This window comes from Parazoarcus sp. PS-13 R2A (genome assembly GCF_057621855.1).
This window is the reverse complement of the sequence record NZ_JBYEXN010000020.1, coordinates 57,672-99,382: the sequence shown is the minus strand read 5'-3', so window position 1 is coordinate 99,382 and position 41,711 is coordinate 57,672. Positions and strand designations below refer to the sequence as shown.

General features: G+C 64.9%; 40 protein-coding genes (1 of these 40 only partly in view). 23 read left to right on the top strand and 17 right to left on the bottom strand.

Features of this window, described 5'->3' with window-relative positions; translation table 11 throughout:
• On the bottom strand, positions 1 to 618 hold a 618-nt coding region (locus tag AC22G6_RS17185; RefSeq protein WP_487367789.1), incomplete at its 3' end, for a formyltetrahydrofolate deformylase.
• Between the two features lie 150 nt (positions 619 to 768).
• On the opposite strand from AC22G6_RS17185, the gene AC22G6_RS17180 reads away from it, so the two are divergent.
• A complete protein-coding gene (locus AC22G6_RS17180; RefSeq protein ID WP_108972248.1) occupies positions 769 to 1,362 on the top strand; it encodes a helix-turn-helix domain-containing protein in 594 nt (197 codons plus the stop codon).
• Between the two features lie 58 nt (positions 1,363 to 1,420).
• Here the strand turns inward: AC22G6_RS17180 and AC22G6_RS17175 are convergent, their stop codons facing one another.
• Positions 1,421 to 2,812, bottom strand: a complete 1,392-nt coding sequence (locus AC22G6_RS17175) for an ammonium transporter (RefSeq protein WP_487367788.1) — start codon at positions 2,810 to 2,812, stop codon at positions 1,421 to 1,423.
• Between the two features lie 10 nt (positions 2,813 to 2,822).
• Entirely contained in the window at positions 2,823 to 3,161 is a 339-nt protein-coding gene (locus tag AC22G6_RS17170; RefSeq protein WP_487367787.1) for a P-II family nitrogen regulator, read from the bottom strand.
• Between the two features lie 460 nt (positions 3,162 to 3,621).
• Here AC22G6_RS17170 and AC22G6_RS17165 point away from each other — a divergent pair, with 460 nt between their 5' ends.
• From AC22G6_RS17165 to AC22G6_RS17155, 3 genes are all read left to right on the top strand, one after another.
• Positions 3,622 to 4,593, top strand: coding sequence for a Bug family tripartite tricarboxylate transporter substrate binding protein (locus tag AC22G6_RS17165; protein WP_487367786.1), 972 nt, complete (start codon positions 3,622 to 3,624; stop codon positions 4,591 to 4,593).
• 98 nt (positions 4,594 to 4,691) lie between these two features.
• Positions 4,692 to 5,135 (top strand): tripartite tricarboxylate transporter TctB family protein, encoded by a 444-nt coding sequence (locus AC22G6_RS17160; protein ID WP_487367785.1) that lies wholly within the window; start codon positions 4,692 to 4,694, stop codon positions 5,133 to 5,135.
• 3 nt (positions 5,136 to 5,138) lie between these two features.
• Positions 5,139 to 6,647, top strand: a complete 1,509-nt coding sequence (locus AC22G6_RS17155; protein ID WP_487367784.1) for a tripartite tricarboxylate transporter permease — start codon at positions 5,139 to 5,141, stop codon at positions 6,645 to 6,647.
• A gap of 114 nt (positions 6,648 to 6,761) precedes the next feature.
• Here the strand turns inward: AC22G6_RS17155 and AC22G6_RS17150 are convergent, their stop codons facing one another.
• Together AC22G6_RS17150 and AC22G6_RS17145 are read right to left on the bottom strand one after the other, a co-directional pair.
• A complete protein-coding gene (locus AC22G6_RS17150; RefSeq protein ID WP_487367783.1) occupies positions 6,762 to 8,168 on the bottom strand; it encodes a sensor histidine kinase in 1,407 nt (468 codons plus the stop codon).
• Positions 8,169 to 8,174: 6 nt separating this feature from the next.
• Positions 8,175 to 8,852, bottom strand: coding sequence for a response regulator (locus AC22G6_RS17145; RefSeq protein ID WP_108950328.1), 678 nt, complete (start codon positions 8,850 to 8,852; stop codon positions 8,175 to 8,177).
• Positions 8,853 to 8,946: 94 nt separating this feature from the next.
• On the opposite strand from AC22G6_RS17145, the gene AC22G6_RS17140 reads away from it, so the two are divergent.
• Positions 8,947 to 10,038, top strand: a complete 1,092-nt coding sequence (locus tag AC22G6_RS17140) for an ABC transporter substrate-binding protein (protein ID WP_487367782.1) — start codon at positions 8,947 to 8,949, stop codon at positions 10,036 to 10,038.
• Between the two features lie 27 nt (positions 10,039 to 10,065).
• Positions 10,066 to 11,124, top strand: coding sequence for an AbrB family transcriptional regulator (locus AC22G6_RS17135; protein WP_487367781.1), 1,059 nt, complete (start codon positions 10,066 to 10,068; stop codon positions 11,122 to 11,124).
• A 42-nt stretch (positions 11,125 to 11,166) separates the two neighbouring features.
• On the opposite strand, the gene AC22G6_RS17130 is transcribed toward AC22G6_RS17135, so the two are convergent.
• Positions 11,167 to 11,589 (bottom strand): TerB family tellurite resistance protein, encoded by a 423-nt coding sequence (locus AC22G6_RS17130; protein WP_487367780.1) that lies wholly within the window; start codon positions 11,587 to 11,589, stop codon positions 11,167 to 11,169.
• A gap of 180 nt (positions 11,590 to 11,769) precedes the next feature.
• On the opposite strand from AC22G6_RS17130, the gene AC22G6_RS17125 reads away from it, so the two are divergent.
• Positions 11,770 to 12,663 (top strand): LysR family transcriptional regulator, encoded by an 894-nt coding sequence (locus AC22G6_RS17125; protein WP_487367779.1) that lies wholly within the window; start codon positions 11,770 to 11,772, stop codon positions 12,661 to 12,663.
• Between the two features lie 99 nt (positions 12,664 to 12,762).
• Here the strand turns inward: AC22G6_RS17125 and AC22G6_RS17120 are convergent, their stop codons facing one another.
• A complete protein-coding gene (locus tag AC22G6_RS17120) occupies positions 12,763 to 13,269 on the bottom strand; it encodes a cytochrome C (RefSeq protein ID WP_487367778.1) in 507 nt (168 codons plus the stop codon).
• Positions 13,270 to 13,464: 195 nt separating this feature from the next.
• Here AC22G6_RS17120 and AC22G6_RS17115 point away from each other — a divergent pair, with 195 nt between their 5' ends.
• Genes AC22G6_RS17115 through AC22G6_RS17085 form a run of 7 tightly spaced genes read left to right on the top strand, consistent with a single transcriptional unit; the run spans position 13,465 to position 19,181 of the window.
• Positions 13,465 to 14,541 carry a VanZ family protein gene (locus tag AC22G6_RS17115; RefSeq protein ID WP_487367777.1) on the top strand — a complete coding sequence of 359 codons (1,077 nt, stop codon included), beginning with the start codon at positions 13,465 to 13,467 and terminating at the stop codon, positions 14,539 to 14,541.
• Positions 14,542 to 14,564: 23 nt separating this feature from the next.
• The gene (locus tag AC22G6_RS17110; RefSeq protein ID WP_487367776.1) at positions 14,565 to 14,891 is read left to right on the top strand and encodes a (2Fe-2S) ferredoxin domain-containing protein; all 327 of its coding nucleotides are present in this window, start codon (positions 14,565 to 14,567) and stop codon (positions 14,889 to 14,891) included.
• Complete coding sequence (locus tag AC22G6_RS17105) at positions 14,888 to 15,556, top strand: alpha/beta hydrolase (protein ID WP_487367775.1); 669 nt, start codon at positions 14,888 to 14,890, stop codon at positions 15,554 to 15,556. Before AC22G6_RS17110 ends, AC22G6_RS17105 begins: the two co-directional genes overlap by 4 nt.
• Positions 15,557 to 15,570: 14 nt before the next feature.
• On the top strand, positions 15,571 to 16,182 hold the full coding sequence (locus tag AC22G6_RS17100; protein ID WP_487367774.1) for a glutathione S-transferase: 612 nt from the start codon (positions 15,571 to 15,573) through the stop codon (positions 16,180 to 16,182).
• On the top strand, positions 16,182 to 17,180 hold the full coding sequence (locus tag AC22G6_RS17095; RefSeq protein WP_487367773.1) for an ATP-binding cassette domain-containing protein: 999 nt from the start codon (positions 16,182 to 16,184) through the stop codon (positions 17,178 to 17,180). The genes AC22G6_RS17100 and AC22G6_RS17095 overlap by 1 nt, the downstream gene beginning before the upstream one ends.
• An 18-nt stretch (positions 17,181 to 17,198) precedes the next feature.
• Positions 17,199 to 18,341 carry a DUF1615 domain-containing protein gene (locus AC22G6_RS17090; protein WP_487367772.1) on the top strand — a complete coding sequence of 381 codons (1,143 nt, stop codon included), beginning with the start codon at positions 17,199 to 17,201 and terminating at the stop codon, positions 18,339 to 18,341.
• Positions 18,342 to 18,395: 54 nt separating this feature from the next.
• Positions 18,396 to 19,181, top strand: coding sequence for an ABC transporter permease (locus AC22G6_RS17085; protein WP_487367771.1), 786 nt, complete (start codon positions 18,396 to 18,398; stop codon positions 19,179 to 19,181).
• 12 nt (positions 19,182 to 19,193) lie between these two features.
• On the opposite strand, the gene AC22G6_RS17080 is transcribed toward AC22G6_RS17085, so the two are convergent.
• The 6 genes from AC22G6_RS17080 to AC22G6_RS17055 all read right to left on the bottom strand — a co-directional run bounded on the left by AC22G6_RS17080 (position 19,194) and on the right by AC22G6_RS17055 (position 26,082).
• Positions 19,194 to 20,474 (bottom strand): NAD(P)/FAD-dependent oxidoreductase, encoded by a 1,281-nt coding sequence (locus AC22G6_RS17080; protein ID WP_487367770.1) that lies wholly within the window; start codon positions 20,472 to 20,474, stop codon positions 19,194 to 19,196.
• Between the two features lie 402 nt (positions 20,475 to 20,876).
• Complete coding sequence (locus tag AC22G6_RS17075) at positions 20,877 to 21,215, bottom strand: TfoX/Sxy family protein (protein ID WP_487367769.1); 339 nt, start codon at positions 21,213 to 21,215, stop codon at positions 20,877 to 20,879.
• 104 nt (positions 21,216 to 21,319) lie between these two features.
• Positions 21,320 to 22,111, bottom strand: a complete 792-nt coding sequence (locus AC22G6_RS17070) for an enoyl-CoA hydratase-related protein (protein ID WP_487367768.1) — start codon at positions 22,109 to 22,111, stop codon at positions 21,320 to 21,322.
• A gap of 19 nt (positions 22,112 to 22,130) precedes the next feature.
• The gene (locus AC22G6_RS17065; RefSeq protein ID WP_487367767.1) at positions 22,131 to 24,305 is read right to left on the bottom strand and encodes an acetate--CoA ligase family protein; all 2,175 of its coding nucleotides are present in this window, start codon (positions 24,303 to 24,305) and stop codon (positions 22,131 to 22,133) included.
• Position 24,306: 1 nt separating this feature from the next.
• Entirely contained in the window at positions 24,307 to 25,089 is a 783-nt protein-coding gene (locus AC22G6_RS17060; RefSeq protein WP_487367766.1) for an enoyl-CoA hydratase/isomerase family protein, read from the bottom strand.
• Positions 25,090 to 25,149: 60 nt separating this feature from the next.
• Complete coding sequence (locus AC22G6_RS17055) at positions 25,150 to 26,082, bottom strand: MurR/RpiR family transcriptional regulator (RefSeq protein ID WP_487367765.1); 933 nt, start codon at positions 26,080 to 26,082, stop codon at positions 25,150 to 25,152.
• A gap of 491 nt (positions 26,083 to 26,573) precedes the next feature.
• Here AC22G6_RS17055 and AC22G6_RS17050 point away from each other — a divergent pair, with 491 nt between their 5' ends.
• Entirely contained in the window at positions 26,574 to 27,158 is a 585-nt protein-coding gene (locus tag AC22G6_RS17050; protein WP_487367764.1) for a CHRD domain-containing protein, read from the top strand.
• 72 nt (positions 27,159 to 27,230) lie between these two features.
• Here the strand turns inward: AC22G6_RS17050 and hppD are convergent, their stop codons facing one another.
• Positions 27,231 to 28,310 carry a 4-hydroxyphenylpyruvate dioxygenase gene (gene hppD / locus AC22G6_RS17045; RefSeq protein WP_108972214.1) on the bottom strand — a complete coding sequence of 360 codons (1,080 nt, stop codon included), beginning with the start codon at positions 28,308 to 28,310 and terminating at the stop codon, positions 27,231 to 27,233.
• A 407-nt stretch (positions 28,311 to 28,717) separates the two neighbouring features.
• Here hppD and AC22G6_RS17040 point away from each other — a divergent pair, with 407 nt between their 5' ends.
• Positions 28,718 to 29,425, top strand: coding sequence for an alanyl-tRNA editing protein (locus AC22G6_RS17040; RefSeq protein ID WP_487367763.1), 708 nt, complete (start codon positions 28,718 to 28,720; stop codon positions 29,423 to 29,425).
• A 21-nt stretch (positions 29,426 to 29,446) separates the two neighbouring features.
• On the opposite strand, the gene AC22G6_RS17035 is transcribed toward AC22G6_RS17040, so the two are convergent.
• Complete coding sequence (locus tag AC22G6_RS17035; RefSeq protein ID WP_487367762.1) at positions 29,447 to 31,036, bottom strand: bacteriohemerythrin; 1,590 nt, start codon at positions 31,034 to 31,036, stop codon at positions 29,447 to 29,449.
• Between the two features lie 219 nt (positions 31,037 to 31,255).
• On the opposite strand from AC22G6_RS17035, the gene AC22G6_RS17030 reads away from it, so the two are divergent.
• Genes AC22G6_RS17030 through AC22G6_RS17020 form a run of 3 tightly spaced genes read left to right on the top strand, consistent with a single transcriptional unit; the run spans position 31,256 to position 35,105 of the window.
• A complete protein-coding gene (locus AC22G6_RS17030; RefSeq protein ID WP_487367761.1) occupies positions 31,256 to 32,683 on the top strand; it encodes an AAA family ATPase in 1,428 nt (475 codons plus the stop codon).
• Complete coding sequence (locus AC22G6_RS17025) at positions 32,680 to 34,260, top strand: VWA domain-containing protein (RefSeq protein ID WP_487367760.1); 1,581 nt, start codon at positions 32,680 to 32,682, stop codon at positions 34,258 to 34,260. The genes AC22G6_RS17030 and AC22G6_RS17025 overlap by 4 nt, the downstream gene beginning before the upstream one ends.
• Entirely contained in the window at positions 34,257 to 35,105 is an 849-nt protein-coding gene (locus AC22G6_RS17020; protein ID WP_487367759.1) for a Rossmann-like domain-containing protein, read from the top strand. The genes AC22G6_RS17025 and AC22G6_RS17020 overlap by 4 nt, the downstream gene beginning before the upstream one ends.
• Here AC22G6_RS17020 and AC22G6_RS17015 read toward each other — a convergent pair.
• Positions 35,014 to 35,622 carry a virulence RhuM family protein gene (locus AC22G6_RS17015; protein ID WP_487367758.1) on the bottom strand — a complete coding sequence of 203 codons (609 nt, stop codon included), beginning with the start codon at positions 35,620 to 35,622 and terminating at the stop codon, positions 35,014 to 35,016. The genes AC22G6_RS17020 and AC22G6_RS17015 overlap by 92 nt on opposite strands.
• 299 nt (positions 35,623 to 35,921) lie before the next feature.
• On the opposite strand from AC22G6_RS17015, the gene AC22G6_RS17010 reads away from it, so the two are divergent.
• The 4 genes from AC22G6_RS17010 (at position 35,922) to AC22G6_RS16995 (ending at position 39,907) form a co-directional block, all read left to right on the top strand.
• On the top strand, positions 35,922 to 36,764 hold the full coding sequence (locus AC22G6_RS17010; protein ID WP_487367757.1) for an alpha/beta fold hydrolase: 843 nt from the start codon (positions 35,922 to 35,924) through the stop codon (positions 36,762 to 36,764).
• A 107-nt stretch (positions 36,765 to 36,871) separates the two neighbouring features.
• Positions 36,872 to 37,282 (top strand): group III truncated hemoglobin, encoded by a 411-nt coding sequence (locus tag AC22G6_RS17005; protein ID WP_108951484.1) that lies wholly within the window; start codon positions 36,872 to 36,874, stop codon positions 37,280 to 37,282.
• A 100-nt stretch (positions 37,283 to 37,382) separates the two neighbouring features.
• The gene (locus AC22G6_RS17000; RefSeq protein WP_487367756.1) at positions 37,383 to 39,479 is read left to right on the top strand and encodes an ATP-dependent helicase; all 2,097 of its coding nucleotides are present in this window, start codon (positions 37,383 to 37,385) and stop codon (positions 39,477 to 39,479) included.
• A 230-nt stretch (positions 39,480 to 39,709) separates the two neighbouring features.
• Positions 39,710 to 39,907, top strand: coding sequence for a hypothetical protein (locus tag AC22G6_RS16995; protein ID WP_108972204.1), 198 nt, complete (start codon positions 39,710 to 39,712; stop codon positions 39,905 to 39,907).
• Positions 39,908 to 39,954: 47 nt separating this feature from the next.
• On the opposite strand, the gene AC22G6_RS16990 is transcribed toward AC22G6_RS16995, so the two are convergent.
• Positions 39,955 to 41,711, bottom strand: the 3' portion of a protein-coding gene (locus tag AC22G6_RS16990; protein WP_487367755.1) for a diguanylate cyclase. Its footprint extends 34 nt past the window's final position; 1,757 of the gene's 1,791 nt are visible here — the last part of the coding sequence; the start codon falls outside the window, past its right edge; its stop codon occupies positions 39,955 to 39,957.

Here is a 41,711-nt window from a genome sequence, read left to right as displayed (position 1 = left end):
GGGCTTGGCGCCGACGAAGCTGGGCAGGAAGCTGTGGTGGATGTTGATGATCTGGCCCGGGTAGCGCTCGCACAGCCCCGGCGACAGGATCTGCATGTAGCGCGCCAGCACCATCACGTCGCCCCGCGCCTCGCGGTACAGGTCCTCGACCTTGGCATAGGCCTCGGCCTTGGTATCGGGCGTGACCGGCACGTGATGGAAGGGAATGCCGTGCCACTCCACCAGCCCGCGGAAGGTCTCGTGGTTGGAGATCACGCACGGGATCTCGATGTTCAGCTCATCGGCATGCCAGCGCGACAGCAGGTCGTACAGGCAGTGCTCCTGCTTGCTCACCATCACCACCACACGCTTCTTGCGCGCGCTGTCGCTGATCTTCCAGTCCATGCCGAATTCACGTGCGATCGGCGCGAACTTCTCGCGCAGCACATCGATGTCGAAAGGCAGCGAGTCGGCCAGGATCTCCTGGCGCATGAAGAAGCGCTTGCCATCCACGTCCGCGTGGTGGTTCGCCTCGGTAATCCAGCCCTGGTGGCCGGCGAGAAAGCTGCTGACAGCGGCGACGACCCCCACCCGATCCGGGCAGGAAAGCGACAAGGTGTAGCGACGCGGTGGTGACATGCAAGGCCTCTGAAGTTTCATGTGACGAACTAATGATTCACATTCTGCACAGCAGCATTTTCTAAGTCAACTTTATTTCTTTACAGGAAACCCGAGCTTCCGGACCTTATGCAATAATTCTGGAAACACCTGTTTTTCAAAGGAGAAAACATGTCCGAGTCGACCTCGACGGGGAGTCTCGAGCGCTATCTGGGCAACACGCTGCGCGAGATCCGGCTCAAGCACGGACTCACGATTGCCGACGTCGCCACGCTCGCCAACATCAGCCGCGGCATGCTGTCCAAGATCGAGAACGCCCAGACTGCGACCAGCCTGGAAACCCTGTCCCGCCTTGCGCAGGCGCTGGGTGTTTCACTCGCCACGCTGTTCAAGAGCTATGACGTTCCGTCCGGCAGCGCCCAGCTGGTGCCGAAGGGCGACGGCATGGAAGTGGTGCGGCGCGGCACGAAGCGCGGCCACACCTACCATTTGCTGTCTTACGGCCAGGGGCCGACAAAGACCTTCGAACCCTTCCTGATCACGATTGATCACGAATCCGAAACCTTTCCGATCTTCGAGCACCCCGGCACCGAGTTCATCTACATGCTCGAGGGCAGCATCGAATACCGTCATGGCCAGCACACCTATGTGCTCAACCCGGGCGACGCCCTCACCTTCGATGGCGAGGTTCCGCATGGGCCGGAAAAAATGATCCAGTGCCCGATCCGCTTTCTGAGCATCCTGATGTACCCGAACCCGGCCTGACCCTGAATGCCTGTGGCCTGCCGCCGATACCGGCGGCAGGCCACGAACACCCTTCCGATCAGGAGTGATAGGCGGTTTCGCCGTGCGAGCTGATGTCCAGGCCTTCGCGCTCTTCTTCTTCAGAGACACGCAGACCGATGGTCAGATCGACCAGCTTCAGGGCAATGAAGGACACCACGGCAGACCACACCACGGCTGTACCCACACCCCAGGCCTGGGCGATTACCTGCGACATCATGTCGTACTCGGCGACCGAGTCGGTGACGTAGTCCCACACCCCGGTACCGCCAAGCGAAGGCGCGGCAAACACGCCCGTCAGCAGCGCGCCGACGATGCCGCCAATGCCATGCACACCGAACACGTCGAGCGAGTCATCCACGCCGAGCGCACGCTTGAGGCCATTGACGCCCCAGTAGCAGATCACGCCGACCAGACCGCCCATGATCAGGCTGCCCATCGGGCCAACGAAGCCGCACGCGGGGGTGATGACCACCAGGCCGGCGATCGCACCCGAGATCGCGCCAAGCATTGAAGGCTTGCCCTTGCGCGCCCACTCGGTCAGCGTCCACGCGAAGGTGGCGGCGCAGGTTGCGAGCATGGTGTTGATGACCGCCAGCGTGGCGACACCGGTGGCTTCCATGTTGGAACCGACGTTGAAGCCGAACCAGCCCACCCACAGCAGCGAGCCGCCGACCATCGTCATCGGCAGGTTGTGCGGAGCCATGGTTTCGCGGCCGTAACCAAGGCGCTTGCCCACCATGATCGCGGCGACCAGCGCGGCGATACCGGCATTGATGTGCACCACCGTGCCACCGGCAAAGTCGAGCGCACCCTTCTGGAACAGGAAGCCTGCCGTCGCGGTTGCGGCATCGGCAGCCTCAGCGCTGGTATAGGCGTCAGGACCGGCCCAGAACCACACCATGTGCGCCAGCGGCAGATAGGAGAAGGTGAACCACAGCGCCATGAAGACCAGCACCGCCGAGAACTTGATGCGCTCGGCGAAGGCACCCACGATCAGTGCCGGGGTAATGGCGGCGAAGGTGAGCTGGAAGGCGATGTAGATGAACTCGGGCACGACCACGCCCTTGCTGAAGGTGCCGGTCAGCGAATCCGCCGTCACACCCTGCAGGAAGAGCTTGTCGAAGCCACCAATGAAGGCATTGCCTTCGGTGAAGGCGAGCGAGTAGCCGTAGATCGCCCACAGGATGCCAAGCATGCAGAACACCACCAGGGTCTGCATCAGCACCGAGAGCATGTTCTTGGCGCGAACCATGCCGCCGTAGAACAGCCCCAGGCCGGGTGCAGCCATCATCACCACGAGCAGGGTCGACACGATCAGCCAGGTGACGTCGCCCTTGTCGGGTACCGGTGCAGCAACCGTGTCTGCCCAGGCGGGCGACATGAACAGCATGGCGAACAGCATCGCCAGCGGCGCGAAAATTCTTTGCATCATGTTCTCCTTACAGGGCCTGCGCACCGGACTCACCGGTGCGGATTCGTACGGCATTGAGAAGATCGAAAACGAAGATCTTTCCGTCGCCGATCTTGCCGGTGACGGCAGACTTCTCGATCGCGGCGACGGCGGCATCGACCAGCGCATCGTCCACCGCGACCTCAACCTTGGTCTTGGGCAGAAAATCCACCACGTACTCGGCCCCGCGGTAGAGCTCGGTGTGCCCCTTCTGGCGTCCGAAACCCTTGACGTCGGTGACGGTGAGCCCCTGCACACCCACCTCTGCCAGTGCCATACGCACTTCGTCGAGCTTGAACGGCTTGATGATTGCGCTGATGAATTTCATTGCGCACGCCTTTGCGCCGGCATCGGCACCGCTGCTGTCCTGTTCATGTTCATGTTCATGTTTTAGAAACTCCCTGTATTACGCCTGAAGAAAAAATGTTTCCTCACATGAAAAGCAGGAGCCGTGCCAAGTCAGCGCCATCAGAAAAATCAACGATTTACCTGTATGAATATTTGATTCATGCACAAAAATGCGGCCTGAGGCCTGAATGCGCACCACGATGGACCGCGAATGCGCCGTGGCGCGGCAGTGACGGGAGGTCCGGGTGTCGGGTGCGGCGGCGCGCGCACGGCGGAATGCTGACCGGCGCGGCGATGCCTGCTTCGCCAGCAGGATGGGTCGGCGCAGTTTCTTTCAGACTGAAAGCAGATCGAAAGCAGTGCCTCGTATCTTCCGTCACGCGTCGTCAGCGCCCTTTGCGCGACGACTGGATGAGATTGCATAACGGAGGAGACCCGAGATGTTGAACAAGACCCTTATTGCCATTGCCGCCACCCTTGCCCTGGGCAGCGCCCACGCCGCCGCGCCGGAGAAGCCCGAGTGCATCGCGCCCGCCAAGCCCGGCGGCGGTTTCGACCTGACCTGCAAGCTCGTGCAGGGCGGTCTGCAGAATGGCAAGTTCATCGATGCCCCGATGCGCGTGACCTACATGCCGGGTGGTATCGGCGCAGTTGCCTACAACACCGTGATCGCACAGCGTCCCGATGAAGGCGGCACCATCGTGGCCTTCTCCGGTGGCTCGCTGCTCAACCTGGCCATCGGCAAGTTCGGCCGCTACAGCGTCGACGACGTGAAGTGGCTCGGTTCGGCCGGTGCCGACTACGGCGCCATCATCGTTCGTGCCGACTCGCCCTTCACCAACCTCAAGGAACTGATGGCCGCCATCAAGGCCGACCCGAGCAAGGTCGTGTTCGGAGCCGGTGGTTCGGTCGGCAGCCAGGACTGGATGAAGTCCGCGCTGGTCGCCAAAGCGGCCGGCATCGACTTCAAGACCATGCGTTACGTTGCCTTCGAGGGCGGTGGCGAGGCCATGACCGCGCTGCAGGGCGGTCACGTCCAGGTGTATTCGGGCGACGCTTCGGAAGTGGCTGCGCAGATGAAGGGCGGGCGCATCCGTGTGCTGGGCGTGCTCGCCGCGGACCGTCTGCCGGGCGAACTGAGTGGCGTGGCCACGGCCAAGGAGCAGGGTTACGACGTCCAGTGGCCGATCATCCGCGGCTACTACATGGGCCCGAAGGTCTCCGACGCCGACTACAAATGGTGGGTTGCAACCTTCGACAAGATGCTCGCCTCCCCCGAGTTCGCGAAGCTGCGTGAAACCCAGGGTCTGTTCCCGCTCGACCTCACCGGCGCCAAGCTCGACGCCTACGTGAAGGAACGCGTCAAGCACTACGCCGAACTCGCCAAGGAGTTCGGGATGGTCGCGCAGTAAGCATCTCTGTACCGGTTCCGGTGTGCTGACCAGACGGGTACCGCCACGGCGGTGCCCGCGACTGTACACGGGCCCATTTCACGCGACTGGAGGACACCATGAGCGAACGCATTTTCGGCGTTTTTCTGCTCCTGCTCTCTGCAGGCGGCATCTATTCCGGTTGGGACCTCAAGGCCCCGATCTCGTATGAACCGGTGGGCCCCCGTGCCTTCCCGCTGCTGGTCTTCGCCCTGCTGGGCGTGTGCTCGCTCGGCCTGATGCTGAGCAAGCGCCCCGCCACCGAATGGGCGCCATCGCCCACGCTGGTGCGCGTTGGCGGCATGTTTGCAGTGATCCTGGCCTACGCGTTCCTGTTCGACAAGCTGGGCTTCGTCATTTCCACCGCGCTCATGAGCATTCCGCTGGCACGCTTTTTCGGCGGCACCTGGAAGCAGTCGCTGATCGCGGGCGCCGGGCTCGGCATATCGCTGTTCCTGATCTTCGACCGGCTGCTGGACGTCGTATTGCCGACGGGCCTCTGGCTCAAGCCACTACTGGGGTAAGTCATGGAAGTCATTTCACATCTGCTTGACGGCTTCGCCGTCGCCGGGACCCCGACCAATCTCCTGATCTGCCTGATCGGCGCCTTTCTGGGCACGATCATCGGCATGCTGCCGGGACTGGGGCCGATCAACGGGGTCGCCATCCTGCTGCCCATCGCCTACGCCATGAAACTGCCGCCCGAGTCGGCGCTGATCCTGCTCGCCGCAGTGTATTCGGGCTGCGAGTTCGGCGGCCGCATCTCGGCCATCCTGATCAACGTACCGGGAGATGCCGGCGCGGTCATGACCACGCTCGACGGCTATCCGATGGCCAAGATGGGACTGGCCGGACCGGCGCTGTCGATCTCGGCCGTCGCCTCGTTCACCGGCGCCATCATCGCCACCTTCGGCATCGTCGCCTTCGCCCCACTGCTCGCCAACTGGGCGCTGGCGTTCGGACCCGCGGAGTATTTCGCGCTGATGGTGCTGGCCCTGTCCTGCCTCGGCGGTCTGGTGGGCGACTCGCTGCTCAAGGCCATGGTCGGCGTACTGATCGGCCTGATGCTGTCGTGCGTGGGTATTGACGCCAACAGCGGCGTCTATCGCTACACCTTCGATCTGCTCCATCTGTCGGACGGCATCCCCTTCATCGTGGTCGTGATCGGCCTGTTTGCGGTCAGCGAACTGATGCTGATGCTGCAAAGCCATCATGGCGGCGTGCAGCCGGTCGAGGTGACCGGGCGCACGATGTTCAACACGCAGGAATTCATGCGCGCCAAGTGGACCATCCTGCGCTCATCGGTGGTGGGTTTCTTCGTTGGCGTGCTGCCCGGCGCGGGCGCCTCGATCGCATCCGCGATGACCTACTCGATGGAGCGCCGCATGGCCGGCAAGGATCACAGCTTTGGCGAAGGCGACGTCCGCGGCGTGGCAGCGCCGGAAGCGGCGAACAATGCCTCGGCCTACGGTTCGCTGATCCCGATGCTGACCCTGGGCGTACCCGGCTCGGGCACCACCGCGGTGATGATCGGCGCACTCACGCTGTACAACATCACGCCGGGCCCGACCCTGTTCCAGGACCAGCCGGTGATCGTGTGGGGCCTGATCGCCTCGCTCGCCATCTGCAGCGTGATGCTGGTGCTGATGAACATCCCGCTGGTAAAGCTGTTCGTGAAGTTCCTGCAGATCCCGAACTGGGTCCTGGTACCCGGCGTTGCTGCAGTGTCGATGGTCGGCGTGTATGCGGTGCATGGCACCACCTTCGACCTCATCGTCGGCACCCTGCTGGGCGGCTTCGGCTTCCTGCTGCGGGCGATGAACTTCCCGATGGCGCCCTTCATCCTCGGCTTCGTGCTCGGCGACATGATGGAGCAGAACCTGCGCCGGGCGCTGTCGATCAGCAATGGCGAGCTCGACATCCTGGTCTCGAGTCCGATCGCGATCGGACTGTGGGTAGCCGCAATCGCGATGCTCGTCGGGCCGCGCCTGGCCAAGGCGATCGATGCACGCCGCAACCCGCAGGCTGCCGCGTAGTTCAAGGGCCTGGCGGACCTCCTCCCCGTCAGGCCTGCAATGATGTGTCGTGTCCAAACTTGCGACACATCCTTATTCGGGGCGCTTCGGCGCCCCGATTTTTTTTGCCCGCGCTCAGGCAGCGGACTGCGCGCGCGGAAACTCCACCAGCACCATCAGGCCACGCCCATCGGCTCCAGCGTCGAGCGTGATGCTGCCGCCATGCGCAAGGACGATCTCGCGCACGATCGCGAGCCCCAGGCCGCTGCCCGGCGCCTTGTCCTGCCCAAGAATGCGGTAGAAGCGCTGGAACACCTTGCCCCGCTCCGCGGGCGGAATCCCCGGCCCCTGATCACTGACGCACAGTGCCACGCGGTCAGGCGTGACCCCGGTGGCAATCACCACCTGCGTATCGGGGGGGCTGTAGCGAATCGCGTTATCGAGCAGATTCGCGGTCAGCTCGCGCAACATCTGCAGGTTGCCGGCGACCATGGCTTCGCCACCGTCCTCGAAGGCGAGGTCGATGCGCTTGCGCAGCGCCACGGGCACCAGCTCGCCAGCCACCTCGCGCGCAAGCCGGCTGACATCCACCGCCTGCAGCCCCTCGACCGAGCGATCCACCGACTCGGCGTGCGACAGCGCCAGCATCTGGTCCGCCATCCGGCGCGTGCTGCGAATGGTACCGAGCTGACTCTTGAAGGCATGGCGGATCTCGGTTAGGTCGTCGAGGCGCAGACCATACTCGGCCTGGGTGCTGAGCACGGCCAGCGGCGTGCGGATCTGGTGCGCGGCATCGGCGAGAAAGCGCCGACGCGCGGCGAGCATGCCCGACAGGCGCTCGGTGTGGTGATTGATGGCGTCGATCAGGGGCCGTACCTCGCTCGGCGCGCCATCTGCCACGATCGGCGTCAGATCCTCTTCGTCCCGCCGGCGAATAGCTTCGCGCAATTCGAGCAGCGGCCTGAACGCGGAGGTCATCACGAACACCAGCACCACCGCGCCCAGCACCACCAGCAACAACTGACGGCGCAGGCTGTCGAAGAACAGCTCCCGCGCCAGGGTCACGCGGGATTCGGTCGTTTCGGCAAAGACGATTGTTGCTGCATCGCCGCCCTCGAGAGCGGGGTCGTACAGGCGCTTCTTGATGGCACCGACGCGCACGCCCTCGCCGCGGTATTGACTGTCGACGATGCGCAGCGGACCGTCGTCGACCAGTCCATCGGGCGGCACGAGATCGTCGTAACCGGTCACCAGGCTGCCGTTGGGGCCGAGCACCGCGTAGAAGATGCGCTCCTGCATGCCTTCGTCGAACACCTCGAACGCCGAATACGGGACATTCACCGAGATCGTGCCCTCCAGCGAATGCACCTGTTCGGCGATCGACTGGATCGAGGCCGTCAGCGAGCGGTCGTAGGCGCGATTGACCGCAGCGAGCGCACCCAGATAGGAGAGCACGGCATTGATGAGCAGCAGCACAAGCAGCGAGGGCAGCAACCAGACCGCAACCCGTCGCCGCAGGCTGACGCTGCGCTTTACCGCCACGGTGCGTCAGTCCTCGACGGCTTCATCGATCAGGTAACCCAGACCGCGCAGCGTGGTCACCACCGCACCGGAGCCTTCGAGCTTCTTGCGCAAGCGGTGAACGTAGATCTCGATCGCTTCGGCGCGCGCCTCCTCGTCGAAGGCGAAGATCTTTTCGAACAGGGTTTCGCGCGCGACCGGTCGCCCCTGGCGCGAGATCAGCACTTCAAGCACCGCCAGTTCGCGCGGCGTCAGGGCCAGCGGCTTGCGCTCCACGCTCGCAAGGCGGGAGGTGATGTCGAACTCGAGCCTGCCGATGCGCACGGTCGGCACCAGGTTGCCCGCACGTCGCAACAAGGCCTTGATGCGGGCCTCGAGCTCCGAAAGGTCGAAGGGCTTGGGCAGGTAATCGTCCGCCCCGAGGTTGAGGCCACGCACCTTGTCCTCGGTGCTGCTGCGTGCGGTCAGCACCAGCACCGGGATCTGTGCGGTCGCCTCGCGCTCGCGCATCCGCCGCAACACCTCGAGGCCATCCAGGCCGGGCAGCGACAGGTCGAGGATGACCGCATCGTAGGGCTGCGTCACCAGCGCATGGTCGGCATGGTCGCCGCGGGTCATCACGTCGACCGCGTAACCGGCCTGAATCAGGGCCTTCGACACCCACTCGGCCAGGTCCGCATGATCTTCAACGAGAAGCAGACGCATGGTAATGAAAGTGGATCGAAAGGTTGAGGGCCGATTATCCTGCCGGAAAAAATCTTTCGTGCAAAGCTTCGCCCATGAAAACCGGAGGAAGCTCGTGATTCGACTGCCACCCGCCCTGACCCGGCTGCTCCTCCTCGCATGCGCACTGTTCGGCGCAGCGCAGACAACGCTCGCCGCAACCACGTCCGACATCGAGGCTGCAGCGAGGCGCGAGGGCGTTGTGGTGATCTACGCCGCCACCGACATCAGCGTCGCCCGGCCCCTGATCGAGGATTTCGGCAAGCTCTACCCCGATGTCCGCGTCGACTATCGCGACATGAGCTCCACCGAGCTCTACCGCCAGTTCGTGTCCGAGGCCAGGGCAGGCGGGGGTGCCGATCTGGTGTGGAGTTCGGCCATGGACCTGCAGGTGAAGCTGGTCAACGACGGCCATGCTCAGGTCTACCAGTCCAACGAGACTGCGGCACTGCCGAAGTGGGCGGTGTGGAAGGACGAAGCCTTCGGCACCAGCCTCGAGCCGGTCGCCATGGTGTACAACCGCGAGCTCATGCATGCCGACGATGTGCCCCGCAGTCATGCGGAGCTGCTGCGCCTGCTGGCCCGCGCCCCGGCGCAGTTGCGGGGCAGGCTGATTACCTACGACCCTGCACGCTCGGGCCTCGGCTTTCTGCTCCACAGTCAGGACGTGCTCGCCAATCCGGTCGTGTTCTGGCGCCTCGCAGAAGCGTTCGGACGCCTCGGCGTGCAGACCGAACCCTCGACCGCGGACATGCTCGACCGCATCGCGGCAGGCCAGGCCACGCTGGGTTACAACCTGCTCGGCTCCTATGCCCAACTCCGCGCGGAACAGGATCCGAGACTGGGGGTGGTGCTGCCGAACGACTACACCCTGATAATGAGCCGCGTGGCCTTCATCGCGCGTCAGGCGAAGCATCCGAATGCGGCACGCCTGTGGCTCGACTACCTGCTGTCGATGCGCGGCCAGCGCTTGCTGTCGCGCAGCCCCGGCTTCTACTCGGTGCGGACCGACGTACCCAACGACGAAGCTGCGGACAACCTCGACAGGGAACTCGGCAGCGCATTCCGCCCGATTCGCATCGGCTCCGGCCTGCTCACCTACCTCGACCAACTCAAGGGCCGTGACTTCCTGATCCAGTGGCGCGACACCATCGCACCACAGCCGTGAAGCACCGCATTGAACCGAAATCCATCCATGTCCCAACGTCCGCTCGCCGGTCATCTCCGCGCGACTGCCCTCATCTGTCTGACGCTGGTCCTCGCCACCGCCGCCGGCGCCGCCGCACAGGCCGTTCATAGCCCCCTGCCGTGGATGATCGGGCCCCTGTTCGCGATCGCACTGCTGCGCATTCTCGGCGCCCCGCTGCAAGGGCCACCCGGCGGACGGCACGCGGGCCAGTGGGCCATTGGCACCGCGCTCGGGCTGTACTTCACCCCGGAGGTCATCCGCCTGCTGCTCGACAACCTGTTGCTGGTCACCATCATCTCGGGGGGCGCGCTGGTGGTGGGTCTGCTGTGTGCCTTGCTCACCGCCCGCCTGGCAGCGGTGGACAAGCCCACGGCCTTCTTTGCGTCGCTGCCCGGCGGCGCTTCCGAAATGGCCGTGGTCGCCGAGCGCTTCGGCGGTGCCATCGACCGCATCGCCGCCGCCCACGCCCTGCGGGTGATGGTGGTGGTGGCCGTGGTGCCGTTCGGCCTGAGCTGGTTCGGCGCACACGGCTCCGACCTGTACACCCCGCTGTCAACCGCGGTGCTGCCGGAACAGCTGCCTGCGCTGGTCGGCGCCAGCCTGTGCGGGGTGGGCCTGCTGACAGCGCTGCGCATCGGCAATGCATGGGTGCTGGGGCCGCTGATCGGGGTGGGGCTGGTGACCGCACTCGGCATCAGCCTGTCGGCGCTGCCCTGGTGGGTGATCAACGGCGGCCAGTTGCTGATTGGCTGCGCGCTGGGTTGCCGCTTCTCACCCTCGTTCTTTCGTGCAGCACCGCATTTTCTGGCGGTCGCAACCCTTTCCGCGCTGTTCGCCGTCGCCCTTGGCTGCGTGCTCGCCTACGTTGCCACCAGCGTGTCGGACACCCCGTTTGCCACCCTGGTGCTGTCTGCCGCACCGGGTGGCGTGGCGGAGATGTGCATCACCGCCAAGGTACTGCACCTCGGCGTGCCGATGGTGACCGTGTGCCATGCCTTGCGGGTCATGGTGCTCACGGTCGGCGCACCATCGCTGTACAAGGTCTTCCTGCGCATCACCGGCTGACAGGCGCCGGGGCGCCGGCAGGCATTCGGCGCACCATCGTCGTCACGCGCCTCGACTGCCCGACACCGGCCTGGCAGCGGCAGAGACGGACCATGCCGCTGCGGTTTGCGACAGCAGGGCGACCTCTTCCTCCGTCGTGATGCCGTCCGCTTCGACGATGTCGTGCATCGTGCGCAGGATCAGCTGCTGGAACGCCGGGTCGCGAATTTCGCCAAGCAGTCCGCGCAGCACCTCTGGTGCCAGGCGCAAGGCGATGCCGTCCAGATAGTCGGCGCCCTGCAGCAGGTCCTGGCAATATTCCTGCAACACCCGCTCGAAATCCGCCTCGGCGATCTGCAGCCGTCTGGCGGCCTCCGAGCGGGTGACGGAATTCAGTTCTGCCTGATCCAGTCCGCCATCGGCCAGGATGGTGAGGGCCAGAATACGGGCGGCGGCCTGGGTGCTATCGGTTGCATATTGACGCATGTCTGTTTCTCCATGATCGAATCGGGCCACGCAGTCGGCTGCGATTGCTGCCGAGCGCTGCGGGTCCATCGACGGTCAGGCGAAATGCGCTGACTGCGTAATCAAGATAGGCGATGGCCAATACACGATAAAGTCGAATATATTGACGCATCACATCGATTTTTTGGATGTATTGGCACGATGACGCTCAACTACAAGCATCTGCGCTACTTCTGGACCGTTGCGCGCGCAGGCAGCATTGCGCAGGCCGCCAAGCTGCTGCACCTGACGCCGCACTCGATCAGCGCCCAGCTCACGACCCTGGAAACCAGCCTGGGTGCCAGCCTGTTCCGCCGCGTCGGACGTCGGCTCGAGCTCACCGATGCCGGGCGACGCATCCTGGGTCACGCCGATGAGATCTTCGCGCTCGGCGACCAGATCGTCGAACTGATGCGCGACGAGTCCCTGAGCATTCCGCTGCCTTTTCGCATCGGCATTGCGGACGCCATGCCGAAATCGGTTGTGTATCAGCTGATCGAGCCCGCACTCCAGCTCGACAACGCGCCGCGCCTGGTGTGCCGCGAAGGCCGGCTGGAGAACCTGCTCGGAGAGCTTGCCGTGCATCGGCTCGACATCGTCATCGCCGACCGTCCCCTGCCCCCCGGCGTCAGCGTGCGTGGCTTCAGCCACTTGCTGGGCGAGAGTCCGTTATCGGTTTTTGCCAGCGCGGGCCTCGCTGCCCGTCTGCCGGCCGGCTTCCCGGCACTGCTCGACCGCGCACCGTTTCTGCTGCCGGGCGAAGACGTCGCCTACCGGCCAGCCTTGCTGCAATGGCTGGAGCGCAGCAAGGTCCAGCCCCGGATCGTGGCCGAGTTCGACGACAGCGCGCTGATGAAGGCATTCGGCCAGGCGGGTGCCGGGCTGTTCGTGGGGCCACGCGCAATCGCAACGTATATCTGCGAGCAGTACAAGGTGCAGGTGGTGGGAGAGATCGACAAGGTCAGGGAGCAGATCTTTGCCATCACGACCGAACGCAAACTCTCCCATCCCGCCATGCAGGCAATCAGCCAGCGTGCGCGCGAAGCCATGCCCTGACCGGGCGCACCGGTCCGCCACCGCGACAGCGGACCGGATGCAATCCCGATGGCATTGCGCCTGCGAGCAAAGGCCGGTGAGGCCTGACATGCGAAGGCCTCATGAGCCGGCACCGGCAATGACCGGCGGCAGGTTCTTGGGCACGAACTCGATGTACGGGGTGCTCACCGCCTGACCGGGTGGCACGTAGTCGGGCGCCGGGGCGCCCGTCCCGCCAAGTTTGCGGATGTAGCGGTAGATGGCCTTGAGGTCCCTGTCGCTCATCGCGATCAGGCTGGGCGACGGCATCGGCGGTCGCATCGCGGTACGTGCATGGGCAATCCACTGTGCTTCGGTCATCTTCTGTACCGACAGGCGCAGATTGGATGGATAGGTCACGCCCCACGGCCCCTGGAATCCCACCTGGCTCCCGACCAGCCATTGCTTCTCGGGCAACTTGCCCCCGGCCTCGGGATAGCCGGGTGTGTGACAGTCGTTACAGCCACCGATCACGACCAGATAGCGTCCCCGGTCGTGTGCCTGAGCCGCCGCACCGTCCGCAGCGCGGGCCGGCATACCGCAGAAAAGCCCCAGCGCCAGCAGTGCGCCCCAGGACATGCAAGTCATTTTCATCGTCTTCCTCACCATACGTTACGTGGTCGAAATTCCACGCGGCAAGGTTAATCCGCTGCCATATCCCGGCTTGCTAAAAGAGCCCTACGCGAATCCTAAATTTTTCCTAGCCCGGTGCGGACAGCAAACTGCAGCGTCTGCGCCAGTCGGATAGACTCGGGCATCACCATCACACCCGTTCGCCAATTCGTGCCGCGCTCATCGCTCTCCCACAATCTCGCCTTCGCATACGCCCTGCTGGTGGCCTACGCCTGCCTGCACCCGTTTGCCGGCTGGCGCGAGAGCGGTTTGCCGCTGTTCGACTACCTGACTGCGCCGTGGCCGAAGTATTTCCAGATCGAGGATCTGGTGTTCAATGTGCTCGGCTATATCCCGCTGGGCTTCATTGTCGCTGCCGGCCTGCCCGCGAGCTGGCCGGCGCTGCGCATCATCGTGGTGACGACGCTGGGTACGATCCTGTTCAGCTTCGGGCTTGAGACGGTCCAGCACTTTCTGCCATCGCGGGTATCGAGCAACATCGACCTCGGCGCCAACAGCGCCGGTGGCCTGATCGGCGCGGCGCTGGGCGCGTGCTGCGGCAGGCGCCTGTTCGCCCCCCAGGCCGGACTGGCACGCTGGCGCAGCGAACACTTCATCGGTGGCCATACCGGCGATGCCGGGCTGATTCTGCTCGGACTGTGGCTGCTCACCCAGCTCACACCCGACAGCCTGCTGTTCGGCAGCGGCGACATCCGCCGCATGCTGTCGATTCCGCCTCCGCTGCCCTTCCGCCCCGAGCGCTTCATCGCCTTCGAGGCCGCGCTCACCGCCTGCACCATCGTCGCCATCGGCCTTTTCGCCCGCTGCATGATGCGCACTGCCGCACCATGGCCGATCCTGGTTCTGCTCGCGCTCGGCATCGGCGCCAAGACGCTCGCGGCGGCTACTTTCTTCATGCCCACCGATCCCCTGGCGTGGGTTACGCCGGGTGCGGAGAAAGGGCTGATCGTCGGCACCGGCCTGCTCGCCGCGGCTCTGCTGCTGCCACGGGTGATCCAGCACGCCGTGGCCGGCACCATGCTGCTCGCCGCCACCGCGCTGGTGAACCTGATGCCGGAGAACCCCTACCTCAGCAACGGCCACACTGTCCTGAGCCGTGGCAACTTTCTCAATTTCCACGGTCTGACCCAGCTTGTTGCCAGTATCTGGCCCTTCGTCGCCCTGGCCTACCTGTCGGCACTCGGCCTGTGGCGGGGCGAACACCTCGACAATCCGCGGCGCCTATAATCGGCACACCAACGGAGACCTGAATGAGCTATTTCAAACACCATGTGTTCTTCTGCTGCAATCAGCGTGCAGCCGGCGACGACTGCTGCAACAATTACAAGGCCAGTGAGTTGCAGACCTATGCCAAGGAGCGCAGCGCCGAGCTCGGCCTCAAGGGCAAGGGCAGCGTGCGCATCAACAAGGCCGGCTGCCTCGGGCGCTGCGACGACGGCCCGGTGATGGTGGTGTACCCGGACAACGTCTGGTACACGTATATCGACAAGGACGACGTCGACGAGATCATCGACCAGCATCTTGTGCACGGCCGCATCGTCGAACGCCTGCGCCTGCCCGATGGAGACAAGGCATGACCCGTGCGCTTCCGACTGAATCCGCCCTGCTGCGCGGCGCAGCAGGCAATATCGAAGTCCTGATCGACGCCCCGCAAACGGTCCGTGGTGTCGCGCTGATCTGTCACCCGCACCCGCTGTTCGGCGGCGCCAATACCAACAAGGTGGCGCACACGCTGGCGCGCAGCTACCGCGATCTGGGCTATGCGGCGATTCGCCCCAATTTCCGTGGCGTGGGCAAGAGCGATGGCGAACACGATCACGGCGAAGGTGAAACCGAAGACATGCTGTCGGTGATCGCCTGGGCGCAATCGCGCTGGGGCAGCCTGCCGCTGGCGCTGGGCGGCTTCTCTTTCGGTGGCTTCGTGCAGACGCGAATCGCCAACCGTCTCGCCAACGACATCAATCCGCCGCGGCAGCTGATCCTCGTCGGCATGGCCGCAGGTGTGGCCGCAGATGGCGCACGCAGCTACGACACTCCGCCCGTGCCCGACACCATTCCCACGCTGATCATCCACGGCGAAGTCGACGACACCGTCGCCCTGAGCAACGTGCTCGACTGGGCACGTCCGCAGGAGCTGCCGGTCATCGTCATTCCGGGCGCCGACCACTTCTTCCATGGCAAGCTGCATCTGATCCGGGAACTGATCGCCCGCAACGTCGCGCCGGCCCCCGGCCGCGCCTGAACCAGGAGAGACCAATGAAACTGCTCGCATCACTCACCAGTCCCTACGCACGCAAGATCCGCATCCTGCTCGCGGAAAAGTCACTGCCCTTCGAGCTGGTCGTGGACTCTCCGTGGGAGGCCAACACCCGCGTACCCGACGTCAACCCGCTGGGTAAGGTGCCTGCGCTGGTGCTCGACAGCGGCGAAGTCTTCTTCGACTCGCCCGTGGTTGCCGGCTATCTCGAAACCCTGGAGACGGGGCCTGCACTGCTTCCGGCCGGTGGCATCGAACGCGTGCGAGTGCGCCAGACCGAAGCACTGGCCGACGGCATTCTCGATGCAGCAGTTGTGGCCTTCCTCGAAAGCAAGCGCCCACCCGAACAACAGAGCGCCGTCACGATCGAGCGTCAGCTGGACAAGATCCGGCGCTGCCTGGACGAGCTGGAGAAACGCGCGAGCGGTCGTGAATGGCTCAGCGGCAAGACCATACAGCTCGACGACATCAGCGTCGGCGTCGCCTTGGGCTACCTCGACCTGCGCCTGCCGCAAACCGACTGGCAGACGGGCCGCCCCGCCCTGGTCGCCCTCAGCAAACGGCTGTTCGCACGTCCGAGCTTCGCCGACACCGTTCCGCCCGCCGGCTGATGACGGCAGCGCTCGCCGGCCCGGCCCTGGCAACACCTGCGGTATCGTCCTCGCGTCCATCGCCGCTGCTGATTCGCGGCCTGGTGAAGCGCTATGACGACACCGAAGTTGTTCGCGGCATCGACCTCGAGCTGCGCGCCGGCGAGTGCTTTACCCTGCTCGGCCCCAACGGCGCGGGCAAGACCACCACGCTGCGCTGTGCCCTCGGCCTCACGACGCCCAGCGCAGGCAGCATCCGCCTGTGCGGCGAAGCGGTGCCCGAGCGCGCCCGCGAGGCGCGCATGCGGGTGGGCATCGTGCCGCAGATCGACAACCTCGACCCCGACTTCACCTGCGCCGAGAACCTGCTCGTCTATGGCCGCTACTTCGGTCTCTCCGATGCTGCGATCAAGGCCCGCATCCCTGCGCTGCTGGCCTTCGCCGGGCTCGAAAGCAAACGCGACGCCCGCATCCAGTCGCTGTCGGGCGGCATGAAGCGGCGCCTCACGCTGGCACGCGCGCTGGTCAACCAGCCCGAACTGTTGGTGCTCGACGAGCCGACCACCGGGCTCGACCCGCAGGCCCGCCACCTGATCTGGGACCGCCTCAAGCAGCTTATCCGCAGCGGTACCACGGTGTTGCTGACCACCCATTTCATGGACGAGGCCGAACGCCTGTCCGACCACCTGGCCATTCTCGACAATGGTCGCGTGCTCGCTGGCGGCAGCCCGCGTAAAGTCATCGCCGAGCATATCGAACCGCAGGTCGTGGAAGTCTTCGGCGACTGGAACGGTCATGCGCTGCCGGCCGGCGGTGGCGCCGCCGCCTGGGCCGATGCGCATGCGGCAGCGCTTTCCGACCGCTTCGAGATCAGTGGTGAAACCGCCTTCTGCTACCTGCACGATGCCGCCCCCCTGCTCGCCCACCTCGCCACCCAGCCCGGCCTGCGCTACCTGCACCGCCCGGCAAACCTGGAAGACGTCTTCCTCAAGCTCACGGGTCGCGACCTTCGCGACTGAGACTGAGGCACGAAAAGAATGAATTCAAATTCACGGCTCACGCGCGCACGAAGCTGGAGCGCGGTCATCTGCCTTGCCCTGCTTGCCGGCTGTTCGGGCACGATTCGCGACTTCGAACCCGCCCCGCCGAGCCCGGCCGAGATACGCGTACACGTTGCGCGCCTGCTGCCACCCGGCACCAAGGACCGCGAGGCCTGGGCGGCAGACGTGCAGGTCGCGTTCACCAGCCTTGAGATCACCCCGAGCGCGTCGAACCTGTGCGCTGCACTCGCGGTTGCGGAGCAGGAATCAGGCATCACTGCAGACCCACCGGTTGCCGGCCTGCCGAAGATCGCGTGGAGCGAGATCGAGCGTCGCGCCGACAGGCTCGGCATCCCCATGCTCGCAGTGCGCATTGCGCTGAAACTCCCCTCGCCCAATGGCGACTCGTATGGCGAACGGCTCGACACGGTCCGGACCGAGCGCGAGCTCAGCCTGATCTTCGAGGATTTCATCAGCATGGTGCCGCTGGGCAAGCGGCTGTTCGGCGACCTCAACCCGGTACGCACCGCAGGCGCGATGCAGGTGAGCGTCGCCTTTGCCGAGCAGCATGCAAAGCGGCGGACCTATCCTTACCTGGTCACCGACTCCATCCGGCGCGAGGTGTTCACCCGTCACGGCGGCATGTACTTCGGTATCGCCCATCTGCTCGACTACCCCGCGAGCTACGACAGTCAGCTGTACCGCTTTGCCGACTTCAATGCCGGACACTATGCCAGCCGCAATGCGGCTTTCCAGAAGGCGGTGAGTCTGGCGTCGGGGATCAGACTGGCGCTCGACGGCGACCTGATCATTCACGGCAACTCCGCATCCGAAGCCCCCGGCGCCACCGAACGCGCGGTGCGCACGCTGGGCAAGTCGATCGACATGGACGAGCGCGCCATTCGCCGCGCACTCGAGGAGGGCGATACCGAAGCGTTTGAAGACAGCCGGTTGTACAAGCGCGTCTTCGAACTGGCGGAAAAGCGCGCAGGACGCCCGCTGGCACGCGCCGTGCTGCCGCAGATCGCACTCGCCGGCCCCAAGATCAGCCGCAAGCTGACGACGGGGTGGTTCGCCAAGCGTGTCGAAACGCGCTATCGACGCTGCCTTGCGCGCGGCGGGGAGTCTGCCGATGCATAGGCTTGCACCCGTCCCCGGCATGCCGGCCGCCGGCGAACGTAACGGACTCCGCAGATGACGCCCAATCACTGGCGCCTGCCACAACTCTCGCTGCGCTTCGTCGCCGTATGGCAGCGCAACTTCCTGGTGTGGCGCAAGCTTGCGCTGCCCTCCGTGCTGGGCAATCTGGCTGATCCGGTGATCTACCTGTTCGGGCTGGGGTTCGGCATCGGCATGCTGGTACCCGAGGTGGGCGGCGTGTCCTACATCAGCTTTCTGGCGGCCGGCATGGTGTGCTACTCGACCATGAACAGCGCCACCTTCGAGGTGCTGTATTCGAGCTTTTCGCGCATGCATGTGCAGCGTACCTGGGATGCGATTCTCAACGCGCCGGTGTCGCTCGACGACGTCGTCTTTGCCGAACTGATGTGGGCGGCATCCAAGGCGCTGCTGTCGGGCGTGGCCATATTGCTGGTGGTCAGCCTCTTCGGCCTGGTCGAAACCCGCTATGCATTCTGGCTGCTGCCCCTGATCCTTCTGGTCGGACTCACATTTGGGGCGCTCGGGCTGATCGTCACCGCGCTGGCGCCGAGTTACGACTTCTTCATGTACTACTTCACCCTGTTCATCACGCCGATGATGCTGGTGTCTGGGGTATTCTTTCCTGCGGACCAGTTGCCAACCATCATCCGTGCGGCGACCACACTGCTGCCGCTGTCCCACGCCATCGAGCTCGCCCGGCCGCTGCTGCTCGGCCGCATGCCCGAGCAGATCATCCTGCATCTGCTCGTACTGATGGGCTATTGCAGCGTCGCGTTCTGGCTCGCCCTCGCGCTCACCCGGCGACGTCTGCTCAAGTAAGGCGAGGCCTGGCTAGCTGCCGTTCTTGAGCTTGGCGATGCCGATGGCGCTCATCACCACCCGCTCGTAGACCGGCTCGGTCGTGCCCTTGCGCATCTTGCGCAGGAAGTACTTCTCGAAGCCGATCTTGGCCAGGTGCACCCACTTGCCCTGACCGAACCAGTTCATGTTACGCGGCGGGATCTGCGGGATCGCCACGAAAGCTGCGCCGGTGTCGCCGAAGTCGGCCAGACACACTGCGTTCCAGGTCGCCTTCTCGGTCGCCGGTTCGCCGTCGAGCAGCGAGCGGATGTTCATGGCCGTTGCGGTGACCATTGATTCGATCATGTAGCCCGTCTTCGGCGTGCCGGTCGGCACCGGTGTCACCTCGACCGGCGGGATTGCCACACACACGCCGACCGAGAAGACATTGCGGAAAGTCGGGTTGCGCTGATGCTCGTCGATGATCACGAAGCCACGCGGATTGACCAGCCCCTCGATGCCGAACACCGCCTCGACGCCCTTGAACGCAGGCAGCATCATCGAGTACTTGAACGGCAGTTCGTGGCGGCGCTTTTCCTTGCCGTCGTCGTCATGCTCGATGACATGCATCCTGCCGTCCTCGATACGCTCCACCTTGGCGTTGCAGATCCACTTGACGTGACGCTCGCGGAAGGCGGACTCCATGATGCCCTTGGAATCACCGACCCCCGCCAGGCCCAGGTGACCGATATAGGGCTCGGAGGTGACGAAGGTCATCGGCACGCGGTCACGCAGCTTGCGTTTGCGCAGGTCGGCGTCGAGGATCATCGCGAACTCATAGGCCGGCCCGAAGCACGAGGCACCCTGCACCGCGCCGACGACAATCGGCCCCGGATCGGCAACGAAACCCTCCCATGCCTCCTCCGACGTCACCGCATGATCGACATGACACACCGACTGCGTGAAACCGCCGTGCGGCCCGAGGCCGGGCACTTCGTCGAAGGCCAGTCGTGGGCCGGTGGCGATGACGAGATAGTCGTACTCGATGCGGCGCCCATCCTCGAGCTCGAGTGCATTCTCGCCCGGTTCGACGCGCTTTGCCGCAACCGGGATGAAGTCGATATTGCGCCGGGCGAGCACTTCGGCCGGATCGACCTCGATGTCCTCGCGCGAGCGCCAGTTCACCGCCACCCAGGGGTTCGACGGCACGAAATGAAACTTGGCGTCCTTTGAAACGACGGTGATGCGGTCCTCCGGGCGCGCGTGGTCGCGCATCTCGTAGGCCATCGGCAAGCCGCCGATTCCGGCACCAATGATGACGATATGGGCCATTCTGTGTTCCTCCTCGTTATTGTTTGCTGATGCACCCGTCACGGGCGAATGAATGCCGGGAACGGTCGCGCTGCGCAGCTGACACCCGACATCGGACCGGACGGCCATGCGCGCGACCTTGAAACCCTCCGTCACCCCGGCATCACCCTGAGAATACGTCCGTATATTAGTAAGCACTAATTTTATTGACAACAACTGTCTGCGCGGCGTCGCAGCAAATACTGCGGCTCGTCCGGGATCTGTCTCAATATATGGGAATCCTCACCGCTGCTGCGGCACCGCAACGGTTGTTTGGCCCGGCGCCGGCGCCAGGCTCGCTCAAGGCAATACGAAGGGGGGCGGTCGCGGTGCGCTTAAGCGCAGCGCCCGGCATACGACGACAAATCGATCAGCGCCGGACTCTCATCCGGGCATCTTTGGCGGCAGCGTGAGCACGAATCGATGGCAGCGTCCGACCCAGTCCGAGAGATCCGAATCCGCCTCAAACCCCGGGGGATCCACATAGACATAGCCCCTCACGGGTCTTCCGGTGAAATCCATCACCCGCACATGGGGGCGGGACAGCGCCTGCTCATAGTCGTCAGGGCCAACCCTCGCCATCAGCAACTCGCCAGTGATCCCGACGAACATGTAGCCGCGGCACATGAAAGCGAGGCCGCCAAACATGCTCTTTTCGGAGATATCGCGCTCGGACTGGAGCACCTCTCGCAAGCGCTGAGCGAGACCTTCATCGTATGCCATGGGATGTTCCTGTGGTCTGCGCCATCACGCGGCAGCCGTCGCAGCGGGGGACGAGCTGCCCACCAGGCACCTGCGGAAGGGGCCTGGCGTCGATCGGTCCGGAGTCAGGACTTCTCCAGCATCTTCCGCACCGCATCCAGATGCTCGGGCTCGTTGTGGCACATGCCCTGGAAGGCGGCGCTGAGGTCGAGGAAGTCCTTCAGCTCCATGCGCTGCGCCATCTTCATCAGGCGCTTGGTCAGACGCACCGCCTTGGGCGGCTGGGCGGCGAAGCGGGCAGCGATCTCGCCGGCACGGCTCATCAGTTCCTCTGGCGCCACCACGTCGAGTACGATGCCGATCTCCCTGGCCTCGGCCGCGCCCACGATGCGCCCGCTCAGGGTCAGCTCGAAGGCACGCTGGTAGCCGATCAGGCGCTGCATGAACCACGCACCGCCGTCACCCGGGATGATGCCGAGGTTGAGGAAGGTTTCGCCGAACTTGGCCTTCTCCGAGGCGATGCGGATGTCGGCCATGTTGGCGAGATCGAAACCGGCGCCGATGGCCGGACCGTTGACCGCAGCGATGATCGGCACTTCGACCTGCTGCAGCGCCAGCGGAATGCGCTGGATGCCGCGGCGGTAGCGGGTGGCGACCTCGGCGACGTCACCGGCGAAGTCGCCGCCGCGGTCGGCCATGTCCTTGACGTTGCCGCCGGAGGAAAAGGCCGAGCCAGCGCCGGTGATGACGAGCACCGACACCTCGTCGCAGCTGTTGATCCACTCTGCGACCTTGATGATGTCCTCGATGAGGCCGGTGCCGGTCAGCGCGTTGCGCACATCGTGGCGGTTGAGGGTAAGCGTGGCGACCCGGTTGCTGACGTCCAGCAGGGCATCGGTGAGTTGGGGCAGATTCATTGTGCGGGCTCCGGCAGAATCAGAGTACGGAACGGTTGATGATGATGCGGGCATCCACGGCAGCATAGCCGTCGGGATAGGCGATCACCGGATTGAGGTCGAGCTCGGAGATCTGCGGATAGGCGCTGACGATGCCCGACACCTTGAGCAGCAGATCGACCAGCGCCGCTTTGTCGGCAGGTGGCTCGCCGCGCGCGCCTTCCAGCACCTTGCGCGCCTTGAGTTGATCGACCATCGACTCGGCATCGAGCTGCGACAACGGGATGGCACGGAAGGCAACGTCCTTGAGGATCTCGACAAAGATGCCACCCAGGCCGAACATCAGCACCGGGCCGAAGATGGGATCGCGGCTGACGCCAATGATGACCTCGGTGCCCTTCTTCGCCATCGGCGTCACCAGCACGCCGCGGATGTCCGCATTCGGATCATAGGCGCGGCACGAGCTCATGATGCTGTCGAAGGCCTGGCACAGATCGGCCTCACCGCGGAGGTTGAGCTTCACCCCGCCGGCATCGGACTTGTGCAGGATGTCCTTCGAGACCACCTTCATCACCAGCGCCTGTTCGCCGAACTGCGCGGCAACCGCAGACAGTTCATCCGCGCTGCGCACGATCACTTCCGGCGCCACATCCACACCGTGGGCACGAAGCAGGGTCTTGGCCTCGAATTCGAACAGGTCGCGACCTTCGTTCTGGGCGCGGGCGAACATCGCCTTCATGTCCTCGCTCGGCACCACCGCAGGCGCATGCGAAGCGACAGCACGACTCTTCAGGTAGATGCCGCGTTCGCCCAGGGCGGCGAGCACGCGCACCGCATGTTCGATCGAGGTATACACCGGCAGACCGGCCTCATGCAGCCGACGCAGCGCCGGCGGCTTGACCGGCGCATAGAGGCTATAGACCACCACCGCCTTGTCTATACGGCGGGCCAGTTCGATCATCGACTCCGCCCCCCGCATCTCGCCGCCAAGCAGGTCTTCGGCGAAGCGGATGCTGTAACCACCGAACATGCCGACCAGGAAGATGCTGTCCACGTTGTCGTCTTCGGCCACGATCTCCATGCATTCGGCGAGCAGCGCCGGGTTGGCATCGCTGCTGCCGGCCACGTCCACCGGATTCACCAGCGAGGCCTGGGGCAGCAGGATCTCGCCCAGGCGGCGCCGGGTGTGCTCGCTGAGTTCGGCCAGCTCAAGCCCCGCCTCGGCGAGACGGTCGGAGGCAATCGTGGCCTGACCGCCGCCGTCGGCGATCACTGCCACGCGCTTGCCCGGCGCCTTCTGCATCAGGCCAAGGCCTTCGGCCACCGGCAGGATCTCGTTGGAATGCTGCACCACGCTCACGCCCACCTGGCGCAGCAGATCGACCGTCATCGCATAGCTGCCGGCGAGCGATCCGGTGTGCGAACTGGCTGCCTTCTGACCCTGCTCGGTCGAGCCCGACTTGTACACCACCACCGGCTTCGTCGCCGAGATCTCGCGAGCCACCTCGAGGAAGCGCTGCCCATCGCGGAAGCCCTCTACATAGAGCGTTGCCACCTTGGTCTGCGGATCTTCGCCGAGATAGCGCAGATAGTCGTTGAAGCCGATATCGGTCTGGTTACCCGGACCGACGTAGGTCGAAAAGCCGACGTGACCGTTATGCTCTGCCTCCAGCACCAGGGACAGCAGCATGTTGCCCGATTGCGAGATGAAGCCGATGTCGCCTGCCTTGACGTTGGCCAGCGCGAGCAGGTTCACCTTCTTGTGCAGGTTGAACATGCCCGACGTATTCGGGCCGATCACCCGCACCCCGCCGGCACGTGCGGCGTCGAGCACCTGCTGCTCGAGCTTTGCACCTTCGGCCCCGGTTTCCTTGAAGCCGCTGGCAAGCACGATCGCGCCCTTGACCCCCTTGCGGCCGCACTCGGCGAGGATGCCCGGCACCGTGCTGGCGGGCGTGCAGATCAGCGCCAGGTCAACCGGCCCCGGCACTGCGTCGAGCGAAGCGCAGGTCTTCACCCCGAGAATCATGTCGGTCTTGGGGTTGATCGGATAGATCGCGCCACCATAGCCGTCCTTGATCAGCCCGATCATGGCCTTGTAGCCGCGCTTGGTGGGGTCGGCCGAAGCGCCGACGATGGCGATCGAGTCCGGCGCCAGAAAGTCGTGCAACGGGCTCTTCATTGGCAGCACTGCAGGCTGGTCATGCATACTCATCTCATTCTCCCTTGAATACCGGCGTGCGCTTCTCGGCAAAGGCATCGACGCCTTCCTGCCAGTCGCGCGTGGTACCAACAAACGTCATTCCTTCCAGTTCGGCAGTGAGTGCCGCATCCAGACCACGGTCGGCCGCCATGTTGAGCTGCTCCTTGGCGAGTGCCATCGAGAACGGAGCCTTGGTCGCCAGCTTGTGCGCAAATGCACGTGCCGCCTCATGAAAGCCCTCATCCGCAAAGCTGCGGTTGGCGAGGCCGATCCGCACCGCTTCCGCGCCGCCGATTCGCTCACCCAGAAAGACCAGTTCGCGTGCCTTGGCCAGCCCCACCAGCCGCGGCAGCAGCCAGGTCACCCCGCCACCGAGGAAGTTGCCGATGCTGATTTCGGGCAGGCCGATCTGCGCGCTTTCGGCCATCACGATGAAGTCGGACGCCATCGCCAGCTCGGCCCCGGCGCCCAGCGCATAGCCATTCACCGCGGCAACCACCGGCTTGCGCAACTGAATGAGGCGCTTGCACACGATCTGCTCGCCCTGCAGATACTGCCGGCGGTCAAAGGCCGTACGCCCGACCTTGTGCTCCTTGAGGTCGGCGCCAACGCAGAAGGCACGGCCTTCGCCGGTAATCAGCACGACACGTGCGTCGCCGTCGGCCTCGGCAATGCCAAGCGCCTCGTTGAACTCTTCGTAGAATTTCGCCGTGACCGCATTGAGACGGTGCGGGCGATTGAAACGGATCTCGGCAATGCCGTCCGTCATGGAATAGAGAATGTTTTCGTAGCTCATGTTTGTCCTTATTGCGTCGTAGCGACGGCGTGATTCATGTGCATCAGGCGCGCTGCGCGCTCAACGCATTTCAATGTCCAGCTTTGCGATAAATTCTTCCTGGCGCTCAAGTGACTTCAGGGCCTTGCTGCCGAGCGCCTTGGCAACAAGATTGATCAGCCCTTCGCAGAACACCACATAGGCGCCAATGCTGTTGCTGATGAAACTGCTCGAATGGGGAATGAAGAACGCGTGATCCGCGCAGGCCGTAAGCGGAGATGCGCGCGAATCCGTGATCGCGATCACCTTGATGCCGGCAGCGGATGCTGCGCGAGCGACGACCACTGCCTGCCGGCTGTAGGGGGAAACACCCGACAGCAGGAGCACGTCGCCGCGCCCCAGGTGCGCAAGCGAGGCTGCGATGCTTTGCCCCGGCCCGTCGAGCAGGCCGACTTCGGGGCGGATCAGGCCAAGGCCATAGGACAGGAAGCTCGCCACGGCATGCATCTGCCGCGCGCCGAACACGCGCACCCTGCGCGCCTGTGCCAGCAGTGCAGCAGCCGCCGTCAGATCGCCGGCTTCAAGCTGAGCCAGACAGCCGTCGATATTGCGGATCGATTCCTGCGCCAGCTGCGCCACCACCGCAAGCGGACCGTCCGCAGCGTGTACGTCATCGTCGAGCAGACGCTGCCCCTGCTCGCTGTAGAAACGCTGCTGGCCACGCGTCAGCGCGTCACGAAACACCTGCTGGAACTGGGCGAAGCTGTCATATCCGAGGCTGCGTGCGAGCCGGGACAGGGTGGAGGCATTGACCCCCACGCTGGCCGCCAGCGACATGATGCTGCTGACGGCAACCTCGTCCGGACGCTCGACCAGACTCGCGAGCACCTTGAGTGCCTTGCTGCCAAGGGAAACCTCCGCCTCGCCACGACTGATGCGGACCACGAGCTCGCGCAAGGCCTGCACCGTGGCAGGCGCCATTGCCACACTGCCTGCATTCGTTTCTTCTGCCATGCGGCCCCTTAACAGGTCTTGCTTCCTCCGCGCGGACATTGCGCATTGCGGTCGAACGATGTGGCAAAGGGAGCAAGATAGATTTGCGCAAATCATTTTGCACAGCCAATCTCAATGCAAGTTTAATTGCACAAAGAGCAATCACGCAAGCTGCAGCGCAAAAATCCGGATGCAGACCTGGCTCGCATTCGGCCCGCAACAGCAGACGAAATAGCCCGGGTCATGAAGTTAAGGAAGGGCGAAAGACGTGATGTCCATCGAGGCGCAGCGCACGCCAGGCGAGTGTTCACGGCGCACCGGACTGGGTCGCGTGCAAGCGGTTCGAACCACGCCTTGAAGCGGCCTTCGCCGACACAAGCGACGCCCTTGCAAAAGTCCTGCGTTGCGCTAGAACAAAGCAATACGGCTCAGCGCAGGGTTCAAGGTGGCCACGAGGTGGCTCTTTGCGACGTCCCTACCCCACGTCCCTACCCCGATTGGAAGGAGGCATCATGTCACTGCGTTCAATCACCTTGCTGGGACTGACCGCGCTGTTCGCGGGAAACGTTCAGGCCACCCTCTTTACCTACTCAAGCAGCTTGTCCGGCGCAGCAGAGGATCCGCCGAATGGATCGGCAGCAACCGGCACGGCAATCATCCTGTACGACGATGCTGCGCACACGCTGGTTTTCAAGATCGTTTTCGCGGACTTGAACGCCCCCGCCTCTGCCGCCCATTTGCATTGCTGCACATTGCTGCCCAAGTCGGGAAATATCGGCGTGGCGGTGACCTCCCCCTCCCTTCCCGGCTTCCCTGTTGGGTCGAGCTCGGGCACTTACAACGCGACCTTCGACCTCACGCAGGCAGCGAGCTTCAACAGCCAATTCGTCAATAGCTCAGGAGGCACCCCCGCAGCCGCCGAAGCCGCACTCGCAGCCGGACTCGCAAACGAACGCGCTTACTTCAACATCCATAACGCGATTTATCCTGCCGGTGAAATTCGCGGCTTCCCATCGAACGCAATCCCCGAGCCGGCAGTGCTGTCGCTGCTCGGACTCGGACTGCTTGCCGGCCTGAGTCTGCGCCGCCGTTCCTGACCGGAGTTCAAGGTCTCATGCGAGACAGGGCATCCTCAATGGACACCCTGTCATACCCGGGCTGCCTTGAATTTATTCCGGCACGGTAATCGCGCCGCGCCGGATCTGGTCGCGTTCGAGGGATTCGAACAAGGCCTTGAAGTTGCCTTCGCCGAAGCCATCGTCACCCTTGCGCTGGATGAACTCGAAGAACACCGGCCCGAGCAGGGTCTCGGAGAAGATCTGCAGCAGCAGACGCTGCTTGCCGCCTTCGGTACTGCCATCGAGCAGGATGCCGCGCGCCTGGAGTTCGTCCGCATTCTCGCCGTGCCCCGGCAGGCGTTCGCTCAGCATCTCGTAATAGGTGGCGGGCGGCGCCGTCATCAGCGGCACGCCTGCCGCGCGCAGCTTGTCCACGCTGCCGATGAGGTCGTCGGTGAGTAGCGCCACATGCTGGATGCCCTCGCCGTTGAACTTCATCAGGAACTCCTCGATCTGGCCCGAGCCTTTGGACGATTCCTCGTTGAGCGGGATGCGGATCTTGCCATCGGGCGCGGTCATCGCACGCGAGGTCAGGCCGGTGTACTCGCCCTTGATGTCAAAGTAGCGGATCTCGCGGAAGTTGAAGATGCGCTCGTAGAAACTGCCCCAATGGCTCATGCGGCCACGATAGACGTTGTGCGTCAGGTGGTCGATGAGCTTGAAACCGTGGCCGACCGGATGGCGATCCACGCCTTCGATGAAGTTGAAGTCGATGTCGTAGATCGAGGTGCCATCTCCGTAGCGGTCGATCAGGTACAGCGGCGCGCCGCCGATGCCCCGGATCGCAGGCAGGCGCAGCTCCATCGGGCCGGTCGGCATGTCCAGCGGCTGGGCACCGAGCTCGATTGCGCGCTTGAAGGCAAACTGCGCATCGCGCACGCGAAACGCCATGCCGCAGGCAGAAGGCCCGTGCTCGGCGGCAAAATAGGCGGGGATGCTGCGCGGCTCGCGGTTGACGATGAAGTTGATGTCGCCCTGACGATACAGCGTGACATCCTTCGAGCGATGCTGCGCCACGCGGGTGAAGCCCATCATTTCGAAAATGGGTTCGAGCACATTCGGCTTGGGCGAAGCGAATTCGACGAACTCGAAGCCCATCAGCCCCATCGGATTTTCAAACAGGTCGGTCATTGTGCTGCTCCTGATAGAGGGTCGGTAAAACCGTGGAACGGGTCGGTTTCTATCGGAACAGGGGTGGTGCACAGGGCACGCCGCGAACGCTGCGTGCGAGGTGATCTCCCACGAACAGCAGACTGCCCCGCTCACGGCGGTGCAACTGCACAGGGCAGTCGGCACGGCGGATTGCTGGGCGGCGCTTGAACATGATGTCTTCTCCGGGGGGCGTGACGCTTCTGCGAGCGCCATCGAATCTTCATCATAGTCTAATAGCTTTACCAGCATCCAACACGGCCTTTTGATCGCATCAGACCGCCTGCCCCACATCCGCCCCGAGTGCAAAGAACGTCCGCATACGCACTTTCCGCCGGAAGAAGAGGCACAATCATCCCTCGTCGCATCCACAGGAAAGGAGCCCGCCAGTGACCGATCGTGTCTTTCATGCAGACAGCTACGCACGCCAGTGCGACACCGTGGTGACCCGCAGCGAACCGGGCATCGTCGAGCTTGAGCGCACGGTGTTCTACCCCACGGGTGGCGGGCAGCCCGGCGACCGCGGCGTGCTGATCCTTGAGGACGGAAGCCGGCTGACGGTCATCGACACGATCAAGGGAGAGGGCGAAGCCATCGTGCACCGCATTGCCGACGACGCCCCCGTGCCCGCTCCGGGAACGCGGCTTCAGGCCGAGATCGACTGGGAACGGCGCTACACCCTGATGCGCTACCACACCTGCCTGCATCTGCTGTGCGCCGTGGTCGATGCGCCGGTGACCGGCGGCAGGATGGCAGAAGACAAGGCACACCTGGATTTCGACATCGACATGGAAAAGCTCGTGGCCGCAGACATCGAAGCCGCACTCAACGCCCTCATCGCGCGCGATCAGCCGGTGGAAACCGGCGCCATCAGCGACGCCGAGCTTGATGCGAATCCGGGGTTGGTGAAAACGATGTCGGTGCAGCCGCCGCGCGGCCAGGGCAGCGTGCGCACCATCCGCGTAGGCGACATCGACTATCAGCCCTGTGGCGGCACCCATTTGCGCCGGACCGGCGAGATCGGCACCGCCAGCGTGGTCAGGATCCGCTCCGAGGGCAAGCGCAACAAGCGCGTGACGATCGTGCTCGGCGGCTGAGCCGCCACGCGGCCCGATCGCTCACTGCAGGCGAAAACGCAGCAGCGCCTCACGATCCGGGATGGTCACGAAACGGCGGCTGACACTGATCAGGCCGCAATCGGAGAGCTGCTGAAAATTCCGCGACAGCGTCGCGCCGTTGATATTGAGGTAGGACGCGATGATGCCCTTCTGCGCCGGCAGCACGGTATCAACACCACCGTCGCCGTTGTCGGTGCCGTGCGCGAGCAGAAAGTCGATGGTGCGCTCCATTGCGGTATGCAGGGTCAGGGCCGCGATCTCGCGAACCCGCTCGTGCATGCGCCGCCCAAGGTGCGCCGTCACCGCAGCAGCAAAAGCCGGGCTGGAAGACTGAAGCGCGCGCAGGGCGTCGGCTGGAATCATCAGCAGGGTGGAGGACGAAAGGCTGCGGGCCGTTGCCGGCGAAGCCCGGCGGGCGAGCACCTCGACTTCGCCCACGATCTGTGGCGCGACCATGATGTCGAGCACCTTCTCGTCGCCACGCTCGTTCGCGGCAAACACCCCCACCTGACCGCTGATGACGATGTAGAGCCCGGCCGGATCCGTGCCGTTCGCGAACAGCTGCTGCGACTTGTCGAGTCGAACCAGGCGTGCCTGCTGCTCGAGCGCAGTCATTTCATCCAGCGTCAGGCACATGAACAGGGGGTGGCGCGAGAGCGCAGTCCTGCCCGCATCTTCCGGAACTGCAGCCCGCTTCCCGGCCACCTCGCGCTGCGCTGCCGACAGCAGCACCAGAATGACGATGCGGCCATTGAGCACGAGATGGGTCACGCGGGCCGCTGCGGCCCCTGGTTTCCCGTCTGTACCGACGCACTCAAGCACGCCTTCGAAGCTGCCGTGCATCAGCACTTCGCTCATCACCACCGGCAGACGTTGAACCTGGGCATCACTGAACAGGCTGGTGCCGGGGCGTCCGCCAAGCGCCCCCGCCTCGGCGCCGAAATACGCCTCGGCCGCGGCGTTGGCCTGAATCACCTCTCCGGGCAGCAAGGCTGCATCGAGTGCGACCACCAGTGCCGCGGAGCGGTCCCCGGAGATGAACGCCAGCACATCGGCTTCGCTGGCATGGAGCGCGGCGCTGCCCTGGGCGAGCGCATCCGCGAACATCAGCGGCGCGGCGGGTGCGGCCTGAGCGCGTGCGCTCGACTGCGCAGTGCTCAGGGCGACATCGGTCGCCTGTCGTGCATCGCGCAGCCGCCGGGCGAGCCCCTGATCCTCGCCACGGATATGACGAATCAGCCAGTCACCGAGAAACGCCAGCAGCTGCCGGCCGTCCGGCACCGCATCGTCGCCGAGCTCATCGGCCATGTCGCCCACGAGCGCGAGGAAGCGGTCGTGATTATGGTGGTGTGCCTGCGCGTAGGCGGGGGACAGTCCGCACAGGCTCATCAAGGCCTCTTCGGTGCTGAAATGGACTTCGGTGTAGTCTTTCAGGAAGCCCACCAGCGAACGAACCTCCTCAGCGCTGAGTTCGGACTGATCTTCCAGCCGCGCCGCGGTGGCGTTGATCATGTCGACCAGCCCCCGGTGCTGCCGGTCGATGACGTCGATTCCCGTCAACAGTGCGTCACTCCACGCCAACTCTTGCATTCAGCCACTCCCCCCGAGAATTAGGCCACGCCGCCCCCGACATGCGTCCCCGCGCAGCGGTACAAACGCAGTTTAACTTGAACGGGTGATGCCCGAAGCATCGTGCAGCGCGGCCGACGCGGTGCCAACATCGGGCGATGGCAGCACCGCCGCCGGCCTGCCGTGCGCGACTTGGTCACGATCAAGGCACACCACCCCGCCGGGTGCTAGGATTTCTCCATGGATCAGTCCCTTGCGCATGACTCGAACAGCACCCGCGATCGCCTGTCGCACCTGCTCTCGCATCTCGAAAGCGGGTTGATCGAGCGTCGACGCGCGGTACGCCTCACCCTGCTCGCGGCGCTCGCCGGCGAGCACAGCCTGCTGATCGGCCCGCCCGGCACGGCGAAGAGCGAGCTTGCCCGGCGCCTGCACACGGTGTTTGCCAACGCCCGCTACTTCGAGCGCCTGCTCACCCGCTTCTCAGTACCCGAAGAACTGTTTGGCCCACTGTCGATCAAGGCCCTCGAGGAAGACCGCTACGAGCGTCACACCGCGGGCTTCCTGCCCGACGCCTCGATTGCCTTCATCGATGAGGTATTCAAGGCCAACAGCGCAATCCTCAATGCACTGCTGACGCTGCTCAACGAGCGCGAGTTCGACAACGGCGCCGGCCGCCAGCACTGCCCGCTGATCAGCGTCGTCGGAGCCACCAATGAAGTGCCGGAGGACGAAGTCGCCGAGGCCTTTTTCGATCGGTTCCTGCTGCGGGTGCCGGTCGAGCCGGTCAGCCGTGACGGCTTCGCCCAACTGCTCGACACCGCGCACAAGGCCGACTGGACAGCCCCGCCAGCGGCGCTTCGCCTTGACGCCAACGCGCTGACGGCACTAACCCGACAGGCTGCGGCGGTGACGCTGCCGCACGCGGCGAGCACGATTCTGGCCGAACTGCGCGAGCATCTGGCCAGCCTGCAGACCTGCGTTTCCGACCGCCGCTGGGTGAAGACCGTGTGGCTGCTGCGCATGGCGGCCGCGTGCGAAGGGCGCACTGCGGTGGCGCTGTGGGACCTGCTCCTGCTGCCCTGGTGCACCGCGCCCGACGCTGCCCGCCAGGCTGCCGTCGGCACCTGGCTGCAGACGCGCATCGGCGTGAACGAGTGCTTCTCGCCGCCACGCCTAACCCGTGTGGTCGAAGCCTTCGAAGCGCAGCTCGACACCGAGCTGAAGGCCAACGACCTCGACTACGACGCGTCCGGCCGTCTGCGCTTCTCCGCCACCGAGCTCGCCGACGAAGTGGGCGATGCCAAGGGCGGCGCCGGCGCGCTGCGCATGCGCTACAGCCGCCAGCGCCGCTATGGTGCACGCCACATCGCCGCCCGCACTGGCCAGATCGACGACCTGATCAGGCGCATCGCCGGGTATGCCGAAGAACTCGCCGCGCAACGCCAGAACCTCGCCGCCTACCGCAGCACCAGCCTGTGGCTGGAGAGCGAACTGGCAGACCGGGTCGATGCAAACCTGGCGGCGGTCGCCGAAGCGCTTTCAGGCCTGCAGCAGCGCGCCGCCGCGACGCGCGAAGGCTTCACCCGTCTGCCCCGCCTGCCCGAGGGCGAAGACCACGGCACGGCGCCGGCACCCATCGCCGTGCCGCTGCAACACGACGCATGAGCATGCCTGCACCCTACCCGCTGCTGTTCGAGGCCCGCGAACAGCGCCTGGCCGTACTCGACGCGCTCGCGCGCAACTTGTGGCTGGGCGGCATGACCAATGCGCAGGGCACGCTGGAGGCCCGGCTGTCGGGGCTGAGCCTGCTTGTCGACAGTCTGCTTGCCGGCTGCCTGCCACCGCCCGCCGCGTGGCCGTGGCCGCCACCGCCGCTTGCCGCCGCCCTGTCCGCCGCCATGGCGCAGCTGGGCCTGCCCGGCTACTGCCGCGGGCAACGCGACCTCAGTGTGACCGTGGCGATGAGCATCCTCTTCCACCTCGACCTGATCGTCGATTATCGCGACCGCGGTGCAGACGAGGACACCGCCACGGCCATGGCGCTCGACGCCTTTGCCGCCGACTGGCAGGAACGCTGCGGCCAGATCGACGAACTGGTGGACGTCTTCGGCATGCTGCCCGCGGGCGACCAGAGCCTGCGCTGGGACATGATCTGCGGCCAGCTGCGCAGCGAGGGCTGGCAGGAGGTATTGCGCATCCGCCGACTGCTCGAACGCCTGCCCGAACTGGGTCGCCTGATCCGGCAGCTGGGGCGCAGCCGCCAGACCGACGAACCCGAGCGCCGCAGCCAGCGCACGGTGCCGGTCATGGAACGGGCGCTTGAGCAACACCCGCAGCCGCATGCAGTGCATGTGCCCGACCTGCCCGGCGAAACCCGCGGCATCAAGCGCTCGGATCGCATCGCCCGCATGCTGCCGGCCGAAGCCATGCTGCTCGGCCACCCGCGTCTGCGCCTGGTGTGGCATGCCCGCCGCGCCGAACGCACCCTGCTCGCTTACGAAGACGACGACCGCATGGCAGAAGTTCGCCAGCACCGCTCACCCGTGTTGCGTCCGCAACCGCGGCCCGCGCCCGACCGACGCATGGAGACGGGCCCCATGCTGATCTGCGTCGACACCTCGGGCTCGATGCAGGGTGGCGCAGAGGCCGTCGCCAAGGCCACTGTCCTCGAAGCGGTGCGCAGCGCCCACGCGCAACATCGTGCATGCCATGTGTTTGCGTTCGGCGGTCCCGACGAGCTGGTGGAAATGGAGCTCGGCGTCGACGCCGGCGGCATCGAACGCCTGATCCGCTTTCTCGGGCAGACCTTTCGCGGCGGCACCGACATCTGTGGTCCACTGGAGCGGGCGATCGAAAAACTCGACGCCGCACAATGGCGCCAGGCCGATCTGCTGCTGGCGTCGGACGGGGCATTCGGCGCCACCGCCGATGTCGTCAGCCGCCTCGATCAGGCCAAGACGACGCTGGGCTTGCGCGTTCAGGCCATCCTGATCGGCGACCGCGAAACCATCGGCCTGCTCGAACTGGCCGACGACGTCCTGTGGGTGCGCGACTGGCGTCGCTTCGGCGCATCGGATGCCGACTCGCCGGTTCATTCCAAGAGCCTCACCGCAATGTACTTCCCCGGGGCGCTGCGAAGCCCCGAAAACCGTCGCTCGACCGTTGCCGGCGACACCGCCTCTGCCGCCGTCCGTGCAGGATTGCACCGCGGCGAGCACCTTCCGGATCAGGACCAGACATGACTACCGCCAAGCCCGCACGTTTTGCGGACGACTACCTCGCCCAGCTCGAACGCTTCGCGGCCCGCAGCCCGCTGCCCCGCATCCGCGCACTGCACCTGCCGCCCGCGCAAGCCAACAACGATGGTCGTGGCGAATTCTGCGCGCTCGAACTCGACGACGGCTCGCTCGGCCTGTCCTACGTACTGCTCGACGACACCCTTGAGCGTCTGCACGCACACCCGACGCGCGCGGCCCTCACCGGCACCGATGCGCTCGACCTCGCCCGGCGCTACGCCAGCGGCAGCGGCATCGACAAGACCCTCGGCTTTGCTGCCGCCAACGCCCTGACCCGCTGCCTGTACGACCGCGCCGGCTTCCGCCCTGACGACAGCACCGACTCCATCGGCAGCCTGCAGCCCGCGCCAGGCGAAGCGATCGGCATGATCGGCCTGTTCCGCCCCCTCCTCGGCCGCATCATCGAGGCCGGTGCCAGGCTGACCGTGGTCGAACTCAAGGCCGAGCTCGCGGGCGAGCATGAAGGCTACCGGGTCACGACCGACGCCGAAACACTCGCCACCTGCACCAAGGTGGTCTCGACCAGCACGCTCCTGCTCAACGACACCCTCGACCGGATGCTCGGCTGCTGCCGCCAGGCACGCTGGTTCGCAATGATCGGCCCCAGCGCCGGTTGCCTGCCCGACGCCCTGTTCGCCCGCGGCGTCACCTTCGTCGGCGGCAGCTGGATCACCGACCCTGCAGCCTTCATCGACGCACTCAGGAGCGGAACGCGCAGCGCCAGCGCAAGCAAGTACGGCCTGACCCGCGACAACTATCCGGGCTTCGAGGCGCTGCTGGCACGCGTCTGAATTCACCCGACTGCTCCGCGATCAGGGCTGCGCCGCGCGCCTCCGGCAGGCTGGCCTGCTCGATCAGGTTCTGCTGGAACAGGCTCAGCGTGCGTTCAAGCTGGCGGATGTTTTCCTGCTGCTGCGCCAGCCGCTGCTGGTTCAGCGCATAACCCCGCACCAGATAATCCTTGAGGATGCGGTTGGCCCAGATGCGGAAGCGGGTGCCTTCTGGTGATTTGACCCGGTAGCCGACGGAGATGATGACGTCAAGGCTGTAATAGCGCGTTCTGTAATTCTTCCCATCCACAGCAGTAGTCAAGGAATCCTTGACTACGGCCTGTTCATCCAGCTCACCTTCCGAAAACACATTGCGGATATGCAAGCTAATGTTCTGCTTGGTTTTCCCGAAAAGCCCGACCATCTGAGCCTGCGTCAGCCAGACCGTTTCGCCCTCCAGGCGGACTTCGGTCGCAATTGAGCCGTCGGCAGATTGATAGATGGCAACCGGCGTTTGGGGACTGGTTTCGCTGACCATGACTGACCCCGACAAGTAACCCTACATTCCGAAAGAATGCCATCCACATTATCCTCGCTCCCCGGAATATTTCGAACCATCTTAGCTTTTTGCGCCGATGCGTCCGAACAGGGCAGCAGCGCTCCGTTGTTCGGGGCTGGTTCCAGGTCGCGTCAGCTGACGATGGTGTCCGGCGGGCGTCATCTTCCGTCCCTGCTGCCGATCGCCAGCACCGCAGAAGGCCGTCGAGTTTCAGTCGTTCGAGGCTGACGGTGATCACGTAACAGTCCATACGCATGCAGCCCTTATAATCCTGCCCAATGGACACGCTGACCGCCGACGACGGCGAAACCATCCACTTGCGTATTTCCGGCCAGGGGCGCCCGCTGGTGCTGCTGCACGGCTGGACCTCGAGCCACCGCGACTGGACGCCCTTCATCGAGCCGCTGGCGGCGCACTTCCGCATCTTTCGCTGGGATGCCCGTGGCCATGGCGGGCACGCGCCGCTGACCACCACGGTGCCGACCGTGCAGCGGATGGCGCAGGATCTGCACCTGCTGCTGGCACATCACGATTTGCGCGACGCGGTTGTCGTCGGTCACTCGATGGGCGCGCTCACGCTGTGGCAGTACGTGCGCGACTTCGGCTGCGAGCGACTGGGGCGTGCAGTCATTCTCGACCAGTCTCCACGCCTGCTGACCGACTTGAACTGGACTCTCGGTGTCTATGGCGATTTCGACGCGCAGCGCAATGAAGCCTTCATGGCTGCGCTACGCAAGGATTTTGCCGAAGCCGCACTGCGCCTGGTGGCAGACGGCCGGAACGCAGCGGCCGCACAGGCTTATGCGGAGAATACCGAGGGCATCCAGGCCATGCGTCAGCGCCTGCGAAAGCTGGCACCTGCCCCCCTGATCGCCTGCTGGGACAGCCTGACCGCGGCCGACTATCGCCCGGTGCTGGCACAGATGAACATTCCGACCTTGCTGATCTACGGCGGCGAGAGCAATTTCTACTCGACCGCCACCGCCGAGTACGTGGCCAGCCATCTGCCGAACGCGAAACTGCACATCTACGAGGGCGTGGACCATGCACCGCACCTGTGGAAGCGCGATGCGTTCATCGACGATCTGCTCGAGTTCGCGGGGATAAGCACACGCGTCTGAGTACGCGGCCGCGCCGAAGCACATCTGCCAGGGTCACGCAGAAAAGTGGCTGTTCCGCATATCGGCTATATTTCCCGATGCAGAAACCCGTCCTCAAGAGAACCATCATGTCCGAAGCACCTGCCGTCACCGAAGCCCAGATCGCCGAACTTGTGCAGGTTTTCTACGATCGGGCCCGGCTGGATGACGACCTCGGCCCGGTGTTCAACAACGCCGTCGGTGACTGGGATCACCACCTCGCGATCGTTACCGACTTCTGGTCCAACGCCCTGCTCGGCACCAAGCGCTACGCTGGCCATCCATTCCCGGTGCACATGCGCCTGCCGATCACGCGCGAGCACTTCGGCCAGTGGCTGGCGCTGTTCCGCGAAGCCGCCGAAGAGATCCTGCCCCCCGAAACCGCAAAGCTCGCCATCGGCCGCGCCGAATTCATGGCAAAGAGCTTTCGGGCGGGCCTGTTTCCCTTCGATCCGGTCGTCCCATCGTCAGCGACGCGATCAAAAGACACCCCGGCCTGAGCCGGGAAGGCGCGCGCAGCAACGCGTGCAAGCGATTTGCCGACGTTTGCAGAGCAGGACGAGCACCAAAGCCGGCGTGGAACTGGATAGAATTACAGTCATGACCCGTTCCCAGACTCCGCCCGCCACGCCTTCAGACTGGCTCGACCGCCTCAATCCCGCCCAGCGCGAAGCGGTGGAATTTGGCATCGGTCACGGCAGCGACGAGACTCCCGGCCCGCTGCTGGTCATTGCCGGCGCCGGCTCGGGCAAGACCAACACGCTGGCCCACCGCGTTGCGCGCCTGATCGTCGCCGGGGCCGACCCGGGACGCATTCTGCTGCTCACTTTCTCGCGCCGTGCGGCGGACGAAATGGGGCGACGGGTGCAACGCATTCTCGGCCAGGCTGCGGCAGACACGCCCTGGCTGGCGCAGGCCAGCCTGCAATGGTCGGGCACCTTCCACGGCATCGGCGCACGCCTGCTGCGCGAGTACGCGGGGCGCATCGGGCTGGACCCGGCATTCACCATCCACGACCGCGAAGACTCCGCCGATCTGATGAACCTCGCCCGTCACGAGGCGGGGCTCTCATCACGCAGCAAGCGCTTCCCGCAGAAAAACACCTGTCTCGCAATCTACTCGGCGGTGGTCAATACGCGTGCGCCGCTGAAGGACGTGCTGCAATCGACCTTTCCGTGGTGCGCAGAATGGGCGGACGACCTGAAAGCCCTGTTCCGCGCCTACGTCGCCGCCAAGCAGGCGCAGCAGGTGCTCGATTACGACGACCTGCTGCTGTACTGGGCGCACATGGTGGCCGATCCGGCGCTGGCAGCAGAGGTCGGCGGCCTGTTCCAGCATGTGCTGGTGGATGAATACCAGGACACCAACCACCTGCAGGCCGAGATCCTGCTGGGCATGAAGCCGGACGGGCGTGGCCTCACCGTGGTCGGTGACGATGCGCAGTCGATCTACGCCTTTCGCGGCGCCACGGTGCGCAACATCCTCGACTTTCCCGCCTGCTTCGAGCCGCCCGCCCATCGCGTGACGCTGGAACAGAACTACCGCTCCACCCGCCCCATCCTCGACGCGGCCAATGCGGTGATCGCACAGGCCAGCGAACGCTACAGCAAGGATCTGTGGTCCGAGCGCGACAGCAGCGCCCGGCCGCAACTGGTGTCGGTGCGCGACGATGCCGATCAGGCCGCTTACGTGGTCGAACGCGCGCTCGCCCGCCGTGAGGAAGGCATCCGGCTCAAGCAGCAGGCGGTGCTGTTCCGCGCCGCCAGCCACAGCGCCCGGCTGGAGATGGAGCTGACCCGGCGCAACATCCCCTTCGTGAAGTTCGGCGGGCTCAAGTTTCTCGAAGCCGCCCACGTCAAGGACGTGCTCGCGCTGCAGCGCTGGGCAGAGAACCTGCGCGACCGCGTTTCCGGATTCAGGGTCGTGCAGTTGCTGGCCGGCATCGGTCCCAAGACCGCCGGTCGCATCCTCGGCAACGTGTGTACCGCGCCCGAGGGCTGCGCCCTGCTCGCCGAGCAACCCGTGCCCGATGCGGCTCAACAGGCGTGGAACGAGTTCGCCGCGCTGGTCGAACACCTCGGCCGCGACGATGCGCCGTGGCCGACCAGCTTCGAGCTGGCCTGCCGCTGGTACGAAGCGCAGATGCCACGCCTGTACGACGATGCGGCCGTGCGTCAGGGCGACATCCAGCAGCTCGGCCGCATTGCCGCCACCTATCCCAGCCGGCAGCGCTTCCTGACCGAGCTCACACTCGACCCGCCCAGCGCCACCAGCGACGAGGCCGGCATGCCGCTGCTCGACGAGGACTACCTGATCCTGTCCACGCTGCACTCGGCCAAGGGTCAGGAATGGAACGCTGTCACCGTGCTCAACGTGGTGGATGGCTGCATTCCGTCCGACATCGCCACCCGCCACACCGCAGAGATCGAAGAAGAGCGCCGCCTGCTTTATGTCGGCATGACGCGCGCGAAGGACCACCTCGACCTCATCGTGCCGCAGCGTTTCTATGTCACCCAGCAGCAGGGCATGGGCGACCGTCATGTGTATGCCGGGCGCACCCGCTTCATTCCCAACCGCCTGCTGCCGCACTTCGAGCAGCACACGTGGCCGGAACCGCCCCCGGAACTGCGCGGCACGCCCGCATCGCGTCAGGCCGCGCTCGATCTGGCCGCGAAAATGCGCGGCATGTGGGACTGAAACCACCCGCCCTCCCGATACTCGCCTTGAAAGTCCGCCAGCGCCGACTACGCTGGATGGATGGAGAAAAGCCGGCCCGGCATCGGCGACACCCGCAGGCTCGTGCGCGGGACTGAAGATCCGCAAAGGCCCCTTCTCCAACATGCATCTGCCACACAAGGCGAGGTCCGGACCTGCCGGGCAGTTGCATCCAGACCGGGTCAAACCCGGCGTCGAGCAAGGAGCGGGCAATGAGAGAGACAAAGGAACACGGCGCTTCAGCCGAGGTGATGGAGCGTCTTCACGCCATGACGCGTGGCCGCAAGATCGTGCTTGCGGTGTTTGTCATCTGGGCGGCACAAGCCATCCCGAAATGGACCGCTGCAATCCTGGCTGATGGCGAGGCATCGGCAACGATCATGAGCTATTTCATCAAGCCACTGGGCTGAACCAGCCGCCCCACGGGGCGTATGGAAGAACGTCCGGACCGCGGCAGTCAATCGGCTGCGAGCGCGGCGCCCCCGCCTGCAGGCGACACGCCGTAAACACAGCCGCGTCCGGCGCGCTTGGCCTCGTACATGCAACCATCGGCTTCGCGGATCAGGGCTTCGAGCACCTCATGCTGCCTGCGCTCGACAACCCCGAGGCTGGCCGACAGACAGGCGGCACCGGCGTGATCCGCAACCGGCATGGCGCGGATATCCGACAGCAGGCGGACGGCCATGGCGCGGGCCTGCTCCGCACTGGTTTCCGGCAACAGCAGGATGAACTCCTCGCCCCCCCACCGCGCGGAGATGTCTCCGCGCCGGCAGTTGCGGTTCAGGGCGCCGGCAACCGCCATCAGCGCCCGATCCCCGGTTTCATGCCCATAGGTATCGTTGATCGCCTTGAAATGATCGAGATCGATCAGAATGATCGACAGCGGGCGCCCCTTGCGCACCGCGGTACTCCACACCCCGTCGGCCTGACCGAGAAAGGCGCGCCGGTTCAGCAAGCCGGTCAGCGGATCGATGCGTGACAGATGCTCGGCCTCGGTGCGTGCAGCCTGAACCAGGCGCATGCGGTAAGCCAGGGCGAGCGCCAGCAGGCTGCCCTCGAGCGCCATGCCCAGTTCCGCGGCATGAAAAAAGGCTTCGGAGTACGGCAAGCCGGCCCACACACTCGTCGCGGTCACCGCAGCCCCCGCCATCGCCACCACCGCACCGGCCAGAAAGTAACAGGCAGGCCGCCGCCCATGGCGCAGGCTCAGCACGCCGAGCCCGACCATCAGCACCGAGAACACGAGCACGAAGACAAACGCCACCACCGCTGCCGCGGTCTGCAACTGCATGGCGACAGTCAGCGCAATGCTCCCGAGTCCGGCCCGCATGAGGAGGCGCACAGCCTGCTCGGCTCGCGGATGCAACCGTCCGAGCTCGAGAAAGCTGGAAGCAAAGCGCAGCCCCGCACAGCCAAACAGCACCATCAGCACCAGCGTGAAGTACTGCTGGAAAGTGACGCTTTCCGGCCACAGCCATTCATAGCCGCGCCCCGAGTAGGAGATATTGAGCAGGATGAAGGTGGAGAGATAGAGCGCGTAGTTCAGGTGACTGCTGTCCCGCAGTCCGGCGTAGAGCATCGCGTTGTAGGCAATCAGTGCCAGCAGAAAGCCATACAGCACGCCGTAACCGTAGTCCTGGGCACGCATTGCCGCGCTTGCAGTATCCGGGCTCAGCAGGCGCACCGGTAACACCAGCGGATCGGCGGTCTCTGCGCGCATCAGGATCTCGGTGATCCCGGGCTCGAAGTCGTGATCGAAGGCGTAGCCCAGGCTTCCCAGCGGATGACGGCGGCTCGCGTCGCCATCGCCCGCAACCCACTGCGAGACCGGCACCCCGCCGCGCACGATGAAGACGTCGAGACGCTCGATCCAGGACACCCCCGCAAGCAGTCGCCGGGACACGGCACGGTCACCGCGATTGTCGACGGTCAGGTGGAACCAAGCCGGCTGCGAGCCGATACCAAATTTGGGAACCGCCACCCCTGCGCCCTTGAACGCGCCCTGGCGCTGCAGTGCCAGCGCCTCCTCCGCGGAGAACGCACTGCCATGTTCGAGCATCACTGTGCCCGCGCGCCCGAGCATCCCGGACGACAGACCGTCCAGCACGATGCCCTGCGCATGGACAGACGACACGCTCACCAACGCAAACCACAGGAGGCCGGACGCCAGCGCCGGCCGCATCGCCGCGACGCATGCGCGACGCAGGCAGAACA

Coding starts and splice junctions, on each gene's coding strand:
- AC22G6_RS17160 (WP_487367785.1), top strand. CDS start 4,692: ATGAGCGAACGCATTTTCGGCGTTTTTCTGCTCCTGCTCTCTGCAGGC.
- AC22G6_RS17135 (WP_487367781.1), top strand. CDS start 10,066: ATGTCCCAACGTCCGCTCGCCGGTCATCTCCGCGCGACTGCCCTCATC.
- AC22G6_RS17175 (WP_487367788.1), bottom strand. CDS start 2,812: ATGCAAAGAATTTTCGCGCCGCTGGCGATGCTGTTCGCCATGCTGTTC.
- AC22G6_RS17000 (WP_487367756.1), top strand. CDS start 37,383: ATGACCCGTTCCCAGACTCCGCCCGCCACGCCTTCAGACTGGCTCGAC.
- AC22G6_RS17050 (WP_487367764.1), top strand. CDS start 26,574: ATGTCACTGCGTTCAATCACCTTGCTGGGACTGACCGCGCTGTTCGCG.
- AC22G6_RS16995 (WP_108972204.1), top strand. CDS start 39,710: ATGAGAGAGACAAAGGAACACGGCGCTTCAGCCGAGGTGATGGAGCGT.
- AC22G6_RS17120 (WP_487367778.1), bottom strand. CDS start 13,269: ATGACTTGCATGTCCTGGGGCGCACTGCTGGCGCTGGGGCTTTTCTGC.
- AC22G6_RS17005 (WP_108951484.1), top strand. CDS start 36,872: ATGTCCGAAGCACCTGCCGTCACCGAAGCCCAGATCGCCGAACTTGTG.
- AC22G6_RS17090 (WP_487367772.1), top strand. CDS start 17,199: ATGAATTCAAATTCACGGCTCACGCGCGCACGAAGCTGGAGCGCGGTC.
- AC22G6_RS17100 (WP_487367774.1), top strand. CDS start 15,571: ATGAAACTGCTCGCATCACTCACCAGTCCCTACGCACGCAAGATCCGC.
- AC22G6_RS17020 (WP_487367759.1), top strand. CDS start 34,257: ATGACTACCGCCAAGCCCGCACGTTTTGCGGACGACTACCTCGCCCAG.
- AC22G6_RS17070 (WP_487367768.1), bottom strand. CDS start 22,111: ATGAATCTGCCCCAACTCACCGATGCCCTGCTGGACGTCAGCAACCGG.
- AC22G6_RS17180 (WP_108972248.1), top strand. CDS start 769: ATGTCCGAGTCGACCTCGACGGGGAGTCTCGAGCGCTATCTGGGCAAC.
- AC22G6_RS17055 (WP_487367765.1), bottom strand. CDS start 26,082: ATGGCAGAAGAAACGAATGCAGGCAGTGTGGCAATGGCGCCTGCCACG.
- AC22G6_RS17025 (WP_487367760.1), top strand. CDS start 32,680: ATGAGCATGCCTGCACCCTACCCGCTGCTGTTCGAGGCCCGCGAACAG.
- AC22G6_RS17030 (WP_487367761.1), top strand. CDS start 31,256: ATGGATCAGTCCCTTGCGCATGACTCGAACAGCACCCGCGATCGCCTG.
- AC22G6_RS17145 (WP_108950328.1), bottom strand. CDS start 8,852: ATGCGTCTGCTTCTCGTTGAAGATCATGCGGACCTGGCCGAGTGGGTG.
- AC22G6_RS17125 (WP_487367779.1), top strand. CDS start 11,770: ATGACGCTCAACTACAAGCATCTGCGCTACTTCTGGACCGTTGCGCGC.
- AC22G6_RS17165 (WP_487367786.1), top strand. CDS start 3,622: ATGTTGAACAAGACCCTTATTGCCATTGCCGCCACCCTTGCCCTGGGC.
- AC22G6_RS17080 (WP_487367770.1), bottom strand. CDS start 20,474: ATGGCCCATATCGTCATCATTGGTGCCGGAATCGGCGGCTTGCCGATG.
- AC22G6_RS17155 (WP_487367784.1), top strand. CDS start 5,139: ATGGAAGTCATTTCACATCTGCTTGACGGCTTCGCCGTCGCCGGGACC.
- AC22G6_RS17085 (WP_487367771.1), top strand. CDS start 18,396: ATGACGCCCAATCACTGGCGCCTGCCACAACTCTCGCTGCGCTTCGTC.
- AC22G6_RS17110 (WP_487367776.1), top strand. CDS start 14,565: ATGAGCTATTTCAAACACCATGTGTTCTTCTGCTGCAATCAGCGTGCA.
- AC22G6_RS17105 (WP_487367775.1), top strand. CDS start 14,888: ATGACCCGTGCGCTTCCGACTGAATCCGCCCTGCTGCGCGGCGCAGCA.
- AC22G6_RS17060 (WP_487367766.1), bottom strand. CDS start 25,089: ATGAGCTACGAAAACATTCTCTATTCCATGACGGACGGCATTGCCGAG.
- AC22G6_RS17065 (WP_487367767.1), bottom strand. CDS start 24,305: ATGAGTATGCATGACCAGCCTGCAGTGCTGCCAATGAAGAGCCCGTTG.
- AC22G6_RS17130 (WP_487367780.1), bottom strand. CDS start 11,589: ATGCGTCAATATGCAACCGATAGCACCCAGGCCGCCGCCCGTATTCTG.
- AC22G6_RS17035 (WP_487367762.1), bottom strand. CDS start 31,036: ATGCAAGAGTTGGCGTGGAGTGACGCACTGTTGACGGGAATCGACGTC.
- hppD (WP_108972214.1), bottom strand. CDS start 28,310: ATGACCGACCTGTTTGAAAATCCGATGGGGCTGATGGGCTTCGAGTTC.
- AC22G6_RS17075 (WP_487367769.1), bottom strand. CDS start 21,215: ATGGCATACGATGAAGGTCTCGCTCAGCGCTTGCGAGAGGTGCTCCAG.
- AC22G6_RS17015 (WP_487367758.1), bottom strand. CDS start 35,622: ATGGTCAGCGAAACCAGTCCCCAAACGCCGGTTGCCATCTATCAATCT.
- AC22G6_RS17010 (WP_487367757.1), top strand. CDS start 35,922: ATGGACACGCTGACCGCCGACGACGGCGAAACCATCCACTTGCGTATT.
- AC22G6_RS17170 (WP_487367787.1), bottom strand. CDS start 3,161: ATGAAATTCATCAGCGCAATCATCAAGCCGTTCAAGCTCGACGAAGTG.
- AC22G6_RS17095 (WP_487367773.1), top strand. CDS start 16,182: ATGACGGCAGCGCTCGCCGGCCCGGCCCTGGCAACACCTGCGGTATCG.